The sequence below is a fragment of the Bombilactobacillus folatiphilus genome (genome assembly GCF_023380265.1).
GTDB classification, from domain to species: domain Bacteria; phylum Bacillota; class Bacilli; order Lactobacillales; family Lactobacillaceae; genus Bombilactobacillus; species Bombilactobacillus folatiphilus.
On sequence record NZ_CP093366.1, the window covers coordinates 1,384,117 to 1,441,787 of the forward strand.

The 57,671-nt window shown below is 39.2% G+C and carries 50 protein-coding genes (2 of these 50 only partly in view); 13 read left to right on the plus strand and 37 right to left on the minus strand.

Annotation, left to right across the window (positions count from 1 at the left end; genetic code table 11):
- The 5 genes in view from citE to MOO45_RS07020 are tightly spaced (at most 22 nt apart) and all read right to left on the minus strand, a layout consistent with a single transcriptional unit that may run on beyond the window.
- Nucleotides 1–883, minus strand: the 5' portion of a protein-coding gene (citE, locus tag MOO45_RS07000) for a citrate (pro-3S)-lyase subunit beta (RefSeq protein WP_249514197.1). Its footprint begins 32 nt before the window's first position; the window shows 883 of its 915 coding nt (coding positions 1–883); it begins with the start codon at nt 881–883; its stop codon lies beyond the left edge, outside the window.
- A complete protein-coding gene (citD, locus tag MOO45_RS07005; RefSeq protein WP_249514198.1) occupies nt 883–1,176 on the minus strand; it encodes a citrate lyase acyl carrier protein in 294 nt (97 codons plus the stop codon). The genes citE and citD overlap by 1 nt, the downstream gene beginning before the upstream one ends.
- Nucleotides 1,166–2,212 carry a [citrate (pro-3S)-lyase] ligase gene (gene citC, locus MOO45_RS07010; RefSeq protein ID WP_249514199.1) on the minus strand — a complete coding sequence of 349 codons (1,047 nt, stop codon included), beginning with the start codon at nt 2,210–2,212 and terminating at the stop codon, nt 1,166–1,168. Before citC ends, citD begins: the two co-directional genes overlap by 11 nt.
- A 22-nt stretch (nt 2,213–2,234) precedes the next feature.
- Complete coding sequence (locus tag MOO45_RS07015; RefSeq protein ID WP_249514200.1) at nt 2,235–3,539, minus strand: 2-hydroxycarboxylate transporter family protein; 1,305 nt, start codon at nt 3,537–3,539, stop codon at nt 2,235–2,237.
- Between the two features lie 8 nt (nt 3,540–3,547).
- Nucleotides 3,548–4,696, minus strand: coding sequence for an NAD(P)-dependent malic enzyme (locus tag MOO45_RS07020; protein WP_249514201.1), 1,149 nt, complete (start codon nt 4,694–4,696; stop codon nt 3,548–3,550).
- A 207-nt stretch (nt 4,697–4,903) separates the two neighbouring features.
- On the opposite strand from MOO45_RS07020, the gene MOO45_RS07025 reads away from it, so the two are divergent.
- Both MOO45_RS07025 and MOO45_RS07030 read left to right on the plus strand, forming a co-directional pair.
- Entirely contained in the window at nt 4,904–5,845 is a 942-nt protein-coding gene (locus MOO45_RS07025; RefSeq protein ID WP_249514202.1) for a sugar-binding transcriptional regulator, read from the plus strand.
- 180 nt (nt 5,846–6,025) lie between these two features.
- Entirely contained in the window at nt 6,026–7,177 is a 1,152-nt protein-coding gene (locus MOO45_RS07030) for a cation:proton antiporter (protein WP_249514203.1), read from the plus strand.
- A 32-nt stretch (nt 7,178–7,209) separates the two neighbouring features.
- Here MOO45_RS07030 and MOO45_RS07035 read toward each other — a convergent pair whose 3' ends face one another.
- Genes MOO45_RS07035 through efp form a run of 4 tightly spaced genes read right to left on the minus strand, consistent with a single transcriptional unit; the run spans nt 7,210 to nt 9,829 of the window.
- A complete protein-coding gene (locus MOO45_RS07035) occupies nt 7,210–7,911 on the minus strand; it encodes a hypothetical protein (protein ID WP_249514204.1) in 702 nt (233 codons plus the stop codon).
- Nucleotides 7,911–8,465, minus strand: a complete 555-nt coding sequence (locus tag MOO45_RS07040; protein ID WP_249514205.1) for an ECF transporter S component — start codon at nt 8,463–8,465, stop codon at nt 7,911–7,913. Before MOO45_RS07040 ends, MOO45_RS07035 begins: the two co-directional genes overlap by 1 nt.
- Nucleotides 8,455–9,279, minus strand: coding sequence for a PfkB family carbohydrate kinase (locus MOO45_RS07045; protein ID WP_249514206.1), 825 nt, complete (start codon nt 9,277–9,279; stop codon nt 8,455–8,457). The genes MOO45_RS07040 and MOO45_RS07045 overlap by 11 nt, the downstream gene beginning before the upstream one ends.
- Nucleotides 9,266–9,829, minus strand: a complete 564-nt coding sequence (gene efp / locus MOO45_RS07050) for an elongation factor P (protein ID WP_249514207.1) — start codon at nt 9,827–9,829, stop codon at nt 9,266–9,268. Before efp ends, MOO45_RS07045 begins: the two co-directional genes overlap by 14 nt.
- A 205-nt stretch (nt 9,830–10,034) precedes the next feature.
- Between efp and MOO45_RS07055 the strand changes: the two genes are divergently transcribed.
- Complete coding sequence (locus MOO45_RS07055) at nt 10,035–11,402, plus strand: TPM domain-containing protein (protein WP_249514208.1); 1,368 nt, start codon at nt 10,035–10,037, stop codon at nt 11,400–11,402.
- 95 nt (nt 11,403–11,497) lie between these two features.
- Here MOO45_RS07055 and MOO45_RS07060 read toward each other — a convergent pair whose 3' ends face one another.
- The 14 genes from MOO45_RS07060 to MOO45_RS07130 all read right to left on the minus strand — a co-directional run bounded on the left by MOO45_RS07060 (nt 11,498) and on the right by MOO45_RS07130 (nt 30,664).
- Complete coding sequence (locus MOO45_RS07060) at nt 11,498–12,187, minus strand: 2,3-diphosphoglycerate-dependent phosphoglycerate mutase (protein WP_249514209.1); 690 nt, start codon at nt 12,185–12,187, stop codon at nt 11,498–11,500.
- A gap of 65 nt (nt 12,188–12,252) precedes the next feature.
- Nucleotides 12,253–13,239 carry an acyltransferase family protein gene (locus tag MOO45_RS07065; RefSeq protein WP_249514210.1) on the minus strand — a complete coding sequence of 329 codons (987 nt, stop codon included), beginning with the start codon at nt 13,237–13,239 and terminating at the stop codon, nt 12,253–12,255.
- Between the two features lie 65 nt (nt 13,240–13,304).
- Nucleotides 13,305–14,912 (minus strand): hypothetical protein, encoded by a 1,608-nt coding sequence (locus MOO45_RS07070; RefSeq protein ID WP_249514211.1) that lies wholly within the window; start codon nt 14,910–14,912, stop codon nt 13,305–13,307.
- Nucleotides 14,913–14,988: 76 nt separating this feature from the next.
- Nucleotides 14,989–15,999, minus strand: coding sequence for an AI-2E family transporter (locus MOO45_RS07075; protein WP_249514212.1), 1,011 nt, complete (start codon nt 15,997–15,999; stop codon nt 14,989–14,991).
- Nucleotides 16,000–16,068: 69 nt separating this feature from the next.
- Nucleotides 16,069–17,544, minus strand: a complete 1,476-nt coding sequence (locus tag MOO45_RS07080; RefSeq protein ID WP_249514213.1) for a hypothetical protein — start codon at nt 17,542–17,544, stop codon at nt 16,069–16,071.
- Nucleotides 17,545–17,703: 159 nt separating this feature from the next.
- The gene (locus tag MOO45_RS07085; RefSeq protein ID WP_249514214.1) at nt 17,704–18,633 is read right to left on the minus strand and encodes a peptidoglycan recognition protein family protein; all 930 of its coding nucleotides are present in this window, start codon (nt 18,631–18,633) and stop codon (nt 17,704–17,706) included.
- Nucleotides 18,634–18,790: 157 nt separating this feature from the next.
- On the minus strand, nt 18,791–19,858 hold the full coding sequence (locus tag MOO45_RS08160; RefSeq protein WP_317619030.1) for a glycoside hydrolase family 73 protein: 1,068 nt from the start codon (nt 19,856–19,858) through the stop codon (nt 18,791–18,793).
- Between the two features lie 259 nt (nt 19,859–20,117).
- Nucleotides 20,118–21,641, minus strand: coding sequence for an SLAP domain-containing protein (locus MOO45_RS07100; RefSeq protein WP_249514215.1), 1,524 nt, complete (start codon nt 21,639–21,641; stop codon nt 20,118–20,120).
- A 247-nt stretch (nt 21,642–21,888) separates the two neighbouring features.
- A complete protein-coding gene (locus tag MOO45_RS07105) occupies nt 21,889–24,366 on the minus strand; it encodes a hypothetical protein (RefSeq protein ID WP_249514216.1) in 2,478 nt (825 codons plus the stop codon).
- 291 nt (nt 24,367–24,657) lie between these two features.
- Entirely contained in the window at nt 24,658–25,797 is a 1,140-nt protein-coding gene (locus MOO45_RS07110) for an SLAP domain-containing protein (protein ID WP_249514217.1), read from the minus strand.
- 231 nt (nt 25,798–26,028) lie between these two features.
- Nucleotides 26,029–28,437 (minus strand): hypothetical protein, encoded by a 2,409-nt coding sequence (locus tag MOO45_RS07115; protein WP_249514218.1) that lies wholly within the window; start codon nt 28,435–28,437, stop codon nt 26,029–26,031.
- Between the two features lie 156 nt (nt 28,438–28,593).
- Entirely contained in the window at nt 28,594–29,130 is a 537-nt protein-coding gene (locus tag MOO45_RS07120) for a TetR/AcrR family transcriptional regulator (protein ID WP_249514219.1), read from the minus strand.
- Nucleotides 29,131–29,254: 124 nt separating this feature from the next.
- Nucleotides 29,255–29,785, minus strand: a complete 531-nt coding sequence (locus MOO45_RS07125) for a TetR/AcrR family transcriptional regulator (RefSeq protein WP_249514220.1) — start codon at nt 29,783–29,785, stop codon at nt 29,255–29,257.
- Nucleotides 29,786–29,956: 171 nt separating this feature from the next.
- Nucleotides 29,957–30,664 carry an MgtC/SapB family protein gene (locus MOO45_RS07130; RefSeq protein WP_249514221.1) on the minus strand — a complete coding sequence of 236 codons (708 nt, stop codon included), beginning with the start codon at nt 30,662–30,664 and terminating at the stop codon, nt 29,957–29,959.
- A gap of 297 nt (nt 30,665–30,961) precedes the next feature.
- Here MOO45_RS07130 and MOO45_RS08195 point away from each other — a divergent pair, with 297 nt between their 5' ends.
- Nucleotides 30,962–31,009, plus strand: a complete 48-nt coding sequence (locus MOO45_RS08195; RefSeq protein ID WP_396022431.1) for a hypothetical protein — start codon at nt 30,962–30,964, stop codon at nt 31,007–31,009.
- Nucleotides 31,010–31,205: 196 nt separating this feature from the next.
- Here the strand turns inward: MOO45_RS08195 and MOO45_RS07135 are convergent, their stop codons facing one another.
- On the minus strand, nt 31,206–31,931 hold the full coding sequence (locus MOO45_RS07135; RefSeq protein WP_249514222.1) for a MucBP domain-containing protein: 726 nt from the start codon (nt 31,929–31,931) through the stop codon (nt 31,206–31,208).
- A gap of 170 nt (nt 31,932–32,101) precedes the next feature.
- On the opposite strand from MOO45_RS07135, the gene MOO45_RS07140 reads away from it, so the two are divergent.
- The 3 genes from MOO45_RS07140 to MOO45_RS07150 all read left to right on the plus strand — a co-directional run bounded on the left by MOO45_RS07140 (nt 32,102) and on the right by MOO45_RS07150 (nt 36,788).
- Nucleotides 32,102–32,965, plus strand: a complete 864-nt coding sequence (locus MOO45_RS07140) for a hypothetical protein (protein WP_249514223.1) — start codon at nt 32,102–32,104, stop codon at nt 32,963–32,965.
- A gap of 148 nt (nt 32,966–33,113) precedes the next feature.
- Nucleotides 33,114–35,744 carry a hypothetical protein gene (locus MOO45_RS07145; protein ID WP_249514224.1) on the plus strand — a complete coding sequence of 877 codons (2,631 nt, stop codon included), beginning with the start codon at nt 33,114–33,116 and terminating at the stop codon, nt 35,742–35,744.
- 129 nt (nt 35,745–35,873) lie between these two features.
- Nucleotides 35,874–36,788 carry a magnesium transporter CorA family protein gene (locus MOO45_RS07150; protein WP_249514225.1) on the plus strand — a complete coding sequence of 305 codons (915 nt, stop codon included), beginning with the start codon at nt 35,874–35,876 and terminating at the stop codon, nt 36,786–36,788.
- Nucleotides 36,789–36,833: 45 nt separating this feature from the next.
- Here MOO45_RS07150 and MOO45_RS07155 read toward each other — a convergent pair whose 3' ends face one another.
- The gene (locus tag MOO45_RS07155) at nt 36,834–38,222 is read right to left on the minus strand and encodes an APC family permease (RefSeq protein ID WP_249514226.1); all 1,389 of its coding nucleotides are present in this window, start codon (nt 38,220–38,222) and stop codon (nt 36,834–36,836) included.
- Nucleotides 38,223–38,715: 493 nt separating this feature from the next.
- Between MOO45_RS07155 and MOO45_RS07160 the strand changes: the two genes are divergently transcribed.
- Together MOO45_RS07160 and MOO45_RS07165 are read left to right on the plus strand one after the other, a co-directional pair.
- Nucleotides 38,716–39,900: an aminotransferase class I/II-fold pyridoxal phosphate-dependent enzyme gene (locus MOO45_RS07160; protein WP_249514227.1), complete on the plus strand. Its 1,185-nt coding sequence runs from the start codon at nt 38,716–38,718 to the stop codon at nt 39,898–39,900.
- Between the two features lie 2 nt (nt 39,901–39,902).
- On the plus strand, nt 39,903–40,901 hold the full coding sequence (locus MOO45_RS07165) for a D-2-hydroxyacid dehydrogenase (protein WP_249514228.1): 999 nt from the start codon (nt 39,903–39,905) through the stop codon (nt 40,899–40,901).
- A gap of 58 nt (nt 40,902–40,959) precedes the next feature.
- Here MOO45_RS07165 and MOO45_RS07170 read toward each other — a convergent pair whose 3' ends face one another.
- Complete coding sequence (locus MOO45_RS07170; RefSeq protein WP_249514229.1) at nt 40,960–42,420, minus strand: phage tail tip lysozyme; 1,461 nt, start codon at nt 42,418–42,420, stop codon at nt 40,960–40,962.
- Nucleotides 42,421–42,617: 197 nt separating this feature from the next.
- On the opposite strand from MOO45_RS07170, the gene MOO45_RS07175 reads away from it, so the two are divergent.
- A complete protein-coding gene (locus tag MOO45_RS07175; RefSeq protein ID WP_249514230.1) occupies nt 42,618–43,904 on the plus strand; it encodes an APC family permease in 1,287 nt (428 codons plus the stop codon).
- On the opposite strand, the gene MOO45_RS07180 is transcribed toward MOO45_RS07175, so the two are convergent.
- The 3 genes from MOO45_RS07180 to MOO45_RS07190 are packed head-to-tail and all read right to left on the minus strand — an operon-like array spanning nt 43,901 to nt 46,219.
- Entirely contained in the window at nt 43,901–44,698 is a 798-nt protein-coding gene (locus tag MOO45_RS07180; RefSeq protein ID WP_249514231.1) for a metal ABC transporter permease, read from the minus strand. The two genes, MOO45_RS07175 and MOO45_RS07180, sit on opposite strands and share 4 nt — an antisense overlap.
- Nucleotides 44,698–45,330: an ATP-binding cassette domain-containing protein gene (locus MOO45_RS07185; RefSeq protein ID WP_249514232.1), complete on the minus strand. Its 633-nt coding sequence runs from the start codon at nt 45,328–45,330 to the stop codon at nt 44,698–44,700. Before MOO45_RS07185 ends, MOO45_RS07180 begins: the two co-directional genes overlap by 1 nt.
- Nucleotides 45,323–46,219 (minus strand): metal ABC transporter solute-binding protein, Zn/Mn family, encoded by an 897-nt coding sequence (locus tag MOO45_RS07190; protein WP_249514233.1) that lies wholly within the window; start codon nt 46,217–46,219, stop codon nt 45,323–45,325. Before MOO45_RS07190 ends, MOO45_RS07185 begins: the two co-directional genes overlap by 8 nt.
- 162 nt (nt 46,220–46,381) lie before the next feature.
- Here MOO45_RS07190 and MOO45_RS07195 point away from each other — a divergent pair, with 162 nt between their 5' ends.
- Nucleotides 46,382–46,810, plus strand: coding sequence for a Fur family transcriptional regulator (locus MOO45_RS07195; RefSeq protein ID WP_249514234.1), 429 nt, complete (start codon nt 46,382–46,384; stop codon nt 46,808–46,810).
- Here MOO45_RS07195 and MOO45_RS07200 read toward each other — a convergent pair.
- The gene (locus MOO45_RS07200) at nt 46,807–47,994 is read right to left on the minus strand and encodes a MalY/PatB family protein (protein ID WP_249514235.1); all 1,188 of its coding nucleotides are present in this window, start codon (nt 47,992–47,994) and stop codon (nt 46,807–46,809) included. The two genes, MOO45_RS07195 and MOO45_RS07200, sit on opposite strands and share 4 nt — an antisense overlap.
- Before the next feature lie 120 nt (nt 47,995–48,114).
- On the opposite strand from MOO45_RS07200, the gene MOO45_RS07205 reads away from it, so the two are divergent.
- Complete coding sequence (locus tag MOO45_RS07205) at nt 48,115–49,290, plus strand: MFS transporter (RefSeq protein WP_249514236.1); 1,176 nt, start codon at nt 48,115–48,117, stop codon at nt 49,288–49,290.
- 63 nt (nt 49,291–49,353) lie between these two features.
- A complete protein-coding gene (locus MOO45_RS07210) occupies nt 49,354–49,680 on the plus strand; it encodes a hypothetical protein (protein ID WP_249514237.1) in 327 nt (108 codons plus the stop codon).
- A 275-nt stretch (nt 49,681–49,955) separates the two neighbouring features.
- On the opposite strand, the gene MOO45_RS07215 is transcribed toward MOO45_RS07210, so the two are convergent.
- The 7 genes from MOO45_RS07215 to MOO45_RS07245 all read right to left on the minus strand — a co-directional run.
- Nucleotides 49,956–50,534 (minus strand): hypothetical protein, encoded by a 579-nt coding sequence (locus tag MOO45_RS07215; RefSeq protein ID WP_249514238.1) that lies wholly within the window; start codon nt 50,532–50,534, stop codon nt 49,956–49,958.
- Nucleotides 50,535–50,921: 387 nt separating this feature from the next.
- Nucleotides 50,922–51,398: a PTS sugar transporter subunit IIA gene (locus tag MOO45_RS07220; RefSeq protein WP_249514239.1), complete on the minus strand. Its 477-nt coding sequence runs from the start codon at nt 51,396–51,398 to the stop codon at nt 50,922–50,924.
- Nucleotide 51,399: 1 nt separating this feature from the next.
- Complete coding sequence (locus MOO45_RS07225) at nt 51,400–52,584, minus strand: MalY/PatB family protein (protein WP_249514240.1); 1,185 nt, start codon at nt 52,582–52,584, stop codon at nt 51,400–51,402.
- Nucleotides 52,574–54,166, minus strand: a complete 1,593-nt coding sequence (malX, locus tag MOO45_RS07230) for a maltose/glucose-specific PTS transporter subunit IIBC (RefSeq protein ID WP_249514241.1) — start codon at nt 54,164–54,166, stop codon at nt 52,574–52,576. Before malX ends, MOO45_RS07225 begins: the two co-directional genes overlap by 11 nt.
- A 469-nt stretch (nt 54,167–54,635) precedes the next feature.
- Nucleotides 54,636–55,391, minus strand: a complete 756-nt coding sequence (locus MOO45_RS07235) for a MurR/RpiR family transcriptional regulator (protein ID WP_249514242.1) — start codon at nt 55,389–55,391, stop codon at nt 54,636–54,638.
- Nucleotides 55,392–55,574: 183 nt separating this feature from the next.
- Nucleotides 55,575–56,165, minus strand: a complete 591-nt coding sequence (locus MOO45_RS07240) for a type 1 glutamine amidotransferase family protein (protein ID WP_249514243.1) — start codon at nt 56,163–56,165, stop codon at nt 55,575–55,577.
- 556 nt (nt 56,166–56,721) lie between these two features.
- Nucleotides 56,722–57,671: the 3' portion of a pyruvate oxidase gene (locus MOO45_RS07245; protein ID WP_249514244.1), read on the minus strand. It continues 775 nt past the right edge of the window; only the last 950 of its 1,725 coding nucleotides appear in the window; its start codon lies beyond the right edge, outside the window — the gene reads right to left on this strand; its stop codon occupies nt 56,722–56,724.

Here is a 57,671-nt window from a genome sequence, read left to right on the forward strand (position 1 = left end):
CTAAATTATCAGCTTTCGCTAACTTCATTACTCGTTGAGCCCGTAAAGCTACTGGACGATCAACCATTTGACCATTCATTGAAATAACACCGGAGCCCTGTCGTTTAGCCTGTTCAATTGCAGCTAAAACATTTTGGGCGTTCACAATTTCCTTTTCTGTTGGTTGATAAACTTTGTTCACCATCTCAACTTGACGTGGATTCACTAATGACTTGCCATCAAAACCTAATTGATGGATCAAACGTGTTTCCCGATAAAAGCCTTCTGGATCATCCATATTCGAAAAGACGGTATCAAAAGCTGCAATACCAGCAGCCCGCGCTGCATGTAAAATCATATTCCGTGCAAAGAACAATTCTTGACCATCAGGATAACGATGAGTCTTCATATCGGTCGTATAATCTTCAGCTGATAGCGCAATGCCGATCATCCGTTTGGAAGATTTAGCAATTTCTTCAGCATTTAAAACGCCTTGTGCAGATTCAATGGCAGCCATTAAGTTAATTGAGCCCACTGGCTTCCCAAATTCTTTTTCAGCAGCCACGACACGTTCTTCCAAATGGTGCATCATCTGCGCATCTTCAACTTTAGGCAAACGAATAACATCAACACCCGCTTTAACCATAACCCGAATATCATCTTCATAAAAAGGTGTATCCTCGCCGTTAATCCGCACAACTAATTCTGTATCACCATAATCCAAAGTCGTCAAAGCTTCATAAACTAAATAACGTGCGGCGTCTTTTTCAGTAATGGAGACAGCATCTTCCAAATCAAACATGACGGAATCAGCGCCATAAATACCAGCATCTTTGACCATCGCTGGGTTATTACCTGGGACAAACATCATTGTCCGGCGTAAACGTTCAGTATCAACTGTCATTATAAAACCTCCCAATTTGGTTGATCGACTAAGTCTAAAGCTCTTTGTACCACGGCAATTGTCCGCGCTTTAATAACTAAGTCTAAAGCTCCCTTGTCAACTGCTTTCACCTGTGCATTTTCAATCCCATAATCTTTTAAAACCTGCGTAATTGTATCTTTAATTTGAGAACCGAATTGCTTAATCACATCCGATTGCAAATCAATTTGAATCCCATTTGTTCCCGGAGCCAAACTGATTTGAATATCTGATGATTCAAGCGTTCCAGCAGTTGCATTTTGTTTAATTTCCATCAATTTTCTTTCCTTTCTGAATTCGAGCCTGCAATTGTGGTAAATGCTGCTCAATAAAAGTTTGCGTTGAATCTGGAACCAAGGCAGCTAAATCTGCCAAATTATTTTGTGCAATGTATTGACGCACCTGCAAAGCAGAAATGACTTGTTGTCCTTGAGTCTTACGGGGAACAACAACGACTTGTGTTTTGGGGGGCAAAACTTGTTGCAAGGCGTCATTATAGGCTGCAGTCGTGGGTGACAAGGGTTCTTCACCAACGTAACGTTGTGTTAAATTCAAGCGGGGAACCAACCAGTTCTTGAATAGCTGGGCATCCAGCTGGGTTTGATATTGCAAAGCTTGTGTAGAACTTGGCAAAAAATACGCTGGAAAAGTGGCAAAACTAATCACGTATTCACTGCCATCAACAACTTGCACATTGGGCAGATCGTGCACGCCAGCTTTGACTAAACTTTGGCGTTCTTCAGTTGTAAACAAAGATTCATCTTGTTGAACAACAAACACATACACCTGTTCACTATTTTGTGCAGCTGTTTCGACCAAATAACGGTGACCTCGAGTAAAAGGATTGGCATTCATCACAATTGCCGCATTTTGCTGCGTTTGTGGGATTGGTAATGTCGCCAAATAATCTTGAATTCCACCGAAGCCGCCCTCTAGGATTGCTCCCAACTGGGTTTGGGCCAAGCACTGAAAACCAATGTGCTCAAAACTACTGATATATTGAGGCTTGGTAAAGACAAAATAGTGAAACTGGCCAGCTTGATTCAAACGTCTAATTAATTCACTCAAAATTTGATTAAACCGTGCACCCGGCGCCTGTGCCGACGTGCTGACAGCCACATATTTAATTACTTGACCAGCAATTGAGCCCGTCCCAACTAAATGTTGCTGTTCATCAAACAACCCAACGGTTTGCTCTAATTGTCCCACTTCACCAGCAGTAAAATTGACAATTCCCTGCTGTCGTAAAAAAGCTTGCCATTGTTGACGAATCCTAGGATTGGTCAAGTACAAATCTTGTAAAACTTCCATTCCGCTCGTCTTTTCTGATTACTTAATGTAATAGACCCATTAAGAAAATCGCTATCGTCACGGTTAGCGCGCCACCTATTCGTACCGAAACTTGCGCGAATGGCATTAATTCCATCCGATCGCCAGCAGCTAAAATAGCTAAGGCGCCTGTTCCACCTTGACCTGAACAACAAGAAACAGCAATTGCAGTATCCACTGGATATAATCCTAAGAATTTAGCAGCGATAAAGGCCGTCAAGACAATGGCAATCACGGTCACCACAATCACTAAAATTGAAGCTGGTGATTTGAAGACTTGGATTAATTTATTCCAATCAGTTTGTGCGACCCCAACACCAAACAATAACGGTGGAGTAATTCCTTTAACAACAAAACTATACAGAGAATTGCCACCCTCTTCAATGTTGTCAGGAATATAACCTAACATTTTAGCAGCCATCAAAACAATCAATAAAATAATTGGTGATGGCAAAGAAATGTGTAAATATTTTTGAATGACATAATTTAACCAGACAGCTAAGAAGTAAAAAGCAATGGCTAAAACGCCGGCCATTAAGGTTTTATCAACACTAATTCCCTGTTGACCACCCTTTAAATTGTCTAGTTTTTCATCATCATTGGCCATCAGTTTACCATTACCAGTTAATTCAGGTCGTTTGTCACCTAAGCGCCGCATCAAACCAGCTAACACGACCGCAACCAAACTGCCCAACATGACAGCAGGTAAAATCGTCCCAAAGACATCACCTTGTGACATCCCACTTAAAACCGCCGCATAACCAATTGCGAGAGGCATCGCACCTTCGCCAACACCACCAGCCATAATCGGCGCAACAATGAAGAAATAGGCTTTATAAGCCGATAAGCCCATCAGCATGCCTGCCAAAGTTCCAATGACAGAACCCATCACATCGCATAAGATCAGCACCACAATAATTCGAGACGTTGCTTTAACCAGAGTCCGACGATTCATGGAAGCAATCGAACCAACCACCAACATCGTGATAAAGAACATCAAAAAATTATTGTGATTCATGAAATCAGAAACAGTTGTAATTGTCGTTTTTGGAATCCAGTGCATAAAGACCAAGAAGGCTGGCAAAAAGGTCACGACTAAAACTTTACCGCCCAAAGTATTTAAAATGGGAATATGGTCACCAATCTCTTCTAACAGATAAGCAAAAACTACCATGACTCCTAAAGAAATGAGCATGTCATTTTTGGGCATCAAATTAGTGACCGTCAGTAGAACATAACCAACTAACAAAACTAAATACAAAGGCAGTGGCATAAAGCCAATTTTAACTTTTTTAAGTTTATTTAGCATGATTGCCTCTACTTTCCTTGTGCATAATCGGCAACTGCTTGACTAACAGCGTCTACTACACCCGAATCAAAAACGCCCGGAACAATCGCCTCTTGGTTCGGCTGTTGAATTAAAGCGGCTAGTTTTTGTGCAATTACCAACTGTAAATCCAAATCCACATGTTTAACACCGTTAGCAATCAAGCCCTTGAATAAACCCGGAAAGACTAAGATATTATTCACTTGATTCGGCCACTGTGAGGAACCAGTAGCTACAACTTTTGCTCCAGCTTCATGTGCTACATCAGGATCAATTTCGGGTACCGGATTGGCTAACGCAAAGATAATTGGATCTTTAGCCATTTGTTGCACCTGTTCAGCGTTCAAAACGTCAGCCACGGAAACGCCGATGAATACGTCTTGATTACTAATCACTTCAGCTAAAGTTTGCCCTTGTGGTACAGGAACTTGCGCAGCCAATTGTTGTTGATAGTGATTGAAACGTGCATCATCAGCCCGTAAAACGCCATCCTTATCTAACAAAGTCAAATTCTTCATACCAGCTGCTAACAATAATTTGGCTGTGGCAACACCCGCAGCCCCCATTCCATTAATTACAACTTTCAAATCTGTTAGTTCTTTATGAACAACCTTGGCGGCATTAATCAAACCAGCTAAAACAACAATGGCTGTTCCTGTTTGATCATCATGGTAAACCGGAATTGACAATTGCTGTGCTAATTTTTCTTCAATTTCAAACACTTTCGGTGCAGCAATATCTTCCAAGTGAATACCTGCAAACGAATCCTGTAACCGGACAATGGTATCCACAATGTCTTGTGCTGAGCCTTGCTGTAACGTCAACGGAATCGCATCAACACCAGCCAATTGCTTATATAATAAGGCTTTACCCTCAACGATTGGTAAACCGCCAGCTGGCCCAATATTACCTAAACCTAAAACGGCTGAGCCATCCGTCACAATGGCTACTAATTTACCACTAACCGTATACTTATCCTTTGCCGTCGGATCTTGTTCGATCAATTTGGCAATTTTGGCAACTCCTGGCGTGTAAGCTTGCGCTAATTGTTGTCGATTGGTTACTGGCAATTCGCCTTGAATTGCTAAAACTCCAGTATTTTTTTCATGCAATGAAAAAACTTCATCAGATAATTCCAACGATCATCACCCCTTGGCTCTTGAGCCTTGTGTATTAGTTAACTAGTCAACGCTTTCATTATAGCATCGCGTTGAAATTAGTAAATTTAAATTGCTATTTTTTAAAATATTGAAAAGAAATTTTTTTATTTAACTAATTTATTTCAATCGATTTAATTTTTTTAAAATGCTATACTTGCTTCAGAAAGTTACAAGGAGGAACTACAATTGGATCATCGTGAATTACTTGCCAGCGTGGCTCAGGATTTTTACTTATCAAAATTAAATTTGGCAGAAATTGCTGCCAAATACCGCATCAGTCGTTACTTAGTGAACAAATATATTGACGAAGCCACCCAAGAAGGCATCGTCACCATCAATATTCAAACGCCAGCTGCCCGCAATCTTCAGTTAGAACAGCAATTTCATAAATTATTTGGCATATCCAACATTTATATTCTCAAAGAAGACCCTGATTCACCGCAGAATGTCAAAAATGTTCAAAAATATGCCGCTAAAAAAATTGAGCGCTATATTAAACAAAGTCATGTCATTGGCACCACTTGGGGGACGACCATTTTTAACGTGATTAATCAATTCCAAGGCAGCAATTTAGAGAATACTCGATTCACTCAATTTATCGGGGAAAATATGAAGTACAATTCAGCCGTGGGTTCACGTCGAATGGTCGAACGCGCCGCTCTGAAATTTTCAAGTTCTTATAATATCTTAACGGGACCTTTATATATCGTTAATAACCAAACTCGCCAAGGCATGTTGCGAGAAATTGCGACACAAGAAACTTTAAAATTGGCGCAACGGATGGAACTAATTTTTACGGGAATTGGGACCATTGATTCTGTCAAATCAATCCCCGCTTGGGGCAAGCATTTGCCATTAATTTTTCCACAAGTTAACTTGATGCAAATCGTGGGCATGACTTTTGGACGACCGTACGACATCAACGGAAAATTCTTAAATATCGCTGATGACAAGACTTTCGGCACTGATTTAGAAACTATTTTGAATACGCCTCTTCGAGTTGCTGTCGTCACCAGCAAATTCAAATCTAAAGCCTTGTTGGGAGCATTGCGCGGTAACTTTTTCACCGATATTATTACCAACGAATCGGTGGCATGGCGCGTGATTTATGAAGTAACTAAGGGTTGACAAAGAAGAAAATTCCTTTCAATTGCATTGTTAACAGTCATTGTTATGTATCAAAATTTGATGCTATACTAATTATAAATAAATCAACATCTGGTTGGAGCTACGGCTTTCAAGAATTGACCTTGGTTTGGGTTGCCAAGGCATTTTTGAAAGCCGTTTTTGTTTAGGAGGAAAAAATTAATGAACTGGCTCGGCACTTTAAGTTTAATTTTGATTGCAGTAATTATTTGTGGACAACTGAGCACCTGCTTAAAATTACCGGCAGTTTTAGGTGAATTATTATGTGGCGTTATTTTGGGACCAGCGGTCTTACATTGGTTGCAGCCAAGTCATTTACTAGATACACTGGCAGATTTGGGAGTGATTTGCTTGATGTTTTTGGCCGGCTTAGATAGTGACTTACCGGCTCTGAAAAAATTATGGCGTCCCTGCCTCTTAGTCGCCGTGATGGGTATGATTATCCCAATTATCACTGCAGATTTGACAGGACATTACTTTTATTTATCCAATACCGCTAGTCTATTTTTGGGTGTTACCTTTGCTGCCACATCTGTCTCTATTTCCGTTGTGGTCTTACAGGAAATGCAACAACTCAAAAGTTTAGCAGGCACCACAATTCTTGGTGCGGCCGTCATAGATGATCTGTTGGCCGTTTTAGTTTTAAGTTTAGTGACTAGTTTAGAACAACAAAAGAAAGCAGCTACCGGTCAGCCTTTATGGCAAACGCTACTTATTCAATTAATTTTCCTGTTGATTCTTGTCTTGATCTGTCCCAAAATCGTTGCTTGGTTAATGAAATTAAGCCAACATCTCGTCTTACCTGCCAGTGAAACTGCTGTTGCCTTGAGTCTTTGCCTCTTTCTAAGCTATCTCGCCAAATTGGTTGGTTTGAGCGACGTGATCGGTGCGTTTTTCGCTGGACTAGCTATTAGCCGAACCAAAACGAAAAAAATAGTAAATCATAACATGGAAGCTTTGGGCTATAGTTTGCTGATTCCAATTTTCTTTATCAGTATCGGCCTCAAACTAACTGTCGCTGGTTTAAAAAAAGACTGGCTTTTAATTTTATTTCTTACAATTGGCGGAATTGGCGCCAAACTATTGGGTGCCGCTTTGGGAGCTAGGTTAGCACATTTTTCATGGCATAATGCTTGGATTATTGGTGCAGGTATGATTGCTCGTGGCGAAATGGCGCTAGTCGTTGCCCAGATGGGATTGAAGCAACATCTTTTAGCCCCCGATTATTATTCAGCCGTCATTGCCGCCATTATTTTGACTACTCTCATTGCTCCAATTCTCTTACGTTTTTTCTTAAAACAACATCACCAATAAAAAAAGCATATTTCAAATTTTGAAATATACTTTTATGAAGATAACTGACCTGTCTTTTGTTGCTTAAACCGATGTTGCAAACGAGCAAAAACATGACGATCGGCCCAACCAATAATTAAGCCTTGGCAAACCAGTGCAAACAAAGTCCCAATGCCCACAGCATGCAATTGTCCGCTTTTGAGCCAGCAATATCCCATAATGCACACCGGAATCACATAACTCACAATCTGTCCGAGAGCGGCATTGCCATGGAAAAAGCGAAATCGCAACAAATAACTGAATTCATCATTCGGATGCAACATCACATTGACTCGTTGATAAATCGACACCGCCGTGGCGATGAAACAAATCCCGATTAAATCTAACATTAATCGCCAGCCAAACGCTAGTTGAGCAACCCCAATCCACGTAAAAAGTTGATTGCCAGCTTGAACCAAATAACTAAAACACAGCGCAAAAAGCATATTACTTAACACCAATGACCACACAATGTGACGCCGAATTATAACGTTTAAAATTTGAACCACGATTGCATAGACCAACAAAATCAAACTTAAATTCCATGAGATTTGTGTTTCCAAATTGACTGCCGAAGCCGTCCATACCGCACTGCCTAAATGAGTGGCAATGGTTAAACCGTTGGCTAACGAATTTAAAATTACCGAAAAGGCTAAGTAAAAGAACATTTCCGTCGTTTTTAATCTGCGTTTTGTGCCATCAGGTAAAACAATCATTAATTAATCCATATCCGTTTCAACAAAGTTTTTTCCAAAGCGATGTAAATTAACGGCACAATAATAAAAGTCACAATCGAATTAATTGTTGCTGCCGGCAGACTGACAAAAGCATTGATCATCGCTACATGCAATTGCGTGCCCGCCATCATAGATTCGATCACCCCTGTCAACCAGGATGTCACAATTTTAATCAAGCCCGCCGAAAAGGAAACCAGATACAATTTATACAGATGCGGATGAGCTTTGTAATGGACTTTTTGAAAAACAAACGCTACCACCGCGGCCAAAATGAGCGCTTCAATAATCGTCAACCACGACGTCGCCGCATAGCCATTGAGAATATCGAATAAGCCTAGCCCAATCATGGCAGCCAAAGCTCCTGCCCTGAAGCCTAGAATTAAAACACTGATGACCGCAAAAGTATTCCCAAAATGAATAAACGGACGACCTGTGGGCGCAGGCAAATAAATACGAAATAAACTAATGCCGACAAAAATAATGGCTGCACATAGACCTGTAAAAATGGTTTTTTGTAACGCTTTATTTTTCATAGCTCCTCCTTAACTCCTGTAAATCATCAATAATTGGTGTTAATTGTAAATCCAACTCCGTTGCCGGCGTTTGTGCCACGGCTTTTGTCGTCATTTGCGTTGCTTGTTGAACAGCATCGACAAACGATGCTCCTTTGTGCAAACTCCCCGCCAAAATACTAGTAAATAAATCACCACTGCCTGCATGACCACTTGGTGCCGCTGGATAAAAAATCGTGCGTAAACATTCGCCGTCCAGATAAGCACAACCGATTTGATCTTGCATACGCACACTCGTAATCACCACATCTTGTCCGTGAATTTGTTGTTGCAATGCTAATAAAGCCTCTCGTAATTGCGTTTTGGTCGTGACTTTTTGGTCCAACAATAATTCTGCTTCCGTCAAATTAGGCGTTAACACATCCGCAAATGGCAATAATTTGCGTTGCCACTGGACATAATCAGCAGGCAAAGAACCATATAATTTGCCATGATCAGCCATGGCCGGATCAATCACGACTAAGGGCAATTGATGTTGTACCAAATATTGCACCCATAGTTCAATCAATGCCTGATTACCCAAATAACCTAACGCCAAACCACTAAATTCAACGTCTGACCAATAATCTAACACTGTTGCCAGCCAATGATCCAAGGGCAGTTGCGGTGCATTGACATCGTGTCCCGGATGCGTTGCCAACAAATTGACGGGCAATTTGACACTAGCAATCCCCAAAATTTGAAAAATCGTCGTCGCACTCTGTAACGAAATATTGCCCCAACTGGACCAATCTTCAGCGATTAAGAATTGATTTTCGAGCTTATTTGGCTGCACGTTTGACATAACTTCCATCTTGCGTATTAATTTCTAAGCGCTCACCCACATCAATAAAATCAGGGACACTCACGACCAAACCCGTATTCATCGTAGCTGGTTTATTAGATCCAGCTGCCGTAGCACCCTTGATCAAAGGTTGCGTTTCCGTCACGGTCAACACGACTGTGGTTGGTAAAGTAATGCCGACCACTTCCGTACCATAAAAGTCAATTTTAACTTCCATATTTTCCATCAAATAATTCATTTCCTGGGCAATAATTTCCAATGGAACCTCATATTGATCATACGTTTCTAAATCCATAAACACAGCTGTATTGTCCTGTGTATATAAGTATTGCACCGCTTTGGTCTCAATGATTGCAGGTTCCAGCTTGACATCAGGATGCATCGTTTTATCAATAATCGCCCCCGTGCGCATATCCTTGAGTTTTAACCGCATCACCGTATTGCCCTTTCCGGGTTTATGGTGATCAGCACTCATGACTTTGATTAACTTACCATCTTGCACAAAAGTCATCCCTGCTCGTAAACTGACTGCATCAATCATTTTGACACGCTCCTTTAAAAAAGATTAATTATCTTTCATTGTAGCAGATCTCTGCTGATTCTGCGTAATTTTACTGAGTTTACGACGAAAAAAAGACGTCAATATAATTATTTGAGACAAAATTAACTAACTAAAATAGTCAATAATGATTATTAGGCATATGATAAAATGTTTTTATCTAACAAAGGAGGAACATTTCAGCTATATGCATATCAAAAAAAATCAAAAATCCGATGATACCGAACACGAAAATTGGTTAGATTTATTAGCAAATAGTTTAAACCGTAAGGAGAAGAGTATTTACTTAGAGGAGGTGGAACCCAGCTTATTAGCTACAAAATATCGTCGTTCAACTATTTTTAAAGATAGTACCGAATTTTATCAGCATTCTAAAAAAATTATTCAAACTTGGCAAAAGTATTTGTCCGCTATTTTACTTATCGTCTTGGGAATCACAATTTTAATTGCAGTCATTCATAATCAATATAAGAAACCAGTTTATCAAACCGCTCAACATGAAATTACGAAACTGCAGCACAGCCATCGCATCTCATCCCAGCAAAGTAAGCGAAAAACTGAAGTTTCTTATAATGCCCAACATCGTAATTACAATGTCAACATCGACGGTATAAATACCATTAAGGTTAATCATAATAACATTTTCGTTTCTGATAACGCAGATATTGTTTCGAATAGCGTACAAAAAAAGATTTATGAACTGAATCAAAAGCTGGATCAAACAGCGGATGGCGCACAATTAATGGTCGTGACCATCGATAGTCTACCTTCAGATACAGACATTAAGGATTACGCCAAAAATATTTTTAACACATTAGGAATCGGTCAATATAAAATTAATAATGGTGTTCTGTACTTAATCTCTATTTCCGATCATAAAACACGAATTACAGTTGGTGATGGACTAACTAATGTCTTAGACGATGATACTTGTCAAGAAATTGTTGATAACAGTACTGTCAAAAAAGATTATCGCCATCAAAATTATTCTGCAGGTATTTGGAAGACCGTTCAACAAATTGCTCCTAATATCAAATCCCAGCGCGAGATGATAATGGATGAAGACGAAAATCAACTGAGTACACGTTGGACATTTCCTTTTTGGTGCTTAATTGCAATGTTAATTATTGACTTGCTAATTTATCGTTATGTAAAAAAAACACTGCGAGATTACTCAAATTATCTAGATGAAATATATCATGAGATGAAACAGACTTTAGATAATTATCCGAACGATTTAGTTGCTTTTCAAGATACTATTGCTATTGATTTATTTATGTTATCCACGGGCCAGTTTATTTTCTACCAATTTCGTGATTTTAGTTTTTATAAAAAAGTCAAATTCATGAAAGAAAAGGCTAATTTATATCGTTTGCAATTTCAATTTCCAGATGGTCAAGTCAAAGGTACACAATTTTTATATAACAATATCCTTTATGATGCTGAAGGCTATATCGTCACACACGATTACACTTATTATAAAAACAATGACAGCAATGATAGCGGTTTTGGTGGCGGATCATCCTCCGGTGATGGTGCCAGCGGTAGTTGGTAGCAAGCATAGCAGTCAGTGTTTAATAGCACTGACTATTTTTATACATACAAAAAAGACGCTACCGCCCACACGATAACGTCCTATTAAAACATTAATTAACCTAATTTAGTTTTGCTGACAATGTTTAATTTATCATCTAAATCGTACACAACAGGTTGGCCAGTAGCCATTTCAACATCCATGATATCTTCATCAGAAATATCTTCAATATACTTGGTTAAAGCACGTAACGAGTTACCATGAGCGGCAATAATGACATTCTTATGATCCAATAACTTAGGTGCAATCTTATCTTGCCAAAATGGAATCACACGTTCCAAAGTAACTTTTAAGTTTTCGCCACCCGGAATAGCACGAAAATCTAAGTCAGCATAACGCCGATCTTGTGCTGCAGAACCTTCATCAGACGCATCCAATAATGGTGGTAAAGTATCATATGAACGACGCCAGATATGCACTTGTTCATCACCATATTTATCAGCAGTTTCTTGCTTGTTCAAACCTTGCAAAGCACCGTAATGCCGTTCATTTAAGCGCCAAGATTTTTCCTCAGGAATCCACAATTGACCTGCTTCTTCTAACGCATAATGCAAAGTTTTAATCGCGCGAGTTAAAACAGAAGTATAAGCTTGATCAAATTCAATGCCTTCAGCCTTCAACAAACGACCAGCATTCTTTGCTTGTTCAACACCTTCATCACTTAAATCTACGTCAACCCAACCAGTAAACTTATTTTCCAAGTTCCATTGGCTTTGGCCGTGACGAATAAATACTAATTTTGCCATAATTGCCTACCCCTTTATTTACGTTTACATACTCACGAACATTATATGTTTTCAGTAAACTAGTGTCAATATGCCCACTTGAAGATTGCCGCCAGCTTTGTTTTTTGAAGTAAACAGACCACCACATAAGCTAGAAACGACAGCCCCACCACAATCACAAAGCGCAGGATCGAACTATGCACTTGATAATACAAAAAATTGTAAATGATTTTCATAAGCAAATAGTGACTTAAATACATAAATGTACTAAAATTACGCCACCACCGTGCATGTGGTAATTTCAGAGGCACTTTGAAAAAGATCATCACAATTAACGGCGCCAAGAACAGATACATGAACAATTGATCCGTATGCCCATTGTGCGCTGTCACATAAGCAATTTCTACATAAGTTAACAATAATACGAAGCTGGTGCTCAAGATGAGCTTGTGCCAGCTAGGTAACTGTTTTAAGTTGGCCAACCATTGCCCCAAGTAAATATAGCTCGGTCCAACAAATAAAGTACAAGCAATTAAAAAGGACAATTTCACAGGAAAATATCCACTAAAAATCACAATCCCGCCAAAAATCAGCAGCGCTAAAACGAAGCCCAACCGTTGCTTTTTTTGAAACCACCAATAAACAAACCAAATTCCAAATAATAGTGCATTTAAATACCAGCCCACTAACATGGTGGGCGGACCAATCAACACAAAATGCAAAATAGCTAAGCCCCACCATTTGACCGTCGCGCCATTTTGTTGAAAACCCGGCCACGCATCACGCACAATATAATAACCATATAAAATAATCCAAAATAAATATAATTTACCAATCCGCCAAGTATACGACTTCAAGGCACTCAAGCGATCATGATGGCGTTGAATGTGCCGTGCCAAAAAATAGCTCGCAATGATAAAAAAGATCGGAACTGCCAAACGTACGAACATACTGGGAATTACGGTGTGCGTCACGTGATTTAACACATCTACGAAACCTGTATGAATACTGACGACGGCCAACGCCGCCAAAATCTTCAAAACATCAATACTGTCAATTTGCTTTGTTTGCATACCAACCTCGTTAAAGCTAAAAAAGGTCGGGATTTCATTCCCAACCTCAAAGCCAATTCATATTTTTATTCTTGAGCATCAGCACTTGGAATCACCGACACATTAACCTTGCCCTTGGTCAATTGACTTACCCGTGCTTGGTCATTCGTGGAAGTTACTAACACTCCCGCACTCAAACGATCAGCCAACGGTAACAAACGCGTGATTTCCACGGAACGTTTTTCGACATCATCAATATACGGCAAAACTTGATAATCAGCATCCGGATATTCCAACAAAACATTACAGATTGGCGATTCTAATGGGATAATCACCGTTGTTTCCGGATTGACAACTTTGTTAATCAACCACCAAGCTTCAAAATCAGCTTCACTGTTGAACGATTGCACCAACAAATTATTATGATTGAAAACTTGTACCTGAGGCTCCGTTTCTTGCGTACTTTCAATGATAGCCAAAGTCCCATCCAAACGATAATAATGTTTCCGCAATAATTTTTGTGAGGTATTCGGATCATAAAATTGCGTGATTAAATTGTTGCCCGCCGCATCCAAGTAATCCAAGGTGAAGAGATTATTATGGCAATAATGATAGATATTCGCAGGATTGCCCTGATCGTCCTTAATAACTTTCATCACGAGACTATCCCGTTCATAAATATGATCAACATTGCGCTCAGAATCCGTCTTGACGACAGCGTGCGGACTAATCTCAATGCCCATCCCAGAACGTTGCGCCGTTGATTGCGCATTATCTTCCAGTTGAAAATACTGAAACAGATTCAATAACTGTGTTTCGGGGTTAACGACACCAGCTTCTAAGTAATCTTGCCAATTGGCTTCCAGTTCCTCATCAAAATTTAAGGTCACTAAGTTTGGCAAAATGTGGAAACTATCTAAAAAGTAATTCAAATCGGCCAACGCATCACTAGCTGCATCATTGGGATCTGCTAATTTGTCACCGACAACTAAATAATTGCGTCCAGCTTCAAACATGACTTCTCCCGAAATAGCATCCGTCCCAAACCATTTCTTTAATGAATCATTAATCTGCTTAATCTGCTGCAAATCACCGCTCACATTTTGCTTATAAGGTTCACTTGATTCTTGTTTCCGTTGCACAGACTGGTTATAATACGTCCGACTTGTCAGCAACTGACCCTTTAATAACCGTTTTAATTGACCTTGCTCAGAGTTCAAATTCAACAATTTAGTTTCCGTTTGACGCCACTGATCCCAGTCACTATTGGTTTCCTGTGTACTTGAATCATTCATTTCACTAACTTCAACATCTGGTTGATTGAAATTGCTGGAACGATATAAATTCTTATCATTTTGGACTGGATATTCTTCAACATCCTGAAAATAATCGTTTGAAGCACCATTATTATTAGGATCTTGCACCGGCATCTGTTGCGGTTGTTGATTGGCACCTGCATAATTATTAGGATCCTGTACTGGCATTTGTTGCGTCTGCTGACCTGCACCCGCATAATTATTAGGATCTTGCACCGGCATTTGTTGCGTCTGTTGACCCGCTCCCGCGTAATTATTAGGATCTTGCACCGGCATTTGTTGCGTCTGCTGACCGACACCATTACCATTCATTTGTTGCTCTTGTGGATTTTGAGGAGCCGAATTTTTATTGGAATGTTGTTTATTGAACAATGACATGTAAAGTTACCTCACTCTATTCCTAGCTATATCTAGTTTACCATAAAGACCGTCTGCAACAAACTAACTTTGCTGATTATCTTTTAATCTGTCGAACATGCAATAGGTCTAAGAAAAATGTAAAAATCGGAATGCCGACGATTAATCCCCAAGTTCCCAACAGCCGCTCTGCCAACAACAAGACCACAAATGTGACAAAAATTGGCAAATGCGTGCGACTGGACATCAATTTTGGATTCAACACATATGTTTCTAATGTGTGAATCAACAACACGGCAATTAAAATATACAAGACACTTTGCCAGCCACCAACGGAATAAGCCACCAGTGCCAGTGGAATCAAGGATACAATGACACCCATCACCGGAATTAAGGACAAGATAAAGACCATTAAAGCCAAACTCGGAATCCCCGGGAATTTCAAAATAATCATGATGATACTTGTTAAAATCATATTGACTACCGCAATAATCAATTGTGCTTCTAAGACAATGCCAAACGTATTCACAAACTTTTGTGCAAAAAACTTTACATCTTCAAAAAGCCAAGCAAAATGCCCCTTTGTAAACATCCGCCCGAATAAATTCATTTCTTTCAAGTCAAAACTATAAAAATAACTCAAAATAAAGGACAGCACAATCGTCACGCCAAATGCACCCACACTCGTCAGATATCGCCAAACTTCCTTAATTCCTGCGCGCAATTGTTCATCTAAACGTAAACTATTCAGCCAATCCACAATTGAAGCAATCGTGGGATTATCTTGAATCTGGCTACTATTGTAAAAAGTGACGATTTTTTTCGTCAGTTGTACCGTTGAATCCACAATTGTCGGAATATAATGCGTGGCAAACAAATAAATTAAAAATAAAATGACTAAATACAACGGTGTAACAATCCAAAATGGTGATACATGGATAAATTTTTGAACAAAATGGACAAAATTAATCGACAAAAAAGTAAAAATAAAGGTCATCAAGACGATGCTCATCATGTCCCGAAAAAACCAAATTAACAAAATACAAAATATTAACACCACCATTCGGCGCAACATGACATTATTAATAAAATTTTGATAAATTTTCATAGGTTCCCCTTAAATTTCGCTATCTTTAACTTACCAGATATTCCCCATACACTAAAGCAATGTAACTTCTTAATTCCAAGTAATATTGGCCACGGGCAGTTTGGCTGGCAACCGTTTAAACCCGGTCCAAGTAGTCGTTGTTGAATCCGCATCTGGTTGCTGCAATAAATATAATTGCTTTTGATAAAAGCCAAAAATCAAGAATTCTCCCGCCGGTGTATTGACTGTTTGCTTACTTTTTTTGTCTTGTAATACGGCAGGCTCAAGCATGGCTAAATATTGCCGTGGTGGCTGCTTTCGACCATTGCGATCAATGCCAATAAAACTTTTAGGATCTTGTGTCACACTAAATTTGCCAGTCAGATTCACCCCAATGCCCGCAATCTGACTCTGATTTTGGTCAGCCAGCACCGACACAAGTTGGCGCAAATCCGCATTTGAAGCCACTGGCGTCTGCTTGAGATCACGATAATGTTGATACAGCTTGTCATATTGCTGCTTCAATGTCGGTTCACCCTTATCGGCTGGATACAACTGCAACCCTTGCGTCCCATCATCAGTCACCGGATGCAAATCTTGATTAAACAAGAGCAAATTCTTTTGACCTTGCTCCAAACGAAACTGAGATAACTTGATATTTTTGCCATATTTCTTCGAATTAGTGGCTAAATTAATCGATTTAATCGCCGGATTATCCGGATTTTGCCCACTTGTATAATAATTCACCGTCAACAAATTCTCCGGTTGAAAATACAATTTGCCATAAAGACTTTTTAAATGTCCCGAAATCGTCTGCTGCTGAAGCATCACCGGATTATCTGCGGAATTATTTTTGCTTTGCTTATCGTGAATATACAAAGTGTTCGTAAAGTGCCCTTGACGATCAATACTCAGATGCCCATACGCGCGACTCAACGCCAATAAAGCTCGATAATTATACTCACCCGCAATCGACTTGCCAGCTAATTGTGCACTAGCGAGCTTAGCTTGCGGCTTTTGTAAATGTTTCATTAAAGTCGTGCCTAATTGGTCTGAATGATGCTTTGACAGATGCGCTTGACGAACTCGTTTCTGTTTTTGACGGTACTTTTTAACCTGCTGATGATTCGTCGAAGCAATCTGGACCAGCTTCCAAGTTGCCCCTTGATAAGTTACCTGCCAGCCCTTCACTTGATACCCTGCCACCTTGCCTTGATACGCCTTTTTGACGGCTAAAATCATGCGTGGCGGTGTTGTCGCAATTGTAATCTCATGACCATCCTTATTGGACTGATAAGTCGGATTCGTGAATTTGGTATTTAACACACTGGATCCCTTCTTATCACCCAACAAATCAACATGCTGCACACTGACCGTATGGTTAGGATAAAAGCATAAGCGCTGGACATTTTGATTGGGCTTTTGGTACAAATACCAAGCCGACTTCGATTGGACCACTTGTTGATTGGCCGGCTTTTGGCGCATGCAACCAGCCATAAGCCCTAACCACAGACCACTCACAACCAGCAACAGCCAACTTCGATGCCCAATCTGTTGTTTATTCATTCCTTGATGCCTCACTTTGTGAAGAAGACTTAATCTATTTAACCATAAAAAATTCTGGACGCAAACTCATTTTAATGAAATTTAAAAATCAACCAGAAAAATAAGGCTATCAAAAGCCTTGGCCTTTAATAACCTTATCATACAAACTATCAAAAATGATTAATATTGTGATGGTGTAATAATGTGAACGCTGGAATCAATTGCCCATTCCTTCGTGGCAACGCGGTAATAGGTGTGACCCTGTGATTGTTGATGTGCACCATACTTCCATTGCGTGTCAGCCGGCAAGACCCGTGCTGGTTCTTCCTTGAAGTTACCGTTAGAATCCTTGACATATACTGGCGTGAAATTAACATCACTATTGACTTGCACAACACCATATTTGCTAGGATCTTCACCAAGATCATTGGTTGTATTACCGGCGCCATTGAGCTTGTTGTAATGATATTGAACTAATTGATAGAACTGCCACATCGTGTAACCCCATTGATTGAACCAACCAATTGGATCCGTGTGACCACCAGCAGAAGGATGATACTTATTCACCGCGTTATGTGACCAAATTGTCCCACTGCCCGTATCATCAGCTAACGATGGCTTCAAACCATATTTATTCAACATGTAAGCTGTAAAGTAAGCTTGGTTGTTAACTGACCGAACAAAACCATCATATGTTGATTCCTCGCATAACTCAATCTGAATGAAACGTTGGTTCGCCCAATAACCAGCTCCCCAAACCCCGTAATCAGTGCTATGAATCTGCAAAATGTGGTTCGCATCGGCAAACGCATGCACATAAGTCTGCGCATTTTGCCATTCGCGATTAAAATAAGTCACTTCATCCCAAGCAGTGGCACCCGGGGTGGCAGTTTCGTGAATCACAACCCCTTCAGGCTTACCAACGCCATTCTCATAACCAAACCATTGGTCAAAAGTACCATTGACTTGTTGAATATTGCTGGGCTGAATGTTATTACGCTCAATATAATCATTGATAGATTCAGCATGCACCGTTTGATTAGACCAGCCAATAAATAAGGCCAAACCACTCAAAACTGATAGCCAAAGTGCTAATTTCTTCTTCAACATTCGGATCTCCTCTGTCTTTAATCTCATAACTATCTTAACAAGAATCATACGGGACAACAACTGCTTTAACAATCGTGTAACATAAACGCAAACATTTTGCCTCACACACAATAAAAAAAGCACTATCGCAAGGGATAGCGCTAAAATTAACTCATAATTAAGAAATCACTGTTGTATCGTCACCTAAGACCCATTCGTTCGTAGCCACACGGTAATAATTGCGACCATGAATCACCTTCACCTGATCAGTCTTCCAATCAGTATCCTTTGGCAACACCCGTGACGGAATATAAGTCCCGTCAGATTTGTATAACCAAGCAACCTGTTGCACATTCGTCGTCCGCACTACATGTTTGAATGGTTGAATCTCGTTACTACTGCCATTAACATTACTGCTGCTATCAGCATTCCCTGTATTACTTGGAATATTTGCCGCAGCCGCCGCATCGTTGTCATATTGCGTCAAATTATAGGTATCAATAATATTATTCAACTTGCTGGCATAAGATGGATCGGTGGCATAGCGACCTTGCAACCATGCGGTAGCATCACGATAGCTCGTTGTATTCTCGCGCCAAGTCCCACTATAATAAGAACTATCCCAACTCAAACCATAGCGCAACTTATCACCATTATCGTTGAATGACTCTAAATAACTAGGATATTTCCGAAAATTAGCATTCACCGTCACATATTGGCCATTCACCCACTCCAAAGTTGGCATGGAAACACAAGCACCATTGTAACTACCCTTAATTCCAAATAAATTGTAATTAGGAGCTTGCGACAAAGTTGAAGTGCCCCAACCACTCTCCAAAATCGCTTGCGCCATCATTACTGACGGATACAAGTTACGCGAACTAGCCGCTTGTTGCGCATAAGGCGCAATCTTATCAATGAACGCCTGTTGAGTGGAAGTTGCCACAGAAGTGGTCACGTCACGCGTGCTGATAGCTGGGGTCGCCGTCGGTGCCACCGGACTAACTGTCGGATCAGCATCTTGCGGTGCAATCACTTGCCCTTGATCTTGGGTTGATTGTGTTGCCGCTTGCGCAACTTGATGGTTCACTTCCGGTTGCGTACTGGACACCTGTGAATTGGATGATGTTTGTGTTTGCGTGGAAACCGTTTGGTCCGCTGCTTGAATCGTTGCTGCCAGGTTAGGGATAACAGACGATGTTAACACAGCAGCTGTTAAGGTTGAAGTAATGATCTTTTTACTCACAAAAAATTCCTCCATTAAAGATTACATCCTGTATGTTACATGGTCTGCTCTTGTGATTGCAAGTGATTCAATCATTTGTTACGTAAATAAAACATTGCACGATTATTTGTAACTAAACTATCAGATATATACAAATTGAATACAAAATCTATAAAAATATCCTGAAAGTTTTGCTATGCAAATCGAAGACATCAAAAAAGCCTCTCTTCCGAGAGACTCTTTTTCGCTATTATCATTATCTTTTAGAATTATTAAACCATTAGTAAGGTTGAGCTGAACCAGAAACAGATGACAACCATAATGTTGGTGTTACTTTGTAGTAAGTGTCACCGCCAAAGTTGGCTTTCTTGTCATAACGCCATGAAGTACCAGGAGCTAAGACACGAGCCATGTTAGCAACAAACTTGCCATCTTGGATCTTGAAGGTAGCTGTATAGAAACCATCATTCTTAGTTGTGAAGGCACCATCTTCAGCAACTGTGTTAGTAATTGATGAATCAGAAGATGAGTCTGAAGAAGAATCATCCGATTTAGCAGCATAACTTACATCAGAAGCAGCAACATATTCCGTAGTTGCGACACGGTAGTATTGCTTACCATCAGCTAAAGTAGTTAATTTAGTATCGGTATACCATGCAGTATTAGCAGGTAAAACACGAGAAGGAATTAACTTACCATCAGCTCTATGCAATTGAGCATAACCAAATTTAACATCCGGATTAACAGTTACAACACCATTAATCTTTTCAGATTTACTTGGTACATTAGCGTCATTAGATACTTTAATCGGTGTCACAACATTAAATGAACCATCCGTAAGTGTTGCAAGTGCATGATTAACGTAAACTTTAGTATCGTTACCTGTACCGTTATTATTACCAGCAGTTCCAACTTTGCTTACAGTTGCAACTTGACGATAGTAATAAGGATTTCCCTGTCCATCAGCAGCTACAAGTTTACCACTAACGTTTTCCCATGTACCATTATTTGGATCTGTTGTCCGTTGAACTTTCACACTAGTAACATTTCGACCATTAGAGAAAGCAGGTACATCATTACCATTTTGATCTACTGCACTAAGCTTAGCAGAACTAGTTACTTCATACTTAGCTACATCATCATTTAAAGATGCATTAATCTCAGATGGAGTAGTTACATAAAGTGAACTGATATTCTGAGGAGTATCTGGCTTAGGAACATTAATGGAAACAGAAGTAGTACCATACTTGTTGTTACCATTGACAACCGTATAATTGATTTTGAAAGTACCACCATTATCTAGAGCTTGACGAGCATAATATGCAATATCACCATCATTATAAAGATCAGCACTTTGAGAACCATTACTGTATGATTCAGTAACTGCTACATTGTAACCATCACCACTAGCAAGCTCACTATCGCCACTACCAACAATAGAATTAGAAGCTACAGTATTGTTTTTCGCTTGAATTTTGCCTAAGAGGCCGTTGAAAGCGACCCCTGATGAATTAGTAAATTCAACAATATTTCGAACATTCTTACCGTCATAGCCTAATTCTTGTTCCAAAGTAGTTTCAAGAGCGGAATTATCTAATATTTTGCTATCTTTGCTTGTATCTAAACTATTGTAACTACCAACAGTTCTGAAGACATTATTAGCAGTTTCATCCTTTGCTGAACTTGTTGCAGCGTTAACTGTTTGAACACCAGAAACTGAACTAATTGCAGGAGCAGCTACAGGAGCAACAGCTAATAAAGCTGCAGCTACAACGCTAGCACCCATTAATGAAGATTTTTTCATAATTGGTATTCCTCCTTAAATTTCTAAATAATTATAATCAATATTGATACAATATTCCACCATAATGCAAAAAATGATGATCCTTGGTAGTCGCTAAATATCACATTATTTAGGAAACAGAATATTTAATCAATATCTCATACCAACAACAACATTTTAACGCATTTCTGATGGTTTGCAAGGCTTTTAACGCCAATAATCATTTTGTAAAATTTTTGTTACATAATCATAATATATAAACAAATTATCAATTTAAGCTATTGACTAGAGTCCAAGTCATATCACCAGAATATGTTCCTGCTGGTGACGCATTTTCGGGTCTTAATTGCCATTGATTCTTACCACTAACATAAAACGTCAAATCGGCGGTAAACGGCACATTTACTTGCGTATCTGCGAAGCCATCAGACTTAATCAACACACCACTGGGATTGACATCAAAGTATTGACCCGCATTGTAATTGGGATCACTGGAAAGACGTCTAAAGCCTAAGATGGAGCCAGAGTTACTACCCAAAAGTTTGTTGGGCATACCTAGCAGACTTAAACCATTTTTTAAACTAACCGTGATCCGATACCCTTTTTTAGTTGATGTATAACGATTAACAAGAAGCGTCCCTGTAAACGAACTAGACCCCAACGGATGGGTAATTGCATTCAAAGAACTACCAAAATCCAGTAATTGCGGCACGCTTTTCAGATAAGTCGTATCTTGCGGCCGGGTAATCACAAACGGATTGGTTGACGTTGATTCTGGCACACCACTAGTGGTTTGACCTGAAATGGTGGCTGTATTAGCAATATTGGTCACTTTATCTGGATCCAAATCGACGTTAAAAGTGACTTCAATGATTTGCCCACTGGTAAATGGTTGACCATTAGCAGTCTGCAAAGTCAAGTTCGATGAAGCAGTATTCGACAATGAACCACTTTTAGTGAGCGCCGTTCCTGCATCGGTACTGCTTTTTTTCACAACTGCTCGTAAACTGCTAGGCTTATACGTCCACCCAGCAGGCAATGGATCAGCAAAATTGATTTTAGAAGCCAATTGATCACTGCCGTTAGGATCAATTTGGTAAGCAAATTTGAGCTGCGCTTGTTTTTGGTTCGGGTCTTGCGGACGCCAAGTTAAACCACTGTTACTCATTGCCCCCACTGCACCAGAAGCAGAAACAAAACCGCCCGTTTGTGTCATCGTCGCACCATACTTAAAGTCGGCAACTTTTAAAGATTCATTCGAAGATTTAACCAAGGTCGTCCCATTGTAAATAGAAGCGGTATTCGTCAAAGTTTTTTTAGAAGCGGAACTCTTAATGTGCGCATCAAATTCCACGGTCAAAGTCTGATCATCACTTAAACTATCCGTACCAGAAAGAAGGATTGAATTACCACTGCTCTTGTTGACCAACTGACTATCAGTCCCGCCATTTTTTGTAAATTTAATTGAGTTAAGATCTAACTTCAAATCAGATGGCAAGGTATCTTGAAATTTATCGAAAGGTAAACTGCTGTCGACACCTTGATTCATAAAGGAGAGTTTAAAATGTACTGGCGCTTGATCAGCACCAGCCTGATATTCTGATTCAGATGAACCGGTTTGCTTATTGGTAATTTGTTGAGTCAACGCTGGTATTGAACCTGTTGGTTGTGGCCAAAGTTGAAATGCATACTTAGCTGTTTGCCCGGGCGCTAAAGTGGTCGGCTTCCAAACCATACGCATAGTAGCTGATTCCGCTGCATCACCGGCTTCATACCACATTTGGTCGGTTCCCTTATGCAGTAAATCCCCTCTGGAACTATTAGCAATCGTACTGTTCATCGCTTCATTAATGCCAGATGGAAAGAAGGGGCTCGATGCTTGTTTAAACGGGGGCTGGAGCGCCATTGACGAAATTGATGTATAGTCAGGACCATTGGGGACTTTGGTCAAAATATTATATCTTCCCTTCGTTGGACTTGATAGTTTACCCTTTTTCGGGGGCATTGGCGTATAAAAGCCCTTATTACCACCTAAAGAACGCACGTCAATGCTCGCGCTATAACCATAAAAAGGATACGCATACTGAGGTCTAGGAGCAAAAAGACTACCATGAACAATCCGATAAGTTTGTGTTTGTGTTTGTGAAATATTTTTAATACATAATTGTTGCGTGATTAATTTAGGATTTGTGGGATCATCTGGTGTAAAAGATTCCTCAAATTCCAAATTAGGGTAGTCATGAACAAAGCCTACAATTTTAACTGATCCATGACTAATGTCTCCAAAATTTCTCAGTGAACCAGTATTCATCGGTGGATACGACCACCTTATCTCTCCATCGGCCTGTGCCACAATTCCATCACCGCCAATTAAATTGCTTCCCTGATCATTGGGAGATAGTAAAGCATAATCCAATGACAAATTATTAAAACCTCTTTGTCCACTATAGTTACCAAATCCAGCAACAAATAAATAAATTTGGTTTTTATACATAGTTGCTTCATAAATCATAGAATTTGTGTAGTAAGTAAAAATATCGGTGGTATAATCCTCCGCAAAATCTGTTTTAAGAGGACCTGTCCAATCACTAGGATTTTGTGACATTCCGTCATCAGGAAAGTCCGTTAGTCCCGGCGTCGCTCCTTGAACGTTCAGACACTGCATGTAGTTCCCCAACCACACAAAAAACAAAGCTATGATCAACTTCCCCAATAGCTTCGGAATAGATTGCATCTTAAACCCCATATACTTCCCCTATACTATCTTTTTTAAGATCTTCTATTAATTATTTAGCTACGCATTAAAAATATGATGAATATATTATAAAAATATAATTTTATATGAACATTATAAATTTAAACAGTCCAAAAATAAACCCCTTTTTCTAAGCAAGAGATAATTATGACACATGATTGCGACCAGTCAACGCGTCAACAAAACAACAAGCCGGATAGATTATTGAAGATAAATTCAAACAAATAAAAAACGACTTAATTTTAAAAAAATCAAGTCGCCTTAAACTTTAATTCATTTCAATTATTTAGTTACACTACCACCAGTAGCTAAAACCCATTCGTTTGTAGCCACACGATAATAAGTTTGACCATTCCATACTGCTTTTTGATCAACGCGCCACTGTGTTCCTTGTGGTAATAAACGTGCAGGAACTTCTTCAAAAGTATTGGCTTGAGTCAACTTTTGAAGAGTCAAATAACCACTTGAAGTATTGGCAACTGTAAAGACGCCGCTATCACTTGTAACTTGAATATTAGACGGTGCAAAGTCGACTGCATCCGCTAAGACATACTCGTTAGTGGCAACTTTGTACATCACACGACCATCTGTAAAGGTCACTTTAGCAATAGTTCGCCAAGCACTGCTTGCAGGTAAAATCGTACCTTCCACTTTGTTGCCATCATGATTGTAGACAGCAACATCTTGATCGTCCTTAATAGTCACAACACCATATGCTGTATCTGAAGAAGCAATCGTTACGGGATAACTAGGAGCTTGAATATTACTTGATGAAGCTGGAGTCGTAGCTGCTTGCGGCTTAGTAACATTTACAGTTAAAGTCTTTGAGGCAACTTCACTATCATCTGATTTATCTTGTAATGTCAGTGTTTCTTTGAGATCGCCACCATTTTGTGACAAGTTAGTCCACAAATCTTTCAATTGATCACTATTGGCGTTTTCTGAAGTCACTGCAATAGGAGTACCATTATTCAATGAAACCTCAGATTTCAAATTATACTTGTAGGCAATTACCCACATATCAGAAGCAGTCGTCTTCGCATCAGCACCATTGTTGTAGAAATAGCTTGCTAAACCGTTAATTGTACCATCTGGATTTACTAAACCAACCTTTGAACCGTCAGGATTGTTACTATTAGTACCAACAGTATTACCACCACGATTAAAGAACGTTTGACCGTCCGTACCAAAGGTTTCACTTAATTGAGCAGTCGTAAAATTCAATGGTGAGCCTGATAAATTATTCATAAAGTTTATAATCGTTTGACTATCGTCTGGATCAGCAACCTTAGTATTAATACTTGAAGAAGTCTGATCTGAATTAGCATCAGCAAACACAATCGTCCCAGTCGATGCTATGGGAGCTGCTGCCAATAAGGCTGCTAAAACAACACCTGAAAATTTCCATTTTGATTGTTTCATTTTTATTCCTCCTAATTTAACTATAATGCACATTTATAATACTATTTTAATTCAAAAATGTAAAATTTATATAATAGAAAGTAATTATAATTTGTTTATAATAATTATTTCAATAAATATGTGGTATATATTATTTTTTATAAAAAATTGCATTTAAATTATGATGTTTGCATCAAAAAAGACCCACCAAGTAAATTTTACTTGATCGGTCTTCTTTTAAAGCTTAACTAATTAGTTCGCTGAATTATAACCATCATCAGCTAGAACCCATTCATTCGTGGCAACACGATAATAATTGCGTCCATACCAATAGGCCTTTTTATCATATTTCCAAGCGGAACCCTGCGGCAAAATCCGCGACGGAATCTTCGTAAAAGTACCATCTGAATCCCACTTACGTAAAGCCGTATAAGTTTTGCTTATAGTGAAGACACCTTGCGTAGTGTCGATAATCTGCGCAGCAGGTACGTAAAGAAAGTCCGCATTCTCAGCTAAAACATACTCATTGGTTGCCACCCGATACATAATCCGTCCGTCCGAAAAGACCACCATTTTATCCGTCTTCCAAGCTGTTTGATCGGCTAACATGCGGTTAGCAACCACATTACCGTCTTTATTATACAGAATGGCCAGTGGAACTTTGACAGTTACAACACCCTTAAATGGCACTACATTGGTAATCTTCGCTGGTGCGGCAACATGAACTTTCAAAGTAACTGGTTGAACATCCTTGACGGCCTGACCATTTTGATCAACTACTTGCAAAATTTCCTGAGCATCACCGCCAGTTTTAACTAACGTGTTCCAAGCATCTGTTGCTGCTTTATCTGACTTATCCAACGCCACGGGATTATTATCTCCCACTTTGAGACTCGCTTTAATTGCATATTTATCTGCAACTTGATAGAAAGCTTTCGCGTCAGCCTGATTGACATCATTTTGATATAATTTGCCCGCTAACGCTGCTACTTGACCAGCTTGATTAATTAAGCCTTGGTGCTTATCCGTCGTCTGAATCGCTCCGCTATAATTGAAGTCAGTGTCTTTGAAGAACTTCTTAGCCTGATCATTCGTTAACTGCAACGGTTCGGTCGCAAAATGACTCTGAAAGTTCTGAATTAACTTGCTATCAGACCTATCATCAACATTAATTACATCTTTGGCATCGCCAATTTTGAGATTTAACGTGATTTTAGGTGTATAAGCGCTCGAATCTTTGGTATTATTGAGAATTAAAATTTCCTGTGCACTACCACCATTTTGTGCTAATTGATCCCATTTAGCCTGAATTGTACTCATATTATCTGGCGTAATTTCAATGGGTGCTTGCTGGGGATCATAGCTCAAGAACGATTTAACCTGATAGCGGCTGCCAATATCCCACATATTTTGTGCGTCAGCCTGATTGGCATCACCTTGATAGAATTGACCAGCTAAGCCATAAACTTTGCCGTAGACGTCTAATAAGCCCTGATTATCCGTTGTCCGTGCCAAAGGACCGCTCAGATTTAAGAAATCGATCAACTTATTGCTGGAACCAGTCTTTTTATCGGCATCGGCACTGGCATACTTTTTGGCATCATCTAAAGTCATAGCAACGGGATTACTGCTAAAGTGTGTTTGGAAAGCTTTCACCCGTTTTTCAGATTGATAATCATAATTTTCCGTGCCGACTTGGCCCTTCAAGACAATCGGTGCAATATCCTGACGAATATTGCCATCTTGATCAGTGAAACTAATAATTTCTTTGAAAACGGCACTCTGTTTGGAACCATCGCCTAATTTCTTATAAGCAGCACTAATTTTGTCTTTATTAGCTGGTGTGACTTCATATGAACTAGCTTCTGTCTGAAAAATGACCTTAATCGGGTAATCGTTTGCGATGCTCTTCAGGGCTTTAGCAGCAGCTTGATCCACGTCACCATTGTAATAATAACCAGCCAGTCCTGTGATATTATTATCACTATCAATCAATCCTGATTCTAAGTTACCACTCGGATTAAATATATATTTATCTCCCAACGCCTTTGCTTGCGCTGTTGGCAAAACTAATGTTTTCTTAGAAAAATTATTACGAAAAGCATCAATTTTTTCTTGAGGAGTAGCATTCAGATTACTTTGCGTCTTTTTGATGCGGAACTTCAATAAAATATCTGTCTTTTGATCGGAATCAGCTTTAGCAGTCAATTCAATTTGGGCATAATAAGTCCCCTCTTGATTCTTAATTGTATCCCAATCTGTTGGCGTTTTTTCGTCAGACTCTAAAATCGTTGTTTTAACGTCATAATCATCACTCATGTCCTTGAGTGCCTTGGCGTCTTGTTGACCAAGATCACCATTATAAAAATAACGGGCAAAACCCTTTAACTGACCATTATCCTGAATCAAATTATTCTTCGTCGAATCTGTCAAACTATCATAATCCGGATAATCTTGAAAATTTGGTGCAAAAGTCACTGCACTATTAGAGAAATGACTCTTAAAGTTATCCAGCAACGCCTTATCATCAGCTTTGGTTTTGACATCTGATTTGCTGGCAACTTGATGGGGCGCAGCATTCACTGGTTGCACCGCTAATGGTGCTACTGCCAAGAAAGCTGTTAAAGCCATGCTAGCGCTAAGTAATGTTGATTTCCTCATTGAAAAACCTCCTTAATTCTTATTGAAATGGAAAAAATAGTGTAAATTTATCCCATTTATGAAACATACACATTTTATCACAATCAAAACCATTTTATTAAAAAAGCTTGAACTAAATAATCATTAGTCAAGCTTTAAAATTGTCAAACTATTAATTTACTTAGTTGGCCCCATATCCAACAGAATTTCACTGATTTGTTGTGGTGACAAATCTAATCCACGATGAATCCACACCTGAATGACAGAAATAATCCCCGCAATCGTATAGAATTCTTGATAATCGTTGCCACAACTTTGAGTATAAACATGCCTCTGTCGCGAAAGATAAACTAAATCATTAATAAATTTATGACTGACTGGGCCATGAAACATAACTTTCACCGTTTCTACATTATCTTTGACATAGTTCACCACATCCATGTACAGCTTAAACAATTTATCCTGTTCAGAATCATCAGACAATTGATAATAATACAAATAATCGCTACACAAATTAATAATGTCGTGTTCAATCTCCAACAAAACATCCATCGTCGAACCATAATGAGCATAAAAAGTTGAACGATTAATTGGCACGCTGTCGCATAGTTGCGTCACTGAAATATCTTCAATGCGATGCTTTTGTAACAATATGATCAGTTCTTTTTGGATACTCCCCTTAGTACGTCTCACACGCCTATTTTCCTTGATCATGATTTTCACACTCCCCTAACAATACCTCCATACACTGTTCATCATACAACTAAATTCTTCTTCCATCAAAAAATCAATTTTTGAATTTAGGTACAAAAAAACTGCCTTTGAAGGCAGTTGTCTATTAACGTGTTAACTTAGCTAAATCAGCACTAATTTCTTCCACTGGCGTCTGCATATTTTCCTTGAACCACATTCTGACAGCGGCTAGTGTCCCAAAAATAATATAAGTGGATTGAAAATTCGTCAGTTTAGAACCATGCAATTCACTGATTTCTTCAGCTAACCGTGTTAAATCGTGCTCAAAACTTTCAGAAACACTAGAATTGATTAAAATTTTTGTAACCTTGACGTTTTCCTGCACATACTTAAAAAAGCGCATGTAGTAATCATACAGGGTATATGGATCACTATTTTTATTAATTAATTGACTTTGAATAAAGTCTTCAATTTTGCCAACCATTTTACGTTCAAGATTTTCCAAAACTTCACTGGTATTGCGGTAGTATATGTAAAAAGTAGAACGATTTATTTCCGCTTTCTCACAAAGCCGTTTCACAGTAATTGTCATCAAATCGCTATGTTGCAACAGCTCTACTAAAGATGTCTCGATCGCGTTTTTAGTGTATTCCACCCGTCGGTCGTGTAAACTCATGTATAACTTTCCCCTTAGTTGAATGAACTCTTATTAAACTGAATTGCCTCCCAACAAATCAATTTTCCCCGAAGAACATCAGATAAATTAACTATACACTATCTACTATAAACATCCAACTCCAAAACTTCCAGTGTAAATCATTAAAAACGCAAATTAAATTGAGAAAAATTAAACACTAATCATTTTAATCGACATCACATTTTGATTCATCGAAATATCCTCAATAATATCGGAATAATTCATTTTGTTAGGAATTTCGATTTCATAAATGTTCGTATAAACGCGATGTTCTGGATCACTCTGACTAACATTAAAGTTCACATCACGAACAGTAATCTTATGCTGATTAAAGTACTCCTGAATAAATTCTTTAGTTTCACGTTTGTGACGATATTCAATCATTATCTTTTTCACTGGTGTAATGTGTAAGACCCGCTTCAAAAAACCAAGCACAATAAAAATCACAATCGTCCCAGCAATCGCAATATCGTAATTGCCCATACCTGCCGCTAAGCCCAAGCCCGCTACTGTCCACAAACTAGCTGCCGTGGTCAAACCACGAACCACATGATGCTGTACCAAAATAGTCCCAGCACCCAAGAAACCGACACCACTGACAACTTGCGCAATCAACCGCGCATCATCAGCACGTAAAACGCCGGAATACTGCGGATATTTGGCCGCCATATTCAGGGCATTAAACCCAATCTCTTTTTGAATTAAGGCAATAATACAAGCCCCAACGCACACCAAAATATGCGTCCGCACTCCTGCTGAATGGTTCTTCTGTTGGCGATTATAGCCAATCAAACCTGCACACAACACTGACAGCAATAGCCGCAAAATAATTTCACTTAATGGTAACGACATGTTCATTAACTTCGCTAACCTCCTGTAAATAATATAATTTTATCTATTATACGCATTTTCGAATAAAAGTATAGGAGAAAGTTCGGAAATTGAACAATAATGTTTAATTTTTGAATAGATTTGTGGAAATAAAAAAGAAATTAACTCAAATAAATATTTGGATTTTTGCTATAATTAATTTTGTAAGAAGTTTTATGGGCGGTAGCTGTTTGTTCTCAAGGAGGTGCTTGCGTATGAGAATACGGAAGAAATCTGACGAAAGGCTCACAGCATTACTTGAATACTTATCAAGTATTGATGATTATGATTGCTTTTGGCACACTTGTTGCCACAATCATGAATCACAAGTAACAAAAAAGCCGTTCCATTCAACTTTAGGATAGTTATGGAATGACTTTAAAAATTTTATAACCATGCTACTGCCTTTAAAGCAGCTTACTTAGGAAAAGTCAGTGTTACCAGCGCTGGCTTTTTCTTTTACATACACATTATAACACGAATTAAATTTTTGATAACTAAATTGTGTTTTTATTTTCAACATCAATTTTTAAATCAAATTGACGCGTTTAGCTTTAATCCACTGACTATCCACAATGTGATAAAACAAATCTTGATTAACTTGAATTTGCCGATCAATAGTGATCTGACTGCCATTATCTAATAACTGATCCAGCAACTTCTGCGCCGTCAAATTCTGCTGGTCAATTTGCCACAAAGCCACCTGGGTACCTTCAGGAATGCTAACTTGAGCAGTAGCCGCAATGGCCGTAGTCAGCGGACCATAACTATCATCATTGTTTTGTTCCAAATCAAACTGTACATCCTCTGCGCGGACCCATTGATCAACACCGACATTATACAAAGTCGTTTGGGATAATTTTTTTTGTTGATAAAATTGCAAGTAAAGTCCAGACATCAAGGTATCCGATTGCGGCTGATTCATAGCGTTAACGATTGGAATCTCTTGTCCTGCTTGACCTCGAATCCGCAAACGATCATGATCTTTAGTTTGTTGATCGGACCAAGCAACCATTTCTTGATATTGAGCCTTAGTTTGATAACGCAATTCAATTTGTTGAACTTGATCCTCGGTAAATAGCAGCGGCTGTCCTTCTTCTGCAGTTCTTTCAATTTTCATAAAGTAAACATAGCCGTCAATTTGGGGAATTTTATATTCAATTGCACTCCCCACTGTCCCAATTAACTGTTCTGCTGGCAATAGCTCGTTCATTTGTGCATCTAAATATTGCACCACAGCCTGTCCCTGCGCCATTTTTTGTCCTCCATTGTTGCATTCTTATTCTTATTATACCAACCATCACTATTTCGCGCAGATTTTAATGGCGAATTTTACAAAGACTTTATATTTTTGTGAAATTTGTTGCACCAAAGTTATCCCCCCAAACGACCATGTTATACTAATGGCATCGGAGGTTTTCATCAATGAAAAAAAAATTATTATCCATTGTTTTACTGACGGCGGGCATTTTTACTTTAACTGGTTGTCAATCTAACTCACAATCCAGTCAAAACAAGCAAAATCAAAGTTATACGACGATTATGGACAAAGCCCAAAATGCCGCCGACAAGCACGATTTCCAAGCGGCCGAAGCATATTATCAATCCGCTAGTGCCGTTAAAAGCAGTGACAAAAAGGCTAATGCTTATCAAAGACAGGCTCACGATCTCAAGCGAGCTGAAATGTTCATGCAAAAATATCATTTTGCTGACGCCAAAAATTCGTTAAATTCTGCTAAAAAAGTTGAAAACGGGTCATCAGATTTAACCAAATTTGCTAATAAGCAGCTCAAAATTGTCAAAACAGTGTTGAAAAAGCGTGACGATTTTCATGCTAAATTAGAGCAAATTGATCAAGCTAACGACCAAAATAATTATCAAAGTGCTTACCAACAGACCGTGCAATTGGTGAAAGACGATACTTTCCATCAAAAATATTATGGTGACTTATATCAACAGGCGGTCGAAATTCTGCTCAGCAGTTCACAAAATTTACCGGGTAAAAATAATAACAGTAACAGCAATCCAAGCAACCAACAAACCAACAATAATCCAAAAAATAGCGATACCGCAAACGTGACGGGAGCGCCAGGTGAAACTGACGTCGTCAAGAATAAGACAGCCAACGGCAAAGCAATCACTGACAGTGACATTCAAAAAGCACGGCAAGAGTTAAGTGCCCAAGGCATTCAAGAAAAAGCCGCGAGCGATAGTGATATCATTCGTGCCATTCAAAAGGCCGCAGCCGCTGGTCGCACCAAAGTGACTCCCAACGATATCGATTCTTAAACTAAATTGGTCTTAACCAAAAGTCTGGACGCTAATCTCTTTGAGATTAGTGTTCAGACTTTTTCTTATAATTTCATGAGCTTAATATTATAATTACAATTCTTTTTATATTAGTATAACTTTACCAATCAATAAAGGGAGTTTTCTTATGCAGGGTGTGACCCGATTTAAAATTAATTTATCCCCCGCTTTGAGCCTTATTGCTCTGATAATCTTATGTATTGTCTATCTTCCAACCGTAAAAGCCGATATTTTAGGATCAGATGATCCTTCAGCAATTTTAGATGATGACGAAATTTTGCCGGCCTTACCTGATAATTTTCAAAGTATTGATCAGTTGGCCGCGGCACATCCGGTTTCTGATGCAGGTGTGACCGTCAGCGATCAAGATTACACCTTTCGTCCACATTTTAGCGCTGAACCCACCATTGATTCTTTTGTTTATGATGCCAACACCAAGGGCGAGATCACGACTGATTTTAACGACCCACACATGAAAGGACATCGATATTTAAAGCTGTCCGCAGAAAACAACGCCACTGATTTAGGTGTCACCGTTATCTATAAAAATGTGGGTACTTATAACGGCAAAAATTTAGATATGCAAGTCCATTCCACTTTTCATTTGCCGGGTACTAGTTCTGAACGTTATGGTGCCGTGGGAATCAACAAAGATGATTTTTTGAACCTTCATTTGCGGTCACGTGGTAGCGGTTGGGCTGCTCATAATCAAATTACCTTTTATGAAGCTGGCACCAAAAATCGCGTAACTGTCAAAGGTTATTGGAATTTCACCGGCATTAATAAAGCCAAACTATTAACGGTTACGCCGGATTTAACACCAAATAATGACACGATTTATTATCAGTATCAAGGTGCAGCATCCAACGAAATTGGATTCAAACAAACAGGTGACACTTATCAATTCCTAAGCACTGACAAAGCTGGAAATATGGATACCCAATTTACTATGCGGTTTGCTAGTGACACCAACGAGGCATTTGAATATGGATTCGACGATCCCAGCATCGGCTCCAAAAATGCCACGGTTGGAATTAACTACACTGATCAAAATATTTTTTCATATACGCCAACTAATCCGAAAAAAGCAGGAAAAAATGCGACCGAGTTTAATGCACCATATAATGCATTATTCACCGTCCAGCAAGACATTGCGCCGCTGGAAAAAGTTGGCCGTCCTTACAGCACTTTTACAATCACTGATAAGATTAATGCCAATCTTGACATTGACCACCAAAATACCCGCGTGGTAGATCAAAATGACCACACTGTTTCCGGCGCAGATCGACTTTTTCAATTGAATTTTGGTGCTGATAACACAATTACTGCTACCGTGAATACCGCTGCTTTAAAACAAACAAATGAAACTGCGGCTAACTATTTTTACAATAACAAATACGTTTTAAAAATTTACGGTCGTTTAAAAACCGACACCGATGTAACCTCACTAACACCTAGCACGATTAATCCCACTCAAGTCACGGATCCTGATTTTGATCCTAACGCTAATTACTACAACATTAGTAACCAAGCCACCACAAGTGTTAATGGAACGGAGTTAAAATCACCAATAGCTAACGCGAACGTTTTAAGTCCAAAAAATTGGTGGTACACCAAGGATAATCAATTATATATTCGCAATAGCGCTATCGGTCAATACACCGGAACAGCACCTTGGACAACACAAGCTAACAACATCACGAATGTGCATTTCGGTACCAAGGTGACTTTAAACAACACCCAAGATTTCCTCAAAAACATGTTCAATTTAACTAACGTAACTTTACCAGCAGATTTGGACACCCACTCTAGCACTGACTTTTCTGGCTTTTTTATGAATGATGACCACTTGACGACCATCATTGGTTTAGGCAATTTACAATTCAATAATGCGCAAAATTTAGCCAATATGTTTCAAAATACTGGGCTATCACAATTGACTTTGCCCACCAATTTTGCCATGACACGAAATGTAACCAACTTCGACAATTTTAGCAGCCATAATGCCAACTTAACTAAGCTAGACCTCAGCCAGCTCCAAATGAATGCAAATGCTAGCACCCACAACTTTTTTGCAGAGACGAATCAACTGAACAAGCTAAAACTCGGTCCAAACAATCATTTTGAACCTAACGACCAAACCAGTTTGACAGCGTTGACTAGTGGCACAGTTAGCGATAACAATGCTTGGTCAGGTACAACCGGTAAGTGGCAAAATGATCTCAATTCTAACACCCACACTTCCGAGCAATTGATTAATTCGTATCAGAATAACAACCCTAATCATCCGCAGAGCGTCATTGAATACACACCGCAAGTGGCTAATTTAGTTTATTTCAAGGAAATTCCCGACAATTTGACTTTTGGTCCGATCATTTTGGATAGCTCGGACCAAGTCCAAGATTACAAACCGAATGCACCGAACAAACAAATCGTCGAAGTCGAAGATTTGCGCAACAGCGAACTCCAAGGAAAAAACTGGCAGGTTTCTGTCAAAGCCGATTCCTTCACTTATCAAAGCGACACTGGTCAAAATGAAGCTACGGATCAAATTAGTTTGGCTTTGAACCAAAATATTATTACCAACCAAGCCTATCCTCTCGAACACAGTAAGCAAACCGTTAATGGTGATTCTTATCAATGGAAGCTTGATCGCCAAAATCAAACAGGCTTGACTGTCAAAATTAATCCAAGTGCTGATTTAATTTCCCAAGATTATCAATCCAACATCACTTATACCCTCGCTAACAGCTTGTGATCCCTCAATCATAAGCTGTTTTTCGTTATTACTATCACATTTAGCATTTTGCACAGTTCCAAATTTGGAGTATGATGATGATTACAAATGATATAAGGCTTTTTCAGGCTTAGAACTGAGGTAAAACTAATGATTCAAACCACTGTTTTAACAGACAATTTGAACCTGGTAGCGACCAAACATCTGGACGCTGACGATCTGCAAGAATTACAAAATACTTATCAAATTAAACCAGATATCATCAAATACGTAACGGATTTGGACGAAAATCCCAACTACGATTACGACCCACTCTCGCACACGCAATTGCTCATTATCCAAATTCCTAATTTGCTGAAAGCTAAAGATCTACAATATGACACTCAGCCGATTGGCTTACTTTTATTCCAAGATAACCTGTTTACCTTCAATCAAAGCAACAGTTTATTTTTTGAGCAATTAATCCAACAAGTTGCCACCAATAAACCACAACTAGAACCGCAGCAACTGATTTTGAATATCATCTTAAAATTAATGGATAGTTTTGTGCCTATCATTCACAAATTTACACAAAAACGCAATCAATTAGCGCAAGCTTTACGGCAAAAAATTAAAAATACAGATTTGATTTCACTTTCTTTTTTGCAACAAAGTCTCAGCTTGTTTTACAGCGGAATTGCTTTAGATGTCAGCGTCATCAAACATCTGCCTCAAACACAATTTGTGAAACATATCGCGGCTACTAAAACTATTAATGCCGCTTTGATTGATGCTTTAGTTGAGGGCCAACAGGTCCAACAAATGGTCGAAACCGAGCTGGGCGTGGTGGAACAAATTTCTAACACTTTCAATGTGATCGCCAACAACAACTTGAACAGCACGATGAAATTATTGACAGTTTGGTCGTTAACCTTGACAATTCCAACTGTAATCACCGGATTTTACGGAATGAATGTGGACTTGCCTTTTTCCAAAATGCACAGTGCCTGGCTTATTATTATTTTAATCATTGTATTAAGCTCCATTTGGTTATTGCTACTTTTGAAGCATCACAAAAAATTATAAAAATAGTCGTCTACCTCTTTGGGCAAATGACTAATTTTTTACATATTATTCAAGATTTTGACCGGCGTGACGAATGCCGTACACCAGATAAATAACCACCCCGATGGCAAACCAGATTAATGATGAAATCCATGTAATCATCTTCAAAGTTGTCATCAGATACAGACATAATAGCAACGAAATGATGGGTAAAATTGGATATAGCGGCACTTTGAAACCTTTATTTGGAATATCTTGGCGCTTACGCAAGGGAAGCACACCAATTGAAACAAACGCAAACGCAATTAACGTTCCAATATTAACTAATTCAGCCAAATGATTTAAATCAACCAAACCGCCCATCACAGCAATAATAATTGTGATCACCAACAAACTATGGTTGGGCAAATGCTTGTCATTCACACGACCTAAAAATTTGGGCAGCAAACCGTCACGACCGATCGCATATACCAATCGCGAACTACTATAAATCATTGTGACCATCATCGTGAACATGCCTGCCATGGCGCCAATGGAAATAATCCCGGCCACTCCGTTCAAATGGAAAAATTGCAGTGCGTACGATACGGGATCCGCCACATTTAATTTGGTATACGGCATCATGCCCGTCAAGACCGTGGACACTGCCATATACAAAATCGTGGCAACCACTAATGTGCCAATAATGCCGATCGGTAAGTTGCGCTGTGGATTTTTAACTTCAGGTGCTGACGACGAAACCGCATCAAAACCTAGATAAGCAAAGAATACCGTTGAAGCTCCGGCCTGAATTCCTTTCCAACCAAACGGCAAGAATGGTGACCAATTTTTGGGCTTGACATAAAAGCAGCCAACCACCACAAACAACACAATAATAGCAATTTTAATGATTACCATCCAATCATTAATTTTCATTGATGTACTCATGCCCCGCGACAACATCAAAGCAATCAACAGAACTACCACAATTGCAACCAAATTAACATACGTCCCGTGACTGGGATCATAAGCACCTGAGATCGCTTGCGGCAATTTGATGCCAAAGCCTCGCAAAAAAGAACTGAAGTATGCAGAAAAACCGACTGAAACGGTCGCCACCGCTAACATATATTCCAAAATGAGCGCCCAACCGATCACCCAACCAATAAACTGACCAAAAATAATATTGCCATAAGAGTATGCACTACCCGCGACTGGCAACGACGAAGCAAATTCGGCATAACACATTGCCGCCGTCGCACAAACAATTGCTGCCAACAAAAAACTCAAGATGACTGCCGGACCACTCACCGTCGCCGCCACCGTTCCTGGCATAATAAAAATTCCCGTGCCAATCACTGCACCAATGCCCAAAGCCATTAATTCTTTGGCCGACATGGTTTTTTGAAACTGTTGATCAGCTTGTAGGTATTGTTGAATATCTGCTTTTTGGGTCATTTTTTTCCAAATTGACATTGTCCACCATTCCTCTAATCAAAATTTAATGTTTAGAATAGATTAATTTTTAGCGTCTGTCAAATCAATTTTCGCTTCAAAATCACTTTTCCTAACAAAAAATTTGGATTTCTTCTATATACTCCATAAAATTCCAACCAGTCAAATTAAAATTAAATTAATTTCAACTTGACAGCAACGTCAAATTATACTAAATTTAAATTATTCAAACTAGATAGGAGTTCTGATGATGATGTCATTGACCTGTTCACAGTTGAATACTTGGTATTATAGCTTTTATTTCTTTAGGTAGTGTTTGCACCAACTTTAAGCGAGTGCAAACACGAAACTGTTTGTACCCGCAAGAAGTAAAGGTCTATTTAATTGCCCTTACACCTTGCAGGAAAATCAAAACTGCAAGGCTAACTTACCAAATCAAACCTTTGAGCCCAGCAGTGAAAATTTAACTGCTGGGTTTTTTATTTGATTTTAAAGTCAGAAAGGAAGTTTTATTATGACAGATATGACGCAATATTTAAACAAAAGGCTGGCGAAAGTGAAGACTTCACCAATTTTAACCTTTTCTACTTTTGCCAAAACAATTCCCCACATTGTTAATTTCACCGTGGGCGAACCGGATTTCAATACGCCCGAACATATCAAGCAAGCTGCCACGACAAGTATCGAGCATAATCGTTCCCATTACGCTCCTTCCAACGGGACGCCAGCTTTGAAGCAAGCCACGTGTCAGTTTTTGGCTAATAAATATCAGCAGCACTTTAATCCTAACGAAATTATTATTACTGAAGGCGCTTCTGAGGGGATTTATACTGCAATCTTATCCGTGCTCAACCCCGGTGACAAAGCAATTATTCCCACACCAACCTTCCCCCTGTATATCGACGATGTTAACTTGGCTGGTGGCCAACCAATTTTAGTGGATACCTCAAAAACAGGTTTTAAATTAACACCGCAATTATTGCAGACAGCTTTAGAACAAGCAGGATCGGATGTACGCTTATTAATTTTGAACTATCCGTCTAATCCAACCGGTGTCACTTACTCACAAGCTGAATTACACGCATTAGCCAGAGTAATCAAAGATCAACCAATTTTTGTATTATGCGACGAAATTTATAGTGAATTAAATTATGATCAACCACATGCTTCCTTGGTTAATGAATTGCCCGATCAAACTATTTTGATTACTGGGCTCTCCAAATCACATGCAATGACCGGCTGGCGAATTGGCATCATGGCTGCTCCCAAAGCTATTACCGACGAACTCAGTAAGATTCATCAATTTACTATCACAAGCACCCCAACCATGATCCAAGATGCTGCCCAAGAAGCTTTAGCTAATGGTCCTGACGATGCCTTACCGATGAAACAAGAATATCAACGCCGGCGTGATTATATCGTAGAACATTTAAATGATTTAGGTTTTAGTTGCGCCAGTCCTAAAGGAGCTTTTTACGTTTTTGCCAAAATTGCGCCAGATCTTCAACAAGATGATGTTGAATTTGCTTATGACTTAGCTAAAAACGGCTTAGTTGCTGCTGTTCCCGGATCTTATTTTGGTCCCGGTGGTCAGCACCACTTACGTTTTAGTTACGCCACAAGTTTTGACAATATTCAACAAGGTATGTCTAATCTCACAAAATATGTTGCACAACAACGTGCAAAAAAGGAGCAATAACAATGAAAATTTTAGCTTTAAGCGTGCGCGATGACGAACAGGCAGCTTTCACCGAATGGAAACAAGCGCACCCAGAAATACAAGTCGACACAACAGAAATCGAATTAACCATACAAACCGTTGATCAATTGCAAGGATATGACGGCATTGTTATCCAACAACGGCGGCAAATTGAGCCCGAAGTTTATCCCATTTTGGAACAAATGGGTATCAAACAAATTACGACTCGCACAGCTGGTTACGATGTGATTGATTTGAAATTAGCTGCCCAGCATCACTTACAAATTAGCAATGTTCCCGCATATTCACCTCGCTCGGTGGCTGAATTAACTTTGACCCATACTATGCGGTTAATTCGCAAACAAGAATTATTCGATCAACGTGTCCGTCAACAAGATTATCGTTGGGCTGGTTTACAAGGATTAGAAGTTCATACCTTGACGATTGGGATCATTGGTGCAGGACGGATTGGTGGCACCACGGCACAACTATTCCACGCATTGGGTGCTAAAGTGATCGCTTATGACACCAAACCTAATTCCCAATTGAATGATATTTTGACTTTCATGTCCAAACAAGAAGTTTTGCAACAAGCTGATGTCATCTGCTTGCATGTGGATTTGAATCCTACATCCGAAAATTTGATCGACGAACAAGCGTTAGACTTGATGAAACCAACTGCCTATTTAATCAATGAATGTCGCGGACCCGTTGTCGATACTGCCGCTTTAATTGCTGCCCTTCAACAACAAAAACTGGCGGGGGCAGCTTTGGATACTTTAACCGGTGAAGAAAATTTCTTCAATTTTGATTTGCGTAATAAAGAACTTCCTAGTGATCAACTAAAAATTTTACAGGCGATGGACAATGTGATTATTACGCCACATATCGGCTTTTACACCAATATGGCTGTAAAAAATATGGTTGATATCAGTTTAGATGATGTTGTGGACTTGTTAACTCATCATTCTTGCGAACATCTGGTCACAATTCCAGAATAATTATTTATTTCTACTATTTAAATAGTATAAAAAAGCCCGAACTCAAAGTTCGGGCTTTTTAATTGAGTTTTGCAATATAATGGACTGCTTCTGTTGAAGTTCGTAATGCCAACCAAGCATAACCTTCGACATGTAATTGTTTAAAATAATGAACCGTCTCTCCGGGATTATAGTGACCAATAATTTTTCCCTGCAAACTGGGCGTTAAGCGAATACTTGTCAAACTAGACACTACGTATGTTTGGTCAGCCGGTTCAGATTGATCATGTGCCACCATCAGATAACACAATTGCCCTGACGCACTTTGATATTCTAACCACCAGCACGAATTCTGATAAAACCGGCGTTGATAGGTAATGGTCGTTTCTGCCGGTAATTGACCAATCGTTTCAAAATGATGATCTGGCCGACTATATACAGGCATCGGGTACGTGATTTCATATTGATTATCCAACAAACGAGCCTTTTTATCAGCATTTTCAATCAAAAAATAACGCAACTGCTGTGACGCAGCCCGATAAGCCAGCCAAACGCCCCAATCATTAGTCACGCGTTGTTCATAAGTAATCACTTTACCAGAAGTTAACGTCCCCACTGTCACACTCTTCGGATCGGGCATCTCATAAACTAAAGTATCATTTTGCAATAGATATTGTTGTGTCGTATTAACTTTTTGTGGCGTTAACTCTTGATTATCCGCAGCACCATCTGGTACCGCAAGATAACAACTTTGCCCACAAGCATTATAATACATCAACCAAGTTTGTCCCTGGATTTTTTGCGTCGTCATATATGTCACTTTTTCACCAGCTGCATATTGACCAATAATCATCCCTGTCAACTTCGGCTGCAGTCTAATCGGCGTCGTATGCTGCAACGTATATTGACGCGCTGGTTGTGCCAAATTTTTGGTAGGATCTTGCAAAAAATGGTACCAAAACTGAGCCTGCGTACCGCGTTGTAACTGCACTTTCGCATTTAAATGCGCATAATTTTGTGCAAACACTTCCGCCAAAATTTGCGGCCGCGCCTGACTTTGCAAATATTGTAAGCCATTAATTTGAAAATGTTCCGTCTCTTGAAAGTGGATATCCTTGGTTAATTCTTCATTTAAATAAGTACATTGTCCCAACACATTTTGATAATTCAGACTAGATTCTTGACACCAAGTTGCTAACTCTTTGACAGGCCACGACAATAGACCGTAACCATGCCCTTGAAAATCCACGCGCAATTGACTTTCGACGGCCATATTCCCCAGCACACCCGCAATCGCATTCAAACTCCAACCTAGTTTGGTCAAATTAACATAAACTTGCTGGGCAACCTTGATTTGATCTACCTGATAATCGGCACTGTAAATCAAATTAGATGTACGATAAATACTTTGAGCGCTGGGAATATGTTGTTTGGGAGTTTTCGTGGGTTGTGAAACTAAAGTTTTAGAAGATAATTTAGGCATGATAGAAGTTTGAAAATGTCGTTTACGAATAGGATGAGCGCTTCTTTTTTTCTCCATAATCTGAAATTCCTTTATCGATTTTGTCAAAAAGTTGCCAATAAAATCACAATCTTGTACAAATATTATTTTAATACAATTGATGAAAAATTTCTCTATAATCTTAACATCATTTTGAGGATCTTTTTCACAAAAAGGTTCAATCAATTTACAGATTTTTGGTGGCTAGCTACAATATCATTAAGAGGAAATTATCAATGCATAAGAAAAAGTTAGGATTCATCAGCATTATTTTACTAGGTTTAAACGGTATTATTGGTTCGGGTATTTTTTTATTGCCGAATCAAATAGCTAAATTAGTGGGCAATGGCAGTTTTGGCATTATTATTTTCGATGCTGGCTTGGTCACCAGCATTGCCTTTTGTTTTGCACAAGCGGCGTCATATTTTAAGGAAGACGGTGGGGCATATTTGTACGCTCAAAGTGCTTTTGGCAATTTTGTCGGCTTTGAAGTCGGTTTTGTAACCTGGGCAATTTGTATCATCGCCCAAGCAACCATGAGTGCTGCCTTGAAAACAGAACTTGTGAATCTATTTCCAAACTTGGCACCTTATCAAAATTGGATCGTCTCAGCTCTGCTAATTTTCCTCGCATTCCTGAATATTGGTGGCGTGCAAATTTCTAAATGGTTGATTAACTTAACTTCGATCGCTAAATTAACGCCGCTTATACTTTTTATTGTGATTGGTCTGTTTTTCATTCATCCCAATCGCATTAACGCCTTACCATTCAGTCAAAAAGTAGTTCAAACCAACTTCAATCAAGCTGCTCTCACAATGTTTTATGCTTTTACTGGTTTTGAAAGTATGGTCTTAGCGGCTGGAGAAATGCGCCATGTTCAAAAAAACTTGCCCCGCGCCATTATTCTCGTCATCGGCAGCGTTGCAAGCCTTTATTTGTTAATTCAAATTGTAGCAGCCGGTACTTTGGGCAAAACCCTAGGCATCACCAAGGTACCCGTTCAAGCTAGTTTCACCCAAATTGCAGGGCGCACGGGTTATAATTTAGTGGGTTTAGGAACCCTTTTATCAATGGCCGGTCTGCTCGTCACTTCTAGTTTTGTCACGCCACGTGCTGCCGTAGCCTTAGCAGCACATCAGCATTTACCGCAAATTTTAAACTGGCGTAATCAATATCATGCACCGTTTATGGCCATTCTGGTCAGCACCGGTTTATCCTTAATCATCATGTGGTTCGGCAATTTCAGTGCCTTAGCTCAAATTAGCGCGGTGTCACGCTTCGCACAATATTTGCCGACCTGTTTAGCTGTGCTTGTTTTTCAAAAAACTAAAACGTTACATCCCCAGCAATTTCACCTCTGGGGTGGACCAGTAATTCCTCTCATTGCCATTGTAGTCAGCTGTTGGTTATTGAGTAAAGTTAGCACCGCCAAATTATTAGCCGGGTTAGGCGCTTTATTCATTGGCGTTCCAATTTACTTGCTGATGCATTTTTGGAAGCGGCACAACGCTCACGCCGACTAAAAGTGTCGTGCTAATTTTTGGTAGCCAATGGCTAATAAATACAAAATTGTTTCAATTGTGGTGATAAAAAATGTCACCGGCAAATTCGTGATATAGCCTAAAAATAAGCCCAACCAAGTCCCAATTAACGCAAACACGATACTAAAGCTGATTAAACTATGCACTGATTTGCCAAAAAATTGCGCAGTGGCGGCTGGTAAAGTCAACAAAGCAAACACTAACAACGACCCAACAATTTGTGACACGATACTAATCGTTAAAGCCATCATCACTAAAAAAATCAGATTAATGGCCCAATTATAGCGCATACTCGTTTGAGCACCGACTGCATCAAAAAAATCAAACTTCAAATGTCGGTACAGCAAAAATAAAATCATTAAAACAAGTGCTGCAATGCCGAGAATTTGCAACACATCGTGGCGACTGATCCCAACAATACTGCCAAATAAAATATTTGTCGCATATGAAGCGCTGGCTTTGGAAATGGACAAAAATAAGACGCCTAAGCCCATAAAAAAGGCTGAGATCAAGCTGATAACGGTACCTTTCAACGGTCGATTACGATTAAACAAACCCGCAATTAAGGAACTAATAAAGGTAAAAAATAACATTCCATTTAAGGGCGACCAACCAACCCACAAGCCAAAACTGGCACCTGAAAAACCAATTTCGGACATGGTATGCGTCAAAAACGACAGCCGTCGAGCCGTCACAAACACCCCGATAATCCCACACAAGATGGAAATGACCGTAGCTGTAATAAAAGCATTTTGCATAAATTCATAACTCAACATTAATTATTTCCTCCTGGCAAAATTAAACGCTGGCTGTTTCCATAACGTTGCAATAATTCAGGATCATGCGTAATAAAAATAACCGTGGTTCCTTGTTGGTTCAACTCTTGTACCACGTCCATCACCTCAAATTTGGCTTGTTCATCTAAGCTGGCTGTCGGTTCATCCAAAATCAGTAATTGTGGTTGATCGACAATGGCTTGTGCTAAATAACTATGCTGCTTTTCGCCACCCGACATTTGTCCTAAACGTAAATTTTGCTTGGCAGTCAAATGTGTCTTCGCTAAAGCCTGTTGAACTCGGTCTTTTTCTTGTCGATTCAACCATGGTCGTAAAGAATGACTTAATTTTAACGCCACAAAGGCCTTCGCTGATAAAGGATAATCGGCATCCAGATTGCGAAATTGCGGGACATAACCCATTTGCCGCAATGACACCACCGACTTGAGCGTTCCACTCGTTGGCGTTAATTGTTGTAAAATAATGCGTAATAACGTCGTTTTGCCCGAACCGTTGGGACCCAGAATACAAAAAAAATCCCCTTGCCGAATCGCAAACGAAAGTTTTTGAAAAATAATTTTTTGCTCAAATTTCATACTTAAATCAGTTGCTTGGATCAAAATTTTATTCATGTGTCGCCTCAATTTTCAAAATTGCTCGGTAATATTTGGTTAACCATTGCACATAGCTTTGATTCGCCGGCTGCGTTTCAGTAACTTTCAGCAAGGGAATTTGATGTTTTTGTGCCAAGTCACTCAAATTATCAATCACCGGACTGCTTTCTTGCTGATTAACAACGAAGAAAGCAATTTTGCGCTGTTTAATCAAGTTTTGCAAATGCGTAATATCTTGCGGTGTCGGATCAGAACCCTCCTCGATCGCTTTGGCAAACTGCGGATTAGCAATTTGATAGCCCATTTCTTTTAAAGAATAGTCAAAAACCGGCTCACTAATCGCGACCAATTTTTGCGAACGTTGCTGCTTAATCCGATAAATGAGCGTTTGCAACGGCTCTAATGTCTGCAAATAACGATTCCGATTCCGATTAAAATTCTTACGATATTGCGGATATTGCCGGCTCAAATCAGCCGTCAAAGCATTAGCTGTTTTGGCCAAAGTATGGCTATCGTACCACAAATGAGGGTTGGCACCCCTTTTTTTCTTGAGTAATCGACCCACATTGAGTTGCTTCGTGTGCTCATTATCAGCCAACAATTTAGTCATCCAGTCGTCATAACCCAAACCGTTATAAATGGCGAATTGGGCGCCGGCCACTTGCTTAGCATTTTTCACTGTCGGTTCAAAGTCATGGGGATCAGCGTTAGGATTATTCATCACGGCCTGTACACTGCCATGATCCCCCACAATTTGGCGGGCCATCCGCGCATAAGTCGGCGTGGAAGTGACAATTCGAATCTGAGATGGCTTATGTTGCATTCGCGTCTGGTTTTGACAACCTGTTATCATGAGCAAGACTGCACCGAAAAGTAGACTACACCACCAAGCTTTGTTGAACCTCATCTGCAATTCTCCCTTAGTTATTGGCAATCAGTTATTTGTTTAGCATCTAAATAGTAACAATTACTTTTTAAAGAATAACATATTTTCAACATAGCGTCTATCCTGCTCCCTTAGCTGGATATGCTACAATAACAAGTACCGTTTTGCAGTCAGGAGAAAACCATGGATCAACTACAATTAGCATTCCAAATTTTACAAACACATCACTTCAAACTCACCAAACAGCGCCGGAGTTTATTAGCATATTTGGTCCAATACAGCAATTATTACATTGCGTTGTCCCAATTGGATCAGCATTTGCGAGCTACTTATCCCACAATGAGCCACGAAACAATTTACCGCAATGTCAAAGAAATGCAACATTTAGATATTGTCGAAACCAAAATGTTTAATAACGGTTTACGTGTCAAATTTCAATGTGACTTTACCACCAAGGAACACAGTCACTTTATCTGTCAACTTTGCGGACGAGCAACCGAAATTCCGCTGCCTGATTTTCACAAAGCCTTAGACCAACTCAAAAATGCCCAGATCGACTCTTATCATGTCGAAGTTCTAGGCATTTGTGAACACTGTCAAACAAAAAATTAAGCTTGATCTAAATCTTGTAATACTTTAATTAAACGCTGGATTCCTTCTTCTAGAATAGTTCTCGGGGTGGCAAAATTTAATCGAATAAACAGACCATCTTGTGCCGTTAAATCAAATTCTTCATTGGTTTGCACCCCCACGCCACCTTGATCTAACGCCATTTGTAACTGTTCTTCAGAAACTTTCAAATAACTGACATCAATCCAAGCTAAATAGGTGGCTTGACTGCGCGTAACTTGCGCTTTCGTTTGCGATTCGATTTGGTCAGTCAAAAATTGCAAATTATCAGCTAAATAAATCAATAATTCATCTAACCAAGGTTGTCCTGCTTGATACGCGGCTTTAAGTGCTGGCAATGCTAAAGTCGTTGGCAAATCAGGGTTAGAAGCATAGCTGGCTGCTTGTTGCATTGCCGTTTGATAAGCTTCATTAGTGGTGTAGTAGTAGGCAAATTGGAACCCTGCCAAATTAAAGGTTTTGGACGGTGACTTAAAGGTAATCATATGATCTTGATATTCTGGACAGACCGTTGCCAAGGGCGAATAGTGATTGCCCGGCAGAATCAAGTCACTATGAATATCATCAGATAAAATAATCACTTGATATTTTTGACAAATTTGGACAAAATGTCGCAATTCTGCAGGCGTCCAAACACGCCCCGTCGGATTATGCGGATTACATAAAATCGCCATTTTAACATGATGAGTTTGAATTTTGGTTTCCAAATCGACCCAGTCAATTTGATAACCTTGCGCGGTTTTCATTAACGGATTGGTAATTAACTGCCGCTTACTTGCTTCAATCGCAAGCTTGAAATGGCCATAGAGTGGTGTTTGGGTAATAATCGCGTCACCCTCCTTGGTCAGACCACGAATCGCCATGGACAACCCATTAACCACACCCGCACTGTAACCTAGATTTTCGGGCACAATCTGCCAAGCATTGCGTTGCTGCAGCCACTGCGCAATTACGCTAGGAATCTCCGTCATCCCTGGCTCCACAGTATAACCATAGATACCTTGCGCAACTTGCTTTTGCACAGCTTCAATGATCGGCTTAGGCGACTGAAAATCCATATCCGCAATCCACATCGGAATGACTTCCGGATTTTGATAAACATCCTGCGCCCCGTCCCATTTGATACTATAAGTATTATGTCGTTGATGCACTTGGTCAAAATTCATTTTCATTACTCCTTTTTATCAATCATTGGATTAATTTTACTACTAGCTTATAGAACTAGCCAAACACTAGTTTCTATTATAAAATTGAACTAAATGAATTTGAATATTGAGGGTTATTCAATGTTAAATAAGAAAACTAGATTACTTTTGATCGGTATCATCGCGTTAGCAATTATCGCGCGTTTGTCCTCATCAACAGCACCAGCCATTGGCGTCATTGCGCAAGCTTTCCCGCATGCCAATAAAACGGCCGTTGAATCAATCGCCACGATCGGGGATTCAGCAGCGGTCATTTCAGCTTTAGTGGTTGGTAAATTACTAGATCACTGGACATTCAAAAAAATTGCCATGATTAGTGTCGGTATTCTGAGTTTAGGCGGTTTATTGCCGTTACTATTTCACCATTCGGTTAATCAATTATTAGTTTGGGGCTTCCTAGCGGGCCTAGGGACCGGTGGCATCACGACCATTTTACCTAGTTTACAAGCTTATACTTTTAGCGGTGAACGTTTGGCTACGATGCTGGGTAATGTCGTGGCACTCGAAAATGGAACGTCGATGCTGCTCGTTTTTGGCAGCGGCTTGTTGGCGGCTGGTAGTTGGTTACACACGTACTACTTATTTTTCTTAGCCTTAATTGCTTTGGTTGTTGTCAGCCTGGTAATTCCCAACAAGCGGCCTGACCAGAAATCAGACGAACAAACGACCCAGACTGTCCAACAGACCCAATTTGGACACATTATTTACTATCTCATTTTGGCAAGTGTCATGGTTGGCCTCGAAGCAGTTTTGTACAATAAAAATGCACTTTATGTACAACATTATCACTTAGGTTCGCCGGCTTTAACAGGGAAAATTATGATGCTTGATGGATTGGCCGCGATTATCATGGGCTTAATCATCCGCTGGTTGCGCAAATGGTTCAAACAATATCTGCTGGTGGTTAGTTTTAGTCTGGTGGCGCTTGGAGGTCTGCTTTTATTGAATTGGCACACCGTTATCAGTATCACTCTGGCAACCTTTTTCATCGGCAGCGCCAGTGCTACGACATTGATGACAGTACCGTACTTGTTATCAAATCTGGCGACCGCCAAACATTATCCGCTGGTGATGGGTTGTTTTTCAGCTATTACCAGTCTGGGTTTTTCAGGTTCGGCATTATTTTTCAACAGTCTTGTCCCACATTTTTCTAAAAATTTGCTGCAGGGAACGTATGGATTACAAATTGTGATTGCTATTATCATGGCACTCATCGTCTTCATTAGTGCCCTCTTAAAAAAGAAAACAACAAATTAATTTTACAATTGACCTGTTTCGTGTCATCATGGAATGTGGAGTTTATATAGGAGGAGATTGATTTTGGATACTCAATATAGTGAAAAATCAGTTGAAGCATTTTTAACATTTTACGTACATCATTTTAAAGACGATGACTTAGAAATTATTTCTCAGTACGATTTGGATCATCATGTCACAGAATTGAATGCCTTTATCAATAATGATCGCAGTTTTCGGATGAAGGATATTGTGCCAATTCTGGTGTGCAAACATAATGAAATTATTAGTTTATTGCTGGAAGATTTAGTCAACAATGCTCAGCTAGACATGAATCAACTGGATACTCCCCAAGCTTGGGAAAATTGGTATCGCGAAGAAAAGGGTAAAATTAAAGAACCTGAACGGTAAGATAGTATTTAAAAATGGGCTACTAATTTATTCGATTGAATAATTTGACATGCACCCCAAAATAAAGACAATTTTGGAGGTGTATTTTTTGTGGCCAAATTATTTACATTAACATAATAAATTATTATTATTCAATGTTGGTTATTAAACTCCATTTTGGATTCATCAAGTTTATATTTTGATTAAGTATAAATTATGAATAAAAATCGTGCCGATTAAAATGATAATCGACACGATTTTTGATAGAACTTAAAATGTAAATCCTAGAATTAGAACTAATCATCAGCGCTAGTTAACTGAGCAAGTTGGTTCATAGTATTTTGTCCATCACCTTTAGTGTAGAATTTCAAGCCACTAATGTGAACATTGGCATCTTCTTCTTCAAATTCCATCTCCGCTTGGTGATCAGACATGTAAAGTAACAAATCTTGTTTCCACAATTCACTGACAAACTTATCACTACTCATGCCCTTGGGCTCGATAAAAATCTGAAAATAGAATTCATTATTTTCCAGAAACAGAATGAAATCTGGTTGAAATCCTTCTAAATGCACACCAACTTGCTCACCAGATCGGTTAATTCGCGACCCATATTGATGGAGTTTTAACTTTTCACCCTTCGCTGATTCACGATGCATGTTTTCATCCATACGAAACAAATAAACGGCTTGCTGATATTTTTCTTTTAATTCCTGGATACGTGACCTAATATGTTCAATCAATTCATACTCTAGTTTATTGACAATGGCACGATCATAAACATAAAAATCATCGTTCATATCATAAACCGCAATTTGTTGAGTCGGCTCGGTCAACAGCAATGTTGGTTTTGAAAAGTCAACTCTAAAGAACATATCTTTCTATTATTGACTACATAAATATAATTTTTTGTTTTTCCAATGAATAGTTGTTGCGTCAATTTTAAGGCTCTTTTTAAATTAGAAAGATATTTTTTAAATGAATTGACCTCAGAAACGGTAATTTTATGATATTCTAAATCACTTTTCAAATCATAATTATTTGAACTCATAGAAAATCCTCTCAAAAAAAGAACCAATAGCCATTCAGCTACTGGTTCTTATCAAGTTTTTCTGTTGCCAGCCAACGATCTGGGATACACCCAGCTTAATATATCTGGTTTTTAGTTGCTTGATCAACAAAAAGAGAAAACAGATCTCCTCTCAATGAGAGAATAACATTAATATTTAGAATAAACAATTAAAATAATTCACCTACTTAATTTACTTCAACTCGGCCACTGCCTCACCTGCTGCTACGGTACCACTAGCAGTAAGTTTGAGTTGTTCGTCTTTCAAATTAGTCCAAATCAAAATCACACTCGGATTCTTATCATCGGCTTGAATCATTGCCAGATCCATCTGCGCTAATTGCGTGCCTGTTGTCACACTTTGGCCTTCTTGAACCTTGATGACAAACGGTTTACCAGCTAATTCCACCGTATCAATTCCCAAATGCAATAAAATTTCGTGACCTTGATCATCTTTAAACGTCAAGGCATGCTTGGTAGGAAAAATCGAAACGACGGTACCGTTGATAGGCGCCACCACATTGCCATCGCTGGGTACCACAGCATAACCTTGTCCCATCATACCACTGGAAAACACGCCATCTTGCAATTCTGACAAAGCAATTAATTCGCCATTGACTGGTGCGACAATGGCATTTGATACAACTTTTTTCTTCTTGAAACCAAACATGTTAAAACCTCTTTTCAATAAATTGATTCAAACGCTGAAGTGCTGTTTGAATTTGAATACGTGGCATTGCCAAATTAATGCGGACGAATTTCTCACCATCAGCCACAAAGTCGGTGCCCGGCTCCAAAATCACCCCTTGTTGAGTCGCCAATTCCTGCGTAAATGTTCGGCCGCTGACTCCAAAACCACTAACTCGCACCCATAATAGATAAGATGATTCCATCGGGATCAGTTGCAACCGCGGGTCGGTTAACATTTGTTGAGCTAATTCATAATTTCTTGAGACATAATTAACCATCGCCCGCCGCCAGTCATTACCCGTTTGATAACCTGCGACAATCGCGGTAATCCCAAAAATATTGGGAGACGTAATGGAATTTTTTTGATAATTGGCTCGTAAACGTTCGCGTAATTGAGCATTAGGAATAATGGAATATGACGTTTTTAAGCCGCCTAAATTGAACACTTTATTCGGTGAAGTCAGAAAAATCAGATTTTGCAAATACTGTTCGGGTAATGTCAAGGCCGAAGTATGCTGCCCATTATGCAAAATATGTTCACTATGCACTTCATCACTGACCATAATCGTGCCATTAGCCAAACACAATTGGGCAATCCGCTCAATTTCTTGCGGTGACCAAACGCGCCCTGAAGGATTATGCGGATTACAAAAGAAGAGTAAACGCGGTTGTTGCGCCTGCAATTTTTGTTCCAAATCGTCCCAATCAATCTGATAACGATTAGCCTGCAAAATCAACGGACTGGTGCCGACTGGCACATTATTTTCGCGGGCACACCGGCCAAATGGACCGTAAGTGGGCGTCAACGTCATCACGCCGTGTGTCGCATCACAAAATTGCTGCACCAAATTATACATTGTAGCTACACTACCATAACCCAACGTAATCCATTCGGGATCCATATCCACTTGATGTTGCTGCTTTTGCCATTGAACCACCGTTTGATAAAATTCTGGATACGTATAAGTGTAGCCAAAGGTTCCACGCTGACTAGCTTTCATAAATGCATCCAAAATTCCTTGCGGTGAACGAAAATCCATATCGGCAATCCACATCGGAATAAAATCATCTGGAATTGGACCAAATTCCTGTTCAATAATTGAACGATCCCACTTGCGACATTTTTCATCGTGGCGATCAATAATTTCATCAAAGTTATACTCCATCAGTTTGTGTACTTTCTCCTTCAGTTATAGTTTGCTTCTTCAAGACTGCATCAAATTGTTTACGCACCGTAGCAATCTGCGTACCAATCACCACCTGCACATTTTGTTTATCTAACACCATAACGCCCAAGGCCCCGGCTGCTTTCAATTGTTCTTCGTTGACTTTACCAGTATCTTGAACAATCAAGCGAAGACGCGTCACACAATTATCAACATTGACAATATTCATGGCACCACCGACACCCGCTAGAATCTGTGGAACATCAAATTGCGAACCGTTATCGTCATCATCTGCTGTTGCATGTTTTTCACGACCGGGCGTTTTCAAATTATATTTTTGAATAGCCCACTTAAAGACAAAATAATAAATTGTAAACCAAACGACACCGACAATCGGCACAATCCAATAACGCGTCGACGGACCTTGCAGGACACCAAAAATCAACCAATCTAAGATACCACCATCAGTATTTCCAATCCCGACATTCAATAACGCCATTACCATATAACCTAAGCCAGACATCACACTATGAAAAACGTACAGTGCGGGTGAAATGAATAAGAATAAGAATTCAATTGGCTCGGTAATACCCGTTACAAAGGAAGCAATGACACCGGAAATCAATAAGCCCTTGACCTTCTTGCGATTTTCTGGGAACGAAGTTTTGTAAATAGCTAACGCAACCGCGGGTAAACCAAACATCATCGTCGGCATATATCCCTGTGATAAAAAGGCTGTGGCATGATGACTGATCGGTAAACCATGTTGTAATTCTTGATAAAAAATATTTAACGCACCAACCACATGATGCCCCGCCACAACGGCCGTGCCACCAGCTTGAGTAAAACGAATCATCGCTAACAAAATATGATGTAAACCTAGCGGAATTAATAACCGTAAACAAGTACCGTAAATAAACGGGCCAAATGCCCCGGCTTTTTGAATGACCCAACCTAAACTGTTAATTAAAGTCGAGAATAGTGGCCAAATCATGGGAATGACTAAACCAACTAACGCCAATACAACCGACGACATAATCGGCACAAAACGGGTCCCACTGAAAAAAGCAAACGAATCTGGCAACTGAGTTTGATAAAAATGCGTATGCACAACGTAGACAATCAAACCAACAATAATACCACCCAAGACGCCCATTTCAATGGTCTGAATGCCAAACGTATTCGATTGACCGGCCGCCTGCATTTTGCTGACGGAAACCAATTGATGCGTAACTTTTAAATAGAAGTTGATGGACATATTCATGACGAAATAGCCCACGAATCCAGAAAATGCGGCAATGCCTTTTTCCTCACGCGCTAAGCCCAACGGAATTGCGATCGCAAACATAATTGGTAAATAAGTAAATGCAAAACCACCAATTGTTGACATAAATTGAAAAATCAAATGGATCGGGGTAATTTTCAAAAATGGCAACAATTTGAGCATGCTTGGACTGGAAAAGGCACTACCAATCCCCAAAAACAAGCCCATGAACGCTAATAAAGACACTGGCAACATGAACGTTTTACCTAAACCTTGGAAAAATTCCCAAGCAGTAACTTTTTCTCTTTTATCTTGCATGACGTTACTCCTTCTCTTTTTGAATACGTATACATGATAAAACAGTCAAAGCCTAAAAACCGCGAATTTCGGCAATATGTTTGCGTTTACATTTTTTGTAAATCGTTACAATTTATACTGCGACAAAGTGTGGTCAGAAGTTGAGTATTAACTTAACCTCAAAGCTTAAGTTGCTTTTTAACTTGAGATTTAAGGAGTAGTTAAACGCAAGCTTCTACACTTTGGAGCGCTATATCACATACTGTGACAAAGAACATTTAGAAGCTTGAAGCTAACCTAGCCTAAGGACTTAAACCGGACTTTGGTTTGAGTTCTTAGGTGTAGTTAGACAACGGCAAAATATTTTATCTCACTATGAGATAAAATAAGTGATCCAACGTAATATTTTTAGACTTAAATGCCAAATTATTTCACAATGAGATAAATAATTTCTAACGTGTAACCAGCTACTATCGTCGATGACTTGTCTTTATAATTTATATTGATAAATGTATTCATCAATAATAATTTCAATAATTCGCAACAGCGGTATCCGCGTCGACAAATCTAAATCGCGATAGTAAACATTGGGAATCTTGACTTCAAAAACTTCCGTAACTTTCTGGGCGATCGAACTGCCCGGATTGCCGATGATACCGACTGTATTCACCTGCCGCTGTGCCAAAACGGTTGCATAATGTCCCATAACCGCTGTTTCACCAGAACAAGAAATCAAAAAGACTAAATCGCGAGGATCGATGGTGGCCACGACTTGTTCTACTTCATCCCATTCTGAACGGCTGGAAGCATTTTTCCCTGCAAAAATTAATCGACGGGCACCATCAACTGCCACGGTGTAAGATGGTCCCAAGCCTAAAAATTCCACATGATGTGCCAAATCAATCAAATGGGTCACCCGTTTTAATTGTGCAAAGTCCAAATCCGCTCGACTGACTAGCGGCACTAATTTGGCATGTTGCAAAAAATTGGCTTTCGTTAATTGTTCAGGTTGGTCACCCTCCAACGCCAAGCGCAGATAAAACTTGAATTCTGATAAACTTCGATAGCCTAACTTTTTTACCGTGCGGCTCACCGTGGCTGTCGACACAAAAGTTTTTTGCGCAATTTCTTGAATATCTTGATCTAAAAAGCTTGGCGCAGTCTCTTTAATATAATCAAAAACCTGTTGTTCCGCCGTACTCAAATCCCCGCTATGTCGCTCAATTTTTTTAAAAAATAACGTCATCTTCATTAACTTCTTTCACTGATCAAATCCAATTTCATCATACACTATCTTTTAGACACTTAAAAACAGTCAATAACTTTATTTTTAGTTATTAACTGTTTTATTTTTCATGGAACATTGGACAATTCTAAATATTGCTCTTAGAAACTCGCATTAGCGCTTCCTTTTGGATAATTATTCTAATCAAGAAAAGGGATTACCGTATTTTTTGCAATATTGGTAAAAGCCGTATTTATATAAATACATATCCTTGTCTATTTGATCACTCTTTTTAAACTTAATCATCTTCAAGACTTGCTGTGTAAATTCTAGTGCTGCAGTACCATTAGCAGTGACTAAATTACGATCGCGTATTGTTTGTTCATCAAAAAAGTCTGATTCGTTTTGATATTGGTCAAAGCCTTTCCACAAATATTGTGCGTTACCAGTATGTTTAAAGTTGGTAAGTAATCCTTCTTTAGCGAGATAATCTACAGCACCACAGATTGCTCCCACGAACTTGTGATTCGTTAGCCGTTCTTGAATCAGCTGTTTTAATACACTATTTTTAATCTGCCATGAATTTCCACCAATCAATATCAATAGCTGACAATCAGCAGGTATTTGCTCCAAATAATAATCTACCGCAGTTTTAAAATCGCCAATTGAAACTACCTCTTGCTGGGTAGAAGCAGTTTTTACTTCCCAATCTTTGTTTTGATTTAACATACTGGAAAGATAAACGCCCTCCCAGTCAGAGTATTCATCTAACATCACAAAAACTGCCTGCTTCAATAGTAAATCTCCTATTCTAATAGAATTAATAGCTCACAACATCTCATACCTACTCTGATATCGTTCAATAACTGACTTATCTACATTTAGATTAACTTTCAAGAATTATGTAAGTCAATACGAATTTTTAATTTGTGCAAACTTAAACTAAATTTTCTACTACCACTTAATTGTTCCAGACATATGTTTTTATTTGCATAAAATATCTCCATGATAAAATAATTTAGTTGCCACCTCTAGCAACAGAAAGGAGGTGCAATTCACGTACTACATTCTACAAATTTTTGTTAGTGTGGTTTCTGGCGTTTTCTTGGAAGTATTCAAAAAATGGCTAGATAAACATTAATAAAAAAAGAGTCTTTAAAAGATTAAAACTACTGTAGATTTAACTTCGCTTTTAAAACTTCCGTTGCCAAACGAGATACATTGATATTTACTTTTCTTGGTCAGAAACCTCAAGGAAATTCTCTTTTTGTATTGCATACAATCTTAGTAAAACAAAAAAGTATCTAACAGTTAACCGTTAGATACTCAAGACAATCATTAATAAATTATTTTATAAAAATTGGCGAATAATTTCGCGTAATGGTGGCATCTTTGGAATTTGGAATTTATCCTTGAAATATTCAAAACCAAATTTCATATAACCTTCAGCTTCATCTGTGATAATTTTACCGGGAAGTGGCGCTTCATCATAAACGGCAGCATTAATCAAAACTGGCTTGGTTGGATTCTTGTATTGCTTAATTGCTTGGGCAAATTCTTCATCCGTGGTGACATTAATCCCAATTCCGCCACAAGCTTCCGCAAACTTAGCAAAGTCAATATCTGCCAAATCCACACCGTAGTTTTGTTGACCGGCACTTTGTTGTTCATATTCAATGAATGCCAACAAATGATTGTTCAAGACCACTACAACCATGGGCAAATCATACTTCACGGCCGTCACAAAGTCTTGCATCACCATGGCAAAGGCCCCATCACCATTAATAGCATAAACTGGGCGTTGCGGCATGGCAATTTTAGAAGCAATCGCGCCTGGTAAAGCACACCCCATTGTCCCTAACCATGCAGAAATGGTATATTTTTGCGTTGATTTAGCATCCACAAACCGGGCCCCAAAGGAAGTCGAAGTTCCCACATCAATAGACCAAACGGTATTGTCAGGAGCCACTTCGCTCATTTTAGCAAACATCTTGGAAGGCAAAACACCCGTATGCTTCTTGTTCTTGACATCTTCCATCCAAGAACGCCAAGTTTTCATATTCTTTTGGCAAGCCTTTAAGAATGGGCGTTGGCTAATGACTTCACCACGTGTATTCAACAAAGTCAAAGCGTCTTTAGTATCTGCCACAATCGCCACATCAATATTATGACGATGACCAATTTTACTTGGATCATTATCAATTTGAATCGTAGGAATTTTTTGGTTGATATAAGGAGCGTACGGATAATCGGTCCCAATCAGCATCAACAAATCAGCATTAAACATTGCTTCATAAGCGG

What these genes read in the sequence shown, in the direction of transcription:
- MOO45_RS07190 (WP_249514233.1), bottom strand. Translation starts at nt 46,219, where the DNA reads ATGAGGTTCAACAAAGCTTGGTGGTGTAGTCTACTTTTCGGTGCAGTC.
- MOO45_RS07200 (WP_249514235.1), bottom strand. Translation starts at nt 47,994, where the DNA reads ATGAATTTTGACCAAGTGCATCAACGACATAATACTTATAGTATCAAA.
- MOO45_RS07160 (WP_249514227.1), top strand. Translation starts at nt 38,716, where the DNA reads ATGACAGATATGACGCAATATTTAAACAAAAGGCTGGCGAAAGTGAAG.
- MOO45_RS07110 (WP_249514217.1), bottom strand. Translation starts at nt 25,797, where the DNA reads ATGAAACAATCAAAATGGAAATTTTCAGGTGTTGTTTTAGCAGCCTTA.
- MOO45_RS07175 (WP_249514230.1), top strand. Translation starts at nt 42,618, where the DNA reads ATGCATAAGAAAAAGTTAGGATTCATCAGCATTATTTTACTAGGTTTA.
- MOO45_RS07065 (WP_249514210.1), bottom strand. Translation starts at nt 13,239, where the DNA reads ATGCAAACAAAGCAAATTGACAGTATTGATGTTTTGAAGATTTTGGCG.
- MOO45_RS07195 (WP_249514234.1), top strand. Translation starts at nt 46,382, where the DNA reads ATGGATCAACTACAATTAGCATTCCAAATTTTACAAACACATCACTTC.
- MOO45_RS07120 (WP_249514219.1), bottom strand. Translation starts at nt 29,130, where the DNA reads ATGATCAAGGAAAATAGGCGTGTGAGACGTACTAAGGGGAGTATCCAA.
- MOO45_RS07135 (WP_249514222.1), bottom strand. Translation starts at nt 31,931, where the DNA reads ATGGCGCAGGGACAGGCTGTGGTGCAATATTTAGATGCACAAATGAAC.
- MOO45_RS07155 (WP_249514226.1), bottom strand. Translation starts at nt 38,222, where the DNA reads ATGTCAATTTGGAAAAAAATGACCCAAAAAGCAGATATTCAACAATAC.
- citC (WP_249514199.1), bottom strand. Translation starts at nt 2,212, where the DNA reads ATGGAAGTTTTACAAGATTTGTACTTGACCAATCCTAGGATTCGTCAA.
- MOO45_RS07085 (WP_249514214.1), bottom strand. Translation starts at nt 18,633, where the DNA reads ATGTTGAAGAAGAAATTAGCACTTTGGCTATCAGTTTTGAGTGGTTTG.
- MOO45_RS07035 (WP_249514204.1), bottom strand. Translation starts at nt 7,911, where the DNA reads ATGATTGTTTTACCTGATGGCACAAAACGCAGATTAAAAACGACGGAA.
- MOO45_RS07225 (WP_249514240.1), bottom strand. Translation starts at nt 52,584, where the DNA reads ATGGAGTATAACTTTGATGAAATTATTGATCGCCACGATGAAAAATGT.
- MOO45_RS07185 (WP_249514232.1), bottom strand. Translation starts at nt 45,330, where the DNA reads ATGAATAAAATTTTGATCCAAGCAACTGATTTAAGTATGAAATTTGAG.
- MOO45_RS07170 (WP_249514229.1), bottom strand. Translation starts at nt 42,420, where the DNA reads ATGGAGAAAAAAAGAAGCGCTCATCCTATTCGTAAACGACATTTTCAA.
- MOO45_RS07040 (WP_249514205.1), bottom strand. Translation starts at nt 8,465, where the DNA reads ATGAAAAATAAAGCGTTACAAAAAACCATTTTTACAGGTCTATGTGCA.
- MOO45_RS07215 (WP_249514238.1), bottom strand. Translation starts at nt 50,534, where the DNA reads ATGTTCTTTAGAGTTGACTTTTCAAAACCAACATTGCTGTTGACCGAG.
- MOO45_RS07220 (WP_249514239.1), bottom strand. Translation starts at nt 51,398, where the DNA reads ATGTTTGGTTTCAAGAAGAAAAAAGTTGTATCAAATGCCATTGTCGCA.
- MOO45_RS07070 (WP_249514211.1), bottom strand. Translation starts at nt 14,912, where the DNA reads ATGTCATTGTTCAATAAACAACATTCCAATAAAAATTCGGCTCCTCAA.
- MOO45_RS07145 (WP_249514224.1), top strand. Translation starts at nt 33,114, where the DNA reads ATGCAGGGTGTGACCCGATTTAAAATTAATTTATCCCCCGCTTTGAGC.
- efp (WP_249514207.1), bottom strand. Translation starts at nt 9,829, where the DNA reads ATGATTGATGCAGTCAGTTTACGAGCAGGGATGACTTTTGTGCAAGAT.
- MOO45_RS07105 (WP_249514216.1), bottom strand. Translation starts at nt 24,366, where the DNA reads ATGGGGTTTAAGATGCAATCTATTCCGAAGCTATTGGGGAAGTTGATC.
- MOO45_RS07180 (WP_249514231.1), bottom strand. Translation starts at nt 44,698, where the DNA reads ATGTTGAGTTATGAATTTATGCAAAATGCTTTTATTACAGCTACGGTC.
- MOO45_RS07080 (WP_249514213.1), bottom strand. Translation starts at nt 17,544, where the DNA reads ATGAATAAACAACAGATTGGGCATCGAAGTTGGCTGTTGCTGGTTGTG.
- MOO45_RS07150 (WP_249514225.1), top strand. Translation starts at nt 35,874, where the DNA reads ATGATTCAAACCACTGTTTTAACAGACAATTTGAACCTGGTAGCGACC.
- MOO45_RS07235 (WP_249514242.1), bottom strand. Translation starts at nt 55,391, where the DNA reads ATGACGTTATTTTTTAAAAAAATTGAGCGACATAGCGGGGATTTGAGT.
- MOO45_RS07205 (WP_249514236.1), top strand. Translation starts at nt 48,115, where the DNA reads ATGTTAAATAAGAAAACTAGATTACTTTTGATCGGTATCATCGCGTTA.
- MOO45_RS07100 (WP_249514215.1), bottom strand. Translation starts at nt 21,641, where the DNA reads ATGAAAAAATCTTCATTAATGGGTGCTAGCGTTGTAGCTGCAGCTTTA.
- MOO45_RS07015 (WP_249514200.1), bottom strand. Translation starts at nt 3,539, where the DNA reads ATGCTAAATAAACTTAAAAAAGTTAAAATTGGCTTTATGCCACTGCCT.
- MOO45_RS07115 (WP_249514218.1), bottom strand. Translation starts at nt 28,437, where the DNA reads ATGAGGAAATCAACATTACTTAGCGCTAGCATGGCTTTAACAGCTTTC.
- MOO45_RS07075 (WP_249514212.1), bottom strand. Translation starts at nt 15,999, where the DNA reads ATGAAAATTTATCAAAATTTTATTAATAATGTCATGTTGCGCCGAATG.
- MOO45_RS07060 (WP_249514209.1), bottom strand. Translation starts at nt 12,187, where the DNA reads ATGGCAAAATTAGTATTTATTCGTCACGGCCAAAGCCAATGGAACTTG.
- citD (WP_249514198.1), bottom strand. Translation starts at nt 1,176, where the DNA reads ATGGAAATTAAACAAAATGCAACTGCTGGAACGCTTGAATCATCAGAT.
- MOO45_RS07165 (WP_249514228.1), top strand. Translation starts at nt 39,903, where the DNA reads ATGAAAATTTTAGCTTTAAGCGTGCGCGATGACGAACAGGCAGCTTTC.
- MOO45_RS07130 (WP_249514221.1), bottom strand. Translation starts at nt 30,664, where the DNA reads ATGAACATGTCGTTACCATTAAGTGAAATTATTTTGCGGCTATTGCTG.
- MOO45_RS07055 (WP_249514208.1), top strand. Translation starts at nt 10,035, where the DNA reads ATGCATATCAAAAAAAATCAAAAATCCGATGATACCGAACACGAAAAT.
- MOO45_RS07140 (WP_249514223.1), top strand. Translation starts at nt 32,102, where the DNA reads ATGAAAAAAAAATTATTATCCATTGTTTTACTGACGGCGGGCATTTTT.
- MOO45_RS07030 (WP_249514203.1), top strand. Translation starts at nt 6,026, where the DNA reads ATGAACTGGCTCGGCACTTTAAGTTTAATTTTGATTGCAGTAATTATT.
- malX (WP_249514241.1), bottom strand. Translation starts at nt 54,166, where the DNA reads ATGCAAGATAAAAGAGAAAAAGTTACTGCTTGGGAATTTTTCCAAGGT.
- MOO45_RS07125 (WP_249514220.1), bottom strand. Translation starts at nt 29,785, where the DNA reads ATGAGTTTACACGACCGACGGGTGGAATACACTAAAAACGCGATCGAG.